Origin of the sequence: Allobosea sp. LC85 (assembly GCF_000735605.1) — a bacterium.
GTDB lineage: Bacteria > Pseudomonadota > Alphaproteobacteria > Rhizobiales > Beijerinckiaceae > Allobosea.
Genome location: NZ_JPKG01000059.1, coordinates 1 through 57,671 on the forward strand (window position 1 = coordinate 1; position 57,671 = coordinate 57,671).

46 protein-coding genes, 2 tRNA genes and 1 pseudogene (1 of these 49 running past the window's edge) are annotated in these 57,671 nt (G+C 64.9%); 11 read left to right on the forward strand and 38 right to left on the reverse strand.

All coding sequences use genetic code 11. The features are described 5' to 3' along the window. The 3 genes and pseudogenes from FG93_RS26380 to FG93_RS26390 form a co-directional block, all read right to left on the reverse strand. Positions 1 to 298, reverse strand: a pseudogene (locus FG93_RS26380) (type I secretion system permease/ATPase); the annotation flags it as partial. Between the two features lie 99 nt (positions 299 to 397). Next, positions 398 to 7,480 carry a peroxidase family protein gene (locus tag FG93_RS26385; RefSeq protein ID WP_043240704.1) on the reverse strand — a complete coding sequence of 2,361 codons (7,083 nt, stop codon included), beginning with the start codon at positions 7,478 to 7,480 and terminating at the stop codon, positions 398 to 400. Positions 7,481 to 8,422: 942 nt separating this feature from the next. After that, positions 8,423 to 10,825, reverse strand: coding sequence for a multicopper oxidase family protein (locus tag FG93_RS26390; RefSeq protein WP_043240707.1), 2,403 nt, complete (start codon positions 10,823 to 10,825; stop codon positions 8,423 to 8,425). Positions 10,826 to 11,488: 663 nt separating this feature from the next. Between FG93_RS26390 and ppc the strand changes: the two genes are divergently transcribed. Beyond that, the gene (gene ppc, locus FG93_RS26395; RefSeq protein ID WP_200878170.1) at positions 11,489 to 14,251 is read left to right on the forward strand and encodes a phosphoenolpyruvate carboxylase; all 2,763 of its coding nucleotides are present in this window, start codon (positions 11,489 to 11,491) and stop codon (positions 14,249 to 14,251) included. An 87-nt stretch (positions 14,252 to 14,338) separates the two neighbouring features. Here ppc and FG93_RS26400 read toward each other — a convergent pair whose 3' ends face one another. From FG93_RS26400 to FG93_RS26455, 12 genes are all read right to left on the reverse strand, one after another. After that, positions 14,339 to 15,361 carry a PleD family two-component system response regulator gene (locus tag FG93_RS26400; protein ID WP_043241418.1) on the reverse strand — a complete coding sequence of 341 codons (1,023 nt, stop codon included), beginning with the start codon at positions 15,359 to 15,361 and terminating at the stop codon, positions 14,339 to 14,341. A 13-nt stretch (positions 15,362 to 15,374) separates the two neighbouring features. Then, positions 15,375 to 16,394 carry a chemotaxis response regulator protein-glutamate methylesterase gene (locus tag FG93_RS26405; RefSeq protein WP_043240710.1) on the reverse strand — a complete coding sequence of 340 codons (1,020 nt, stop codon included), beginning with the start codon at positions 16,392 to 16,394 and terminating at the stop codon, positions 15,375 to 15,377. Between the two features lie 22 nt (positions 16,395 to 16,416). Next, entirely contained in the window at positions 16,417 to 18,708 is a 2,292-nt protein-coding gene (locus tag FG93_RS26410; RefSeq protein WP_043240714.1) for a hybrid sensor histidine kinase/response regulator, read from the reverse strand. Beyond that, positions 18,705 to 19,439 carry a chemotaxis protein CheW gene (locus tag FG93_RS26415; protein ID WP_244448752.1) on the reverse strand — a complete coding sequence of 245 codons (735 nt, stop codon included), beginning with the start codon at positions 19,437 to 19,439 and terminating at the stop codon, positions 18,705 to 18,707. Before FG93_RS26415 ends, FG93_RS26410 begins: the two co-directional genes overlap by 4 nt. Beyond that, positions 19,439 to 20,686: a CheR family methyltransferase gene (locus FG93_RS26420; protein ID WP_043241425.1), complete on the reverse strand. Its 1,248-nt coding sequence runs from the start codon at positions 20,684 to 20,686 to the stop codon at positions 19,439 to 19,441. The genes FG93_RS26415 and FG93_RS26420 overlap by 1 nt, the downstream gene beginning before the upstream one ends. Positions 20,687 to 20,697: 11 nt before the next feature. Then, a complete protein-coding gene (locus FG93_RS26425; protein ID WP_043240716.1) occupies positions 20,698 to 21,162 on the reverse strand; it encodes a chemotaxis protein CheW in 465 nt (154 codons plus the stop codon). A gap of 28 nt (positions 21,163 to 21,190) precedes the next feature. After that, positions 21,191 to 22,828, reverse strand: a complete 1,638-nt coding sequence (locus FG93_RS26430) for a methyl-accepting chemotaxis protein (RefSeq protein WP_043241428.1) — start codon at positions 22,826 to 22,828, stop codon at positions 21,191 to 21,193. 434 nt (positions 22,829 to 23,262) lie between these two features. Beyond that, positions 23,263 to 23,913 (reverse strand): TetR/AcrR family transcriptional regulator, encoded by a 651-nt coding sequence (locus FG93_RS26435; protein ID WP_161783891.1) that lies wholly within the window; start codon positions 23,911 to 23,913, stop codon positions 23,263 to 23,265. A gap of 137 nt (positions 23,914 to 24,050) precedes the next feature. Then, positions 24,051 to 27,185 carry an efflux RND transporter permease subunit gene (locus FG93_RS26440; RefSeq protein ID WP_043240718.1) on the reverse strand — a complete coding sequence of 1,045 codons (3,135 nt, stop codon included), beginning with the start codon at positions 27,183 to 27,185 and terminating at the stop codon, positions 24,051 to 24,053. A 15-nt stretch (positions 27,186 to 27,200) separates the two neighbouring features. Next, positions 27,201 to 28,310 (reverse strand): efflux RND transporter periplasmic adaptor subunit, encoded by a 1,110-nt coding sequence (locus FG93_RS26445; protein ID WP_052514236.1) that lies wholly within the window; start codon positions 28,308 to 28,310, stop codon positions 27,201 to 27,203. Between the two features lie 549 nt (positions 28,311 to 28,859). Then, complete coding sequence (locus FG93_RS26450; protein ID WP_043240721.1) at positions 28,860 to 30,632, reverse strand: adenylate/guanylate cyclase domain-containing protein; 1,773 nt, start codon at positions 30,630 to 30,632, stop codon at positions 28,860 to 28,862. 300 nt (positions 30,633 to 30,932) lie between these two features. Next, a tRNA-Ser gene (locus FG93_RS26455) sits at positions 30,933 to 31,023 on the reverse strand. Between the two features lie 93 nt (positions 31,024 to 31,116). On the opposite strand from FG93_RS26455, the gene FG93_RS31470 reads away from it, so the two are divergent. Then, positions 31,117 to 31,521: a hypothetical protein gene (locus tag FG93_RS31470; RefSeq protein ID WP_052514238.1), complete on the forward strand. Its 405-nt coding sequence runs from the start codon at positions 31,117 to 31,119 to the stop codon at positions 31,519 to 31,521. A gap of 229 nt (positions 31,522 to 31,750) precedes the next feature. Here the strand turns inward: FG93_RS31470 and FG93_RS26470 are convergent, their stop codons facing one another. Further along, positions 31,751 to 32,026 carry a PilZ domain-containing protein gene (locus FG93_RS26470; protein WP_161783892.1) on the reverse strand — a complete coding sequence of 92 codons (276 nt, stop codon included), beginning with the start codon at positions 32,024 to 32,026 and terminating at the stop codon, positions 31,751 to 31,753. A 422-nt stretch (positions 32,027 to 32,448) separates the two neighbouring features. On the opposite strand from FG93_RS26470, the gene FG93_RS26480 reads away from it, so the two are divergent. Next, positions 32,449 to 33,276 carry a hypothetical protein gene (locus tag FG93_RS26480; protein WP_152579645.1) on the forward strand — a complete coding sequence of 276 codons (828 nt, stop codon included), beginning with the start codon at positions 32,449 to 32,451 and terminating at the stop codon, positions 33,274 to 33,276. A gap of 291 nt (positions 33,277 to 33,567) precedes the next feature. Here FG93_RS26480 and FG93_RS26485 read toward each other — a convergent pair whose 3' ends face one another. Then, positions 33,568 to 33,825, reverse strand: coding sequence for a hypothetical protein (locus FG93_RS26485; RefSeq protein ID WP_043240732.1), 258 nt, complete (start codon positions 33,823 to 33,825; stop codon positions 33,568 to 33,570). Positions 33,826 to 33,835: 10 nt separating this feature from the next. Further along, a complete protein-coding gene (locus tag FG93_RS33190; protein WP_152579646.1) occupies positions 33,836 to 34,150 on the reverse strand; it encodes a hypothetical protein in 315 nt (104 codons plus the stop codon). A gap of 172 nt (positions 34,151 to 34,322) precedes the next feature. Between FG93_RS33190 and FG93_RS26495 the strand changes: the two genes are divergently transcribed. After that, a complete protein-coding gene (locus tag FG93_RS26495; protein ID WP_152579647.1) occupies positions 34,323 to 34,754 on the forward strand; it encodes a hypothetical protein in 432 nt (143 codons plus the stop codon). Positions 34,755 to 34,861: 107 nt separating this feature from the next. Here the strand turns inward: FG93_RS26495 and FG93_RS26500 are convergent. The 4 genes from FG93_RS26500 to FG93_RS26515 form a co-directional block, all read right to left on the reverse strand. Continuing rightward, positions 34,862 to 34,937, reverse strand: a tRNA-Phe gene (locus FG93_RS26500). 88 nt (positions 34,938 to 35,025) lie between these two features. Further along, on the reverse strand, positions 35,026 to 35,235 hold the full coding sequence (yacG, locus tag FG93_RS26505; protein ID WP_043240739.1) for a DNA gyrase inhibitor YacG: 210 nt from the start codon (positions 35,233 to 35,235) through the stop codon (positions 35,026 to 35,028). After that, positions 35,228 to 36,049, reverse strand: a complete 822-nt coding sequence (locus FG93_RS26510; protein ID WP_043241443.1) for an SDR family NAD(P)-dependent oxidoreductase — start codon at positions 36,047 to 36,049, stop codon at positions 35,228 to 35,230. The genes yacG and FG93_RS26510 overlap by 8 nt, the downstream gene beginning before the upstream one ends. Before the next feature lie 93 nt (positions 36,050 to 36,142). Then, entirely contained in the window at positions 36,143 to 36,751 is a 609-nt protein-coding gene (locus tag FG93_RS26515) for a Maf-like protein (protein WP_043241446.1), read from the reverse strand. A gap of 393 nt (positions 36,752 to 37,144) precedes the next feature. Between FG93_RS26515 and FG93_RS26520 the strand changes: the two genes are divergently transcribed. Further along, a complete protein-coding gene (locus tag FG93_RS26520) occupies positions 37,145 to 37,465 on the forward strand; it encodes a hypothetical protein (protein WP_152579648.1) in 321 nt (106 codons plus the stop codon). A 95-nt stretch (positions 37,466 to 37,560) separates the two neighbouring features. On the opposite strand, the gene FG93_RS26525 is transcribed toward FG93_RS26520, so the two are convergent. Both FG93_RS26525 and FG93_RS26530 read right to left on the reverse strand, forming a co-directional pair. Next, positions 37,561 to 38,412: a phosphatidylcholine/phosphatidylserine synthase gene (locus FG93_RS26525; protein WP_052514240.1), complete on the reverse strand. Its 852-nt coding sequence runs from the start codon at positions 38,410 to 38,412 to the stop codon at positions 37,561 to 37,563. Between the two features lie 112 nt (positions 38,413 to 38,524). After that, positions 38,525 to 39,223: a phosphatidylserine decarboxylase gene (locus tag FG93_RS26530; RefSeq protein ID WP_043240744.1), complete on the reverse strand. Its 699-nt coding sequence runs from the start codon at positions 39,221 to 39,223 to the stop codon at positions 38,525 to 38,527. 334 nt (positions 39,224 to 39,557) lie between these two features. On the opposite strand from FG93_RS26530, the gene FG93_RS26535 reads away from it, so the two are divergent. Continuing rightward, a complete protein-coding gene (locus FG93_RS26535; protein WP_052514241.1) occupies positions 39,558 to 40,022 on the forward strand; it encodes a GNAT family N-acetyltransferase in 465 nt (154 codons plus the stop codon). 36 nt (positions 40,023 to 40,058) lie between these two features. On the opposite strand, the gene FG93_RS26540 is transcribed toward FG93_RS26535, so the two are convergent. Both FG93_RS26540 and FG93_RS26545 read right to left on the reverse strand, forming a co-directional pair. Next, entirely contained in the window at positions 40,059 to 40,550 is a 492-nt protein-coding gene (locus FG93_RS26540) for a hypothetical protein (protein WP_043240746.1), read from the reverse strand. 101 nt (positions 40,551 to 40,651) lie between these two features. After that, on the reverse strand, positions 40,652 to 42,562 hold the full coding sequence (locus FG93_RS26545) for an ABC transporter ATP-binding protein/permease (protein ID WP_052514243.1): 1,911 nt from the start codon (positions 42,560 to 42,562) through the stop codon (positions 40,652 to 40,654). Between the two features lie 178 nt (positions 42,563 to 42,740). On the opposite strand from FG93_RS26545, the gene FG93_RS26550 reads away from it, so the two are divergent. Next, complete coding sequence (locus tag FG93_RS26550; protein WP_043240748.1) at positions 42,741 to 43,088, forward strand: hypothetical protein; 348 nt, start codon at positions 42,741 to 42,743, stop codon at positions 43,086 to 43,088. A 141-nt stretch (positions 43,089 to 43,229) separates the two neighbouring features. Here the strand turns inward: FG93_RS26550 and cimA are convergent, their stop codons facing one another. The 3 genes from cimA to cysS all read right to left on the reverse strand — a co-directional run bounded on the left by cimA (position 43,230) and on the right by cysS (position 47,779). Further along, a complete protein-coding gene (gene cimA / locus FG93_RS26555; protein ID WP_043240751.1) occupies positions 43,230 to 44,825 on the reverse strand; it encodes a citramalate synthase in 1,596 nt (531 codons plus the stop codon). Positions 44,826 to 44,937: 112 nt separating this feature from the next. After that, the gene (locus tag FG93_RS33975; protein WP_348270497.1) at positions 44,938 to 45,507 is read right to left on the reverse strand and encodes a DUF559 domain-containing protein; all 570 of its coding nucleotides are present in this window, start codon (positions 45,505 to 45,507) and stop codon (positions 44,938 to 44,940) included. Between the two features lie 721 nt (positions 45,508 to 46,228). Further along, positions 46,229 to 47,779, reverse strand: a complete 1,551-nt coding sequence (gene cysS, locus FG93_RS26565; protein ID WP_043240755.1) for a cysteine--tRNA ligase — start codon at positions 47,777 to 47,779, stop codon at positions 46,229 to 46,231. Between the two features lie 314 nt (positions 47,780 to 48,093). Here cysS and FG93_RS26570 point away from each other — a divergent pair, with 314 nt between their 5' ends. Continuing rightward, entirely contained in the window at positions 48,094 to 48,426 is a 333-nt protein-coding gene (locus tag FG93_RS26570) for a hypothetical protein (protein ID WP_043240758.1), read from the forward strand. 3 nt (positions 48,427 to 48,429) lie between these two features. Here FG93_RS26570 and FG93_RS26575 read toward each other — a convergent pair whose 3' ends face one another. Beyond that, a complete protein-coding gene (locus tag FG93_RS26575) occupies positions 48,430 to 48,957 on the reverse strand; it encodes a CreA family protein (protein WP_043240763.1) in 528 nt (175 codons plus the stop codon). A 75-nt stretch (positions 48,958 to 49,032) separates the two neighbouring features. Here FG93_RS26575 and FG93_RS26580 point away from each other — a divergent pair, with 75 nt between their 5' ends. Next, positions 49,033 to 49,251, forward strand: a complete 219-nt coding sequence (locus FG93_RS26580) for a GNAT family N-acetyltransferase (RefSeq protein WP_043240766.1) — start codon at positions 49,033 to 49,035, stop codon at positions 49,249 to 49,251. An 87-nt stretch (positions 49,252 to 49,338) separates the two neighbouring features. Here FG93_RS26580 and FG93_RS26585 read toward each other — a convergent pair whose 3' ends face one another. Genes FG93_RS26585 through FG93_RS26610 form a run of 6 tightly spaced genes read right to left on the reverse strand, consistent with a single transcriptional unit; the run spans position 49,339 to position 54,219 of the window. Beyond that, positions 49,339 to 49,872 carry a hypothetical protein gene (locus FG93_RS26585; RefSeq protein ID WP_043240767.1) on the reverse strand — a complete coding sequence of 178 codons (534 nt, stop codon included), beginning with the start codon at positions 49,870 to 49,872 and terminating at the stop codon, positions 49,339 to 49,341. Positions 49,873 to 49,905: 33 nt separating this feature from the next. Beyond that, positions 49,906 to 50,103 carry a DUF2783 domain-containing protein gene (locus tag FG93_RS26590; RefSeq protein WP_043240770.1) on the reverse strand — a complete coding sequence of 66 codons (198 nt, stop codon included), beginning with the start codon at positions 50,101 to 50,103 and terminating at the stop codon, positions 49,906 to 49,908. After that, entirely contained in the window at positions 50,100 to 51,698 is a 1,599-nt protein-coding gene (locus FG93_RS26595) for an FAD-dependent oxidoreductase (RefSeq protein WP_043240773.1), read from the reverse strand. The genes FG93_RS26590 and FG93_RS26595 overlap by 4 nt, the downstream gene beginning before the upstream one ends. Next, a complete protein-coding gene (locus FG93_RS26600) occupies positions 51,695 to 52,249 on the reverse strand; it encodes a DinB family protein (RefSeq protein ID WP_043241458.1) in 555 nt (184 codons plus the stop codon). Before FG93_RS26600 ends, FG93_RS26595 begins: the two co-directional genes overlap by 4 nt. 4 nt (positions 52,250 to 52,253) lie before the next feature. Beyond that, the gene (locus FG93_RS26605) at positions 52,254 to 53,216 is read right to left on the reverse strand and encodes an MBL fold metallo-hydrolase (protein ID WP_043240775.1); all 963 of its coding nucleotides are present in this window, start codon (positions 53,214 to 53,216) and stop codon (positions 52,254 to 52,256) included. Then, positions 53,206 to 54,219: a fumarylacetoacetate hydrolase family protein gene (locus tag FG93_RS26610; RefSeq protein WP_043241461.1), complete on the reverse strand. Its 1,014-nt coding sequence runs from the start codon at positions 54,217 to 54,219 to the stop codon at positions 53,206 to 53,208. The genes FG93_RS26605 and FG93_RS26610 overlap by 11 nt, the downstream gene beginning before the upstream one ends. 62 nt (positions 54,220 to 54,281) lie before the next feature. Here FG93_RS26610 and FG93_RS26615 point away from each other — a divergent pair, with 62 nt between their 5' ends. Beyond that, positions 54,282 to 55,367, forward strand: a complete 1,086-nt coding sequence (locus FG93_RS26615; protein WP_043240780.1) for a TRAP transporter substrate-binding protein — start codon at positions 54,282 to 54,284, stop codon at positions 55,365 to 55,367. A gap of 31 nt (positions 55,368 to 55,398) precedes the next feature. On the opposite strand, the gene FG93_RS26620 is transcribed toward FG93_RS26615, so the two are convergent. Together FG93_RS26620 and hmgA are read right to left on the reverse strand one after the other, a co-directional pair. Continuing rightward, on the reverse strand, positions 55,399 to 55,854 hold the full coding sequence (locus tag FG93_RS26620) for a hypothetical protein (RefSeq protein ID WP_152579649.1): 456 nt from the start codon (positions 55,852 to 55,854) through the stop codon (positions 55,399 to 55,401). An 80-nt stretch (positions 55,855 to 55,934) separates the two neighbouring features. After that, on the reverse strand, positions 55,935 to 57,293 hold the full coding sequence (hmgA, locus tag FG93_RS26625) for a homogentisate 1,2-dioxygenase (RefSeq protein ID WP_244448753.1): 1,359 nt from the start codon (positions 57,291 to 57,293) through the stop codon (positions 55,935 to 55,937). Between the two features lie 105 nt (positions 57,294 to 57,398). Between hmgA and FG93_RS26630 the strand changes: the two genes are divergently transcribed. Further along, positions 57,399 to 57,671, forward strand: partial view of a MarR family winged helix-turn-helix transcriptional regulator gene (locus FG93_RS26630; RefSeq protein ID WP_052514244.1) — the 5' portion only. The gene runs 228 nt beyond the window's last position; 273 of the gene's 501 nt are visible here — the first part of the coding sequence; the start codon lies at positions 57,399 to 57,401; its stop codon lies off the right edge, out of view.

Here is a 57,671-nt window from a genome sequence, read left to right on the forward strand (position 1 = left end):
CGATATCCTGGTCGAGCCTGGCCCCGACCCGGACCAGCACCTGCGAGCGGATCACGTCGAAGGCGCCCTGGAACAGGTAGAGCCCGATCGCCAGCGCCGAGAGCGCCGCCAGCGTCTGGACGCTGCCCGAGGTCAGCGCCCGGTCATAGACCTGCAGCATGTAGAACGAGCCGGTCAGCGCCAGGACATTGATCAGCCCCGAGACCGCGAACAGGAAGAGGAAGGCCGAGCGGAAGCCCAGCGTCAGCCTGCCGGCATCGCGGCGGCGGGCGGAAATCTGTGCCTTGGAAGGTGCCATGATCGCAAACCGTCACAATGAAGCAGTCGGCAGGAAGGCGGTGCAGGAAGGCGATGACGGCCGGCGGGCACGGGGCCCGCCGGCCGAATGGTCCGGCCGCTACAGCGTGAAGTTGCTGCCGGTCAGGGTGTGGCTGCCCTTCAGGTTGAGCTGGAAGTCGGCATCGCCGTCGGCGTCGAGATTGCCCTTGACCACGGTGTAGTCGCCGTCGGCCCGGGTCTCGTAGGCGACCACCAGCTGGGCCGTGGCGGTGAAGGCCGGGCCGCTGGTCAGGGTGAAGCTCTGGTTGCCGGCGAGTGCCGCATTGGCGTCGATGCCGGAGAGGTCGAGCCTGTCGCCCGGCTGGAAATCGAGGATGGTGTCGCCAGCCGCCGCTTCCTTGCTCAGGAAGCGGAAGCTGTCATTGCCAGCCCCGCCTTCGATCACGTTCACCGCGGCACTGGCCGTGATCGTGTCGTGGCCTGCGCCGGTCGCGACGTTCTCGATGTTCCACAGCGTGTCGCTGCCGCTTTGCGTGCTGACCGCGCTGCCGCGTCCGAGCAGGCCGTTGCCGAGATCGACCGTCAGGTTCGCCGTGATCGCCGAGAGATCGAGCGTGTCGAGGCCCGCGCCGCCGTCGCTGTCATCGCCGAAATAGACGTCGTTGCCGTCGCCGACCGCCGCCACGATCACGTCATGACCCGCACCCGCCACCACCGTGTCGTCGCCGGCGCCGGCCGAGATCCGGTCGTCGCCGGTGCCGCTGAGGATCCGGTCGTTGCCGGCCTCGCCGTCGATCAGGTCGTTGCCGGCCCCGCCGAGCAGCACGTCGTCGCCGGCGCCACCGAAGACCCCGTCAGCCCCCTCCCCGGCATCGACGAAGTCGTTGCCCTCGCCGGCCGAGAGCGTGTCGTCGCCGGCCGCGCCGATCAGGACATCGTCGCCGCCCTGGCCGATCAGGTTGTCGGCCCCCGCCGCCCCGATCAGGACATCGCCCAGGCCCGTCCCGACATGCGTCCCGGGGTTGGTGCCGGAACCAGGAGCCGGCGTCCCCGTGCCGGCCCCGTCGTCATCGTCGTCGTCGTCACAGCCGCAATCGTCGTCATCATCGTCGTCGTCGTCACCAGAGCCGGTGTCGTCATCGTCATCGTCATCGTCATCATCATCATCATCATCGACATCGTCGACATCGTCGTCGCCATCTCCGGCGCCGTCGTCGTCGTCATCATCATCGTCGTCGTCGCCACCTCCGGCGCCGTCATCATCGTCCTCGTCCTCGTCTTCATCATCGTCCTCGCCGATTGTCGGTGCGCCGGCGGTGGCGTAGGTGATCGAGTGCGTGCCGTTGGACAGCGTCGTCGTGCCGTTCGGGTTCACAGTCGAGACGTAGTCGGCGAGGGTTGTCCCGTCGGCCACCTGGATTTCGTCCTGCGACCGCAGCGTTCCGACGATGGTGTCGTTGCCGCCATTGGACTTGAAGACGACACGATGGGCCGAGAGCAGCGAGGAGACGTCGACCTGATCGTCGCCCGATCCACCCTCGATCGTGATCGTGCTGGTCAGCAGACTGGTGCCCGCGAAAGTGCCGATCGGGATGAAAGTGTCGCCACCGCCGAGGCCGTTGATGACGATCTCCTCGATGTTGTCGAGTTCCGCGATGACGGACGCGGTGTTTGTTCCGTTGCGGGTGATGACGATCTCGGTGGCCGCAGCGACGGCGATTCCAGCCAGGATCGCCTCGGCCCGCGAGTAGATCCGGTAGGTTTCGGCGGTTGCGTCACCCATGATGTGGACGGTGTCGACGGTGCCCGCGATGTTGGCGGCAACCGTGTCGCCGTTGATCAGATCGCGTCCGTCTCCGACGCGCCACAGGGCGAGATCATTGCCCGCGCCACCGGTGACAGTGTCATTGCCGGCACCGCCGGAGATGACGTCGTTGCCGCCGGCCCCGTTCAGGGTGTCATTGTCACCATGTCCGAGAATGATGTCGGCGTTGCCACTCCCGGTAGTGACGTTGATCCCATTGGACCCGTTGAGGAGGGCGTAGGTGGTCCCGGCGAAACGCAACTGCTCGATCGTGGTCAGCGTGTCGACACCCTCGTTCGTCGCGCCGGGGACGAGGTCGGTGACGACGAGCTGCCCCGTCCCGTTGAGGCCGAAGCCGAAGTTTCGGACTGAGCCGGCGTAGACCGCGGCGTCTGTGCCGGTCCCGCCATCGAGCCGGTCGTTGCCAGCGCCACCGTTCAGGATATCGGTGCCGCCGGCGCCGTTGAGGATGTCGTTGCCGCCATTGCCGTTCAGCGTGTCGTTGCCGCCGATAAAGATGGGAGAAACGCCATCGGCGATGTCATCGCCAGCCGTGCCGTTGAAGGTGTTGTTGACGAACGGGAGGCCGTTAAAGTCGTCGCCGACTACGCCGGTCGGCAGCGAGAAGACCGTCTCGAGGTTGCCGGCGCCGTCGGTGAAGCTGACGCGGACGCGCAGGATGTCGCCGACCTGGCCGGCGCCGCCATCGGTGGGCGTGAAGGTCGCGGTGGTGGCGTTGGCGATGTTGGTCCAGGTCGTGCCGCCGTTCTCGGAGACCTGCCACTGATAGGAGAATGTGCCCAGACCGTTGCCGTCCTGGATCGTTCCGGTGGCGACGGAGAGCGGTTGGCCCTCGGTCGGCGTCAGGTCGCTGATCACGGGCGCGCCGGTCGGCAGCTCGTTGAACAGCTGGCTGATGGGAATGTCGACCGTGCCGCCATTGCCGTCCGAGAAGCGGAGCCGCTCGACGTTCCAGAGCTTGTCTATGCCGTCGGAGACGAAGTTCGTCCCGTCCGGGCGATTGGCCTGGTCGAAGCCGGTATGCGAGACGATATAGGAGCCGTCGGCGCCGCGGCTGAAGGTGTAGTTGTCGACGACGTCCCAGTAGACCGCCGTGTCGATGCCGGGTTCGCCACTCGGGATGCCGTCGCCGTGGCCCAGAACCTCACGGACGATGTTGAGCTGCAGCGGGGTGATGACCCGCGCGATCATCAACTCGGACAGGCTCTTTCCAACCCAGGCCTCCGGAATGCCGGCGCCCGCCGTGAAGGTATGCTTGAGGCTGTCGATCGTCGCGATCTCTTGTGTCGACCCGACTGCGCGGATGCTGATCCGCACGTTGAGCCAGGCATCGCCATCGATGATGTCGTTGCCGCCGCGCCCCTGGATGGTGTCGGTGCCGGCGCCGCCGAGCAGGATGTTGCCGTCCTGGAAGGCGACACCGCCCTCGAACAAAGCATTGTTGGTCGGCGTGGCCGAGTTGCCGAGAATGGCAGCCAGACCGGCGATGCGAGCGACGCCGCCATGGGTCAGCTCGTGGCCGACCATCGTGTTCTCGGCCGCGGCAAGGGCGGGATTGGCGTCGATCTCGCCGGCGGAGACGTCGCCGCGGTTGTCGCCCCAGAGCATGTCGTCATGGACCCAGCCCGAGAGCGCCTCGACCGTATCGAAACGGTCACGCAGGATGTCCTCCTCGTCGGTGGTGAAGATCGGCTTGGTCAGGTCGGACTCGGCCGCCTCGGCATTGCCCTTGTGGATCGCCCAGTCGAAGCCCCACATGCCCTCGCTGCGCATGACGCTTTCGCCCTGCACCATGATGTCGTCGCCGGATTCACCGTCGAAATCATTCTCCTCCGAGCCGGCGAACATCACGTCGTGGCCGAGAATGGTCGAGTTGAAGAAGAGGTCGGAATTGTCGCCGGCCGTGGTGTCGAAGCCGCCGCCCCCCTCGATCCAGTCATCGCCCTCGTTGCCCATCAGCAGATCGACGCCGTCGCCGCCGAGGACGAAGTCGTTGCCGGCGCCGGCAAACACCTCGGTATCGTCGACGCCGACGAAGACCGCATCCTGGCCGTCGCCGCCCATCAGGATGTCGATGCCGTTGGAGTTGGCGATGACGTCGTTGCCCTCCTCGCCCTTGAGGAAGTCGCCGGTGTCGCCCGAGTCGGTCATGATGTCGTCGCCGGCACCGCCGAGGACAAGATCGACGCCGGCGCCGGACTCGATGCGGTCGTTGCCGGCATCGCCCCAGATACCGTCATCGCCGAAATCCGTGATGATGGTGTCGTTGCCGTTCGTGCCGCCCACCACGACATGCTCGCCGCCGAAGGTGCGGAAGTAGTTGGTGTCCGCGCCGGGCGTGTTCGGATCGTTGCGGATGACCTTGCCCAGGCCCATCGCCTCGAGCACCGGATCGTTGCCGGTCGGATCGACACCGGACAGGCTCTCGTTGGCGGGGTCGTAGTCCTGCTGCTTGGTCGGATCGACCTCGAAGACGAAGTCGTAAGTGGCGAAGGAATCGACGCCGATATGGCGCGAAATGATATCGTCCGACGTGCCCCGGATCCCGTCAGGCCCGGGCTGAGAGATGTCGGTGTTCGCCATGATCATCTTGGAGAAGGAATTCTGCTCCAGCTCGTTGAGGGCGTTGAGACCCTGCGTGCGGGTCAGATAGTAGAAACGGTCGGCGTCCTGCAGATTCTCCATCTGCGCTTCGAACACGGCGTTGAAGGTCGAGCCGAGGAAGCCACCGAACGGCATCTTCTTCTCGGCCAGGCCACCGATCCAGAGATCGATGTTGTTGAGGCCGCCCCGCGAGTCGTTGTTCGGCCCCGCGCCATCCGGCGCGTAGATGCCGGCCGCGTTCAGGAAGTCCAGCCGATCGGCCGGAGCATCGTCGCCGCCGAAGACGAGCTTCATCGCAGCGTCGCGCTTCTCGGCGACGGTCTTGTCGCGCAACCCTGAAGGATTCGCCGGGGTGACCGGAACGACCACCTGGCCGGTGATCGACGCATGCGTGCCGTAGGCGGCGATGAAATTCACCACCGACATCGGGTTCTTGAGGTTCGCCGCGAACTCGACCCAGCTTGTATAGGGCGTGAGGAAGGAGGAGCCGGTGGCAGCATAGAGCTGCTCGCGTGCCTCGTTGAGCGTCGGCATGTTGGTGTCGCGGCCGCGGGCGATGTTGATCGCCGCGAGGTCGAGCGGGACGCCGAGCAGGTTGTTGCGCACCGCTCCGGTGATGAACTCGTCGATCTCGTTGCCGCGCTCCACGGTCATGCCGCGGACGATCGCGCCCGCAGCCTGCTCGGCCGTAATCGCGCCATCGTTGTTGAAGGCGACCGGGTTGAGGAAGGTGGCAATGAGGCCCTCGTCGTCCCCTCCCGTGATGTTGCCGTTCGCATCGACGTAAACGCGCGGCATGCTGTCGGTCAGCATCGAATGGCCGAAGCGGTACACGACATTGGCGAATTCGGCGAAGATCGACGGGTCGATGTCGGTCACCGAGTTGAACACGAACGGGTCGATGGCCGGCTGGATCTTGCGGGCGAATTCCTCGAAGACCAGATGCTGATACTGCATCTCGGTCGCGAAGCGGCCGGCCTGGAACAGGCGCTCGCCATCCCAGTTGAGGGTACTGGCGTAGGCAGTCTGCGCGAGGGCGCTCATGCTCGCGAAATTGTCGGGCAGCTCGTTGGGGTTGAGGTCGGTGCTCAGCCACTCATTGATGAAGGCAAGGTCGCCGCTGCGCAGGATCGTCAACTTCTGAGCTTCGACCTGGCGGTTGTGCTCGGAATGGAAGACGTGATGGACGGCAGTCAGGCCGATATTCTCGTTGCCGCGGCCATCGCCGGTGATGAAGTGGCGGTCGAGGAGTTCGTTGTCGTATTCGAGATTGTTGCCGCGAGGACCGACCAGGACATCGTTACCAGTGTCCGAATCCGCATCGGCGATCAACTGAGGCGGCGTCGCCGGATCACCGTCATGGTCACCGAACACCGGCGCCGCGTTGTGGGCGATGTCGTCGAGGAACGCGTTGGCCGTGCGCACCGCGCCGACCTCCCAGCTATCGACAGGGCTACCAGTCGCACCACGGGAAACGACCGTATCGTCGGCGGTGTTGGGGATGCCGTCACCACCGATATTGGTGATGATCTGGGCGAAGCCCTGCGCATCGGGAATAAAGTTCCCGTAGGCGTCCGTACGGATCAGCGGCACGCTGGTTGCATCGCGATCCGTCAGCTCGATGCCGAGCATCAGCGCCTGGGCCTTGACGTCCGCCCAGGTCGGCAGGCCGTTCTTTTCGCCATTAGGGCCGGTGCCGTCGAGCAGCCTGCCGGTCGCAACCGGGAATCCGGTCCCCGGATCGACCTTGTATTCGCGCAGGAAGACCTGATGCGAGGCATGCGAGGTGTAGGTCTGGTTCTGGTCCACCCAGGATGTCGTGACGTTGCGCTGCGTATCGACCCCGTCTGCGCCGGGGACCGACGTCGAGCGGGTGAGCACCATGAAATTGGTCGGGCTGCCCTCGACGTAGAGCGGATCGTCGGGCTGCAACGGGACATAGATGGTGCCGTTGCCGCCTTTGCTGATGAGATCGAGGCCATGGTCGAAGAACTGGCCGAAGAAGGTCATCCAGGCGTTGAACGGCGCCGACAGCCCCTCATCGGGAGCAACGTTGGGAATGACCAGGGAGCCCGTCTCGTCGACCTCGACGTCGTAAGGAGCGATCAAGAGATTGACGGCTTCCATCGCCGTTATCTTCTCGTCCGGGGTTGTCGTCGGGCTGGTCAGGACATCCATATAGGGCTGCCATTGGGCGGCCAGGGCTTGAACAGCGGCAAGGTCGCCGCCCGCGCCGTGGATGGCCTCCGATCCGGCGAAGGTGAGCGCAGCGACGATCGCCGCCGGGTTGTTCAGGCTCATGTCGACGATCAGGTTCGAGATGAGGCGGGGGTCTGCATCCGTCACCGAACCATTCGCGACAAACGGACTCCCGCTTGGCGTGCCCGGCGTGTAGTTGCTGTTGCTGAACGAAATGCCGGGGCCGAAACTCACCGGATCGCTATCGCCCTCATTGAGGTACGCCCCTGACTCGAAGAGCCGCGGCATGGGTTGGCCGGAGGCCCCCCAGAGTTCGCGGCCGGGAACCAGGTTGTTGTAGGTGCCGTCGACCGTGCGGATACCGAACGGCGTCTGCGGATCGGGGATGGCCCGCGCCCAGGTCTGGTCTCCAAGGAAGGCGCCATCCGCGCCATACTGATTGGCGGCGGTGACGACTTCGCCTGTTACCGGGTCGATCCGAATTTCCGTCAGCGCCGCGCCGTTGGCATTGGCCTCGCCGATCTTGATCTGCTTCAGGACGAACTCGAGATCATGCTGTACCAGTTTGAACATAACCCATCCCCTTGGAGCAAAACACGGTTTATCGTTCGCGAAACCTGCGGTTCGCGGCGTTTAATTTGATTAGCCAACGTTATTACGTGGAATTAATCGTGAAGTTTCGTCAGATATCGTCGTTTAGACAGAACGCTAATCTTGGAATCGGCCACTCCCTTCCAATGGTGGCCAGAACTCGATCGGACAGCGCTTCAGCTCGTCATGGAGCCTATCGCTTGGTCAGCATGATGCATGGGGGCAAAACTGGTCGTTAGAGGACTATGTCGGATGTTGTTTCCCGACCAGCGTCCGGGGTCTCGACCGAGTTTGGTAGGGCCGTGTTTGCAGACTTAAACCCCTGCACTACCGACCAAGGTCCCTCGCGCGTGTGGCCTCGGGCTGCCGGCCTGGCTGGCCAGTTCCCCGGGAGCCGTTCCGAGGCGCAGCATCCTGCCGTCACGACGCGCATTCCGTGCGCCGCCATCCAGCCCCTCTCCCCACACCGCATGCGCAAGGAGATCGGTCGCGAATGGAGACCGGGGTGAAGGTCTTGGCGAGCGCAACCAGAGCCGTGGCTATCCTTCGCCTCCTTCGGGGCAGGCTGCGGGAAAGCGCCACTACGTCATCCTGCGCAGCCGCCCCGTTCGAGACTTGGCGCTGATGACTGGAATCCCCGGCCTGCACGATCCCGAGCTGCGGCCTCCAGGCCGAGGCAGGCGCCGATCAGCGTGGAACGGAACACCCTGTCCGAGCTGTCCCGGGGGCACGGAAACTCGCGCCGGTCACGCATCTGAAAGGCGGCGGCGAAGATGGAAGGCGCGTCGCACCAATTCCGGCCCCTCAAGGCGCGGGTCCGGCTGTCCTGTTGCTGAAATAACCGTGCCGGAGCAGCCCGATGCCACCTGTCCCTCACGCCGGGCAGAGCAGTACCTGCCCGGCGTCGAGACTTGTGCTCCAGGGTCAGGTGCGCGTTGCGACCCTGAGCCTGGTCGGATCGCCTTCGGGCAGAACCTCGGGCTGTTTCCAGACGACGCCGTTCGGCGTCGGGATCGGCGTCATCGTCAGCTGGTACTGCGGCTGCCCCTTGAAGTCCGGATCGCCGGGCTTCGGGGTCAGCAGCTGGTAGCGCAGCAGCATCGCGAAATCCTCATGGTTCGTATTGTGGCAATGGGTGACATAGGAGCCGCCGAACTCGCCGAAGCGCACCTGGAACTTCACCTTGCCGGAGGGCCGCAGGCGCCAGACGTCCTTGCGCACCAGCCGCTCCGTCGCAGGGATGGGCGCGCCGCCGCGATCGATGGTGACGCCTTCCTCGAAGTGGAGGTGGATGGGGTGGTCCCAGCCGCCGCCGCCATTGACCAGGGTCCAGTGCTCCACTTCTCCGGGTTTGGGGACCAGCAGGGAAATGCGGTTGGCATTGAGCGAATGCGCTCGCTCGCCGTTGATCTTGATGGTCCAGGGGAACTCCTCTTTATCGCCGCAGTCGGGAATGCATTGACCGTCCGCCCCGCGTGAATCGCCACTTCCCGACCGGCCGAACTCGATCACCCGCTCGCGAACGGGTGCGACGATCGGGATCTGGGTCGTCAGGGTCTTGACCCCGGATTTCCAGTCGGGATCGGCGAAATTGGCGCTGCGATCGGCATCGAGCGGATTGCTGGCGTTGTAGACCTTGCCGGGATTGTCGACGCTCTGGACCTGGCTCACGACCCTGAGCTCGAGGAACGGGCCGACGCAGGGGTCGTCGTCCCGGCCCTTGAAGGCTTTGTCCATCGAGACGGTGCCTTTGGGTTTACGCCCGTCGGTCTGCTCCAGCATGTTCATGAGATAGACGCTGTCGCCCGGCGCAAAGGCGGAGAAATCGACGACGATGTCGTAGCGCTCGGCCGGGCCCATCTCGTCCAGTTCGGTCAGGGCGATCGGATTGACCACCAGGTTGCCGTCATTGGCGATGAAGTAGAACGGCACCTTCGTGCCCTGCGAAAATCGCCTGCTCTTGTTGACCGCGAGCAGGAGCTTGACGAAGCGCGCCATCGCCGCATTCAGGAAGCGGAAACGGTAGCGTCGCGGCAGCACCTCGAAATAGGGATAATAGGTGCCGTTGACGCAGAGCACGTCGCCGAGGAAGCCATCGGAATCGAAGATATCGAAGCGGCACTGGCCCCTGGTATCGAAGGCCGGATTCGAGATCGCGAGATTCACGTCGAAATCGACATTGCCCCATTTCAACTGCGATCCGCTCGGCAGCCGCAGGTTGATGCCGTCATTGAGATCCTCCCGACCCCTGTCCGGCCCGCTATAGATATTGCACAGTGCGAAGACGCCCTTGTGCACATTTTCCGCCGTGAAGAAGAAGCGGTGGTCGTGGAACCATTGACTGCCCTGGATCTCGCGGAAATCGCCGGGAACCTGGACGAGGCCCTCGCCATCGTCGGGTCCGGAGCATTTGCGGGCATAGTCGCGATCGCCCGTCGGCCAGACGCTCGGCATGTCGCGCCGGGCCATCGCCATGGCCCAGTGATAGTCATAGAAGGTCCCAGGGAAATGGTAGGCGTTGCAGGCGCCGTCGCTCTCCGCGCCATTATGCGCGTTATGGAAGTGGATCGAGATCTCGTTCCGCCCGAAGCCACCATTGGTTTGGCGGTTTTCCGGCAGATCGTTATAGATTCGGGCAAGGATCGGCTCGCCATAGCGAGCCTTGATCAGAATCGGACGGCCGAGGCCCGTGCGCAGGCCCGTGGTGCTTCCCGTCTGGCCGGGCTGGCGCGGACCGAAGGTCCACATGGCAGCCGCGTCCTGCTCGGGCATTTCCTCGCAGAAGCGGCTGCCCGCCCCAATCTGTCCCAGAGACAGCAGGTAGCCCTTTTTCGGATAGAGTTCCTCCCAACGCTGATGCGCGAAGAACTCTCCGGGCGGGCGCCCCTCGAAAGGCCCGACATTGGTGACCGGGTTGCGGTAGAGCGCACCGCCAGAGTTGCTGAAGTCGGTATGATAGGAGAAGTTCCTGGCCGGAAGCTCCTGGCCTCCCCCAGCGAGTTGCCAGGCAGCATCGCCATTCGACATGCGCTGAAGCGGGACCGGTTTCTGGACTTCCGCCCGTGGCATCGGATCATGGAATTTGACGGCTCCGAATATCGGGCTGCGCGGCGCCCCGGTCGGCACCTGGGCATAGGCGCTCGTCGCAAAGGGGCTGAGCCCGTTCTTCGCGATCAGCAACCCGCCGGCTGTGAAATAGCCCCAGCGCAGCAGGTCGCGCTTGGTGATCTGCCCCACCGAGAGGGCCTTGACGATCTCGAGCCGGTTTTCCAGAGCGCGCTCAGCTTCCTTCAACCGGATGCCAGTGGTCTCGCGCGAAAGATACATATCTTCTGCCCCTCTTGCCGACGTGAACCAGCATGCGTCTCCACGCTAACCTTTAGTTCTGCCGGTCGGGGCTTAGTAAGCGGCGAAGGTCGTGCCAAGTACGCAACCAAAGTCCGTAGCTGCCCCCCTGCTCGCATGAGGTCGCATTATCCGCCTCAGATCATCGAATAGATAAACTCGAAATATATCGGGATGTAATTATGACTCAACACCCGATAATTGAACCTATACATCAGCATACCTATTACAGGCTGCCTAAATTTTGCGCATCCCGCATACTTTTTTACTATAAAAACCACACTATACATCTTATTTCAAATATGAGTACACTTTATATATTAAATACAAGAAAATCACCGCTCGCCCATTCGATTGTTCTGCAATGCGCAGAATATTCATCGCCGCAACCGCGTCCTCGTCGCCGCAGCCGTCAGCACAGGAACGCCGCACTGGAAGGCAGGCTGCCTGCCCATCCTTCAGACGACCGGCCCGCAAGAATCCGTTTTCAGAGAAATCCGGCTGCTGGATCACCGCCCTCGGTCTGTCGGGCGCGGTTGCGCTGCACAATGAAGCTTGGCAAGGCGGCATGAGTCATGCTGCGATGACTGGGAACGCCGCATATCGGCCCTTTTTCCTCGCGAGGCGCCCTTGCCTGTCACCGCCATCGATCCGCGGCCGGATCAGATTGCCGGCCCCGCCGACGCCCCGCCCCTGTTCGAGGATATCCGCCTGCTCGGACAGATCCTCGGCGACACCGTGCGGCAGCAGGAAGGCGAGCAGACCTTCGAGCTGATCGAGGCGATCAGGCGGCTCTCGGTCGCCTTCCAGCGCAAGGCCGATGTCGAGGCCGGTCGCGACCTCGACACGCTGCTGGCGCGTTTGAGTCCGAAAGAGACCGTTTCCGTCATTCGCGCCTTCACCTATTTCTCGCATCTCGCCAATCTCGCCGAGGATTGCCACCAGCTCCGCCGGCAGGCCGATCTGGAGGCGGTTGACGCTCATCCCGATGGCAGCCTGGCGCACAGCTTCGAGCTGTTCGCGCAGGCCGGCGTCAGGGCGCCGGCCATCGAACGCGCCCTCTCGCGCAGCCTGGTGTCGCCGGTGCTCACCGCGCATCCGACCGAGGTTCAGCGCAAGAGCATTCTCGACGCCGAGCGCACCATTGCCGAGTTGCTCGCCGCCCGGCCGAATCTGCGCGGCTTGCGCGCCCGCGCCCGCAACGAGACGGCACTACGAGCCAGCATCGCCCAGCTCTGGCAGACGCGGCTGCTGCGCTACTCCAAGCTTGCCGTGCGCGACGAGATCGAGAATGTGCTGAGCTATTATCGCGCCACGTTCCTGCACGAGATCCCGCGCCTCTATGCCGAGCTGGAGGACCTGCTTGGCGCCCGCGTGCCGAGCTTTTTCCGGATGGGAAGCTGGATCGGGGGCGATCGCGACGGCAATCCCAATGTCACCGCCGATACCCTGCTGATGGCGGTTCGCCTCCAGGCCGAGACGGCATTGCGTCATTACCTGACCGAGGTGCATGAGCTCGGTGCCGAACTGCCGGTTTCCAACACGCTGGTCGGCAGCACGCAGGCGCTGCGGGACCTTGCCGATCGCTCCGGCGACGACAATCCCCATCGCGCCGACGAACCCTATCGCCGCGCCCTGATCGGCATCTACGCCCGGCTGGCGGCGAGCTTGCGCAAGCTGACCGGCACCGAGGCGCTCCGTCATGCGGTGGCACCGAGCGCGCCCTATGCGGCGCCCGCGGATTTCGTGGCGGATCTGCGCATCGTTGCCGACAGCCTGCAATCGCACCATGGCAGCCTGCTCCTGGCAGCGCGGCTCTCGCCCCTGCTGCGCGCAGCGGAGGTCTTCGGCTTCCATCTGGCCAGCATCGATTTGCGCCAGAGTTCGGACAAGCACGAGGCGGTCATCGCCGAGCTGCTGGCCACGGCCCGCATCGAGCCACGCTATGGCTCCCTCCCGGAAGACGCCAAGCGCGCATTGCTGCTCTCCCTGCTGGCCGATCCGCGCCCGCTTCGTGTGCGCAACGCCGCCTACACCCCGGAGACCGAGGGTGAACTCGCGATCTTCGAGGCGGCCAAGCAGATCCGCGCGGATTTCGGCCCTGATGCCATCCGCCACTACATCATCAGCCACACCGAAACGGTCAGCGACCTGCTGGAGGTGGTGCTGCTCCAGAAGGAGTGCGGCCTGATGGCGGGCACGCTTGCGCCCGGCGAGGCAACGCCGGCCAGTGTCGAACTCATCGTGGTGCCGCTGTTCGAGACCATCGGCGATCTGCGCGCCGCCGAGCCGATCATGCGCAGCTTCTACGACCAGCCGGGCATCGAGGCGCTGATCCGCAATTCCGGTGGCGAGCAGGACATCATGCTCGGCTACTCCGACAGCAACAAGGACGGCGGCTACTTCACCTCCAACTGGGAACTCTATCGCGCGTCGACGGCACTGGCCCGCTTCTACGAGACCAAGCCAGGGCTGACGCTGCGGCTGTTCCATGGCCGCGGTGGCACCGTCGGGCGTGGCGGCGGGCCGAGCTATCAGGCCATCCTCGCCCAGCCTCCCGGCACCGTGAAGGGGCAGATCCGCCTGACCGAGCAGGGCGAGGTGATCAATGCCAAATATGCCAATCCGGAGATCGGACGGCGCAATCTGGAAACCCTGCTGGCAGCGACGCTAGAGGCCACGCTGCTGCAGCCGCACAACGAGGCCGCGCCCGAATTTCTCGACACCGCGGCTGAACTCTCCGCGCGCAGCATGGCGGCCTATCGGGCGCTGGTCTATGGCACGCCAGGCTTCACCGATTATTTCTATTCAGCCACGCCGATCACCGAGATCGCCGAGCTGAATATCGGTTCGCGCCCGGCTTCGCGAAAGGCGACGCGCTCGATCGAGGATCTGCGCGCCATCCCCTGGGGCTTTTCATGGGGCCAGAGTCGCCTGGCCCTGCCCGGCTGGTTCGGTTTCGGCTCCGCGGTCGAGGGCTTCATCGCCGCCGCGCCCGGAGAGCGCGTCGCGCTGCTGCAGCGCATGAGTGCGGAGTGGCCGTTCTTCCGCACGCTTCTGTCCAACATGGACATGGTCCTGGCCAAGGCCGATCTCGGCATCGCCCGGCGCTATTGCGGCCTCGTCCCGGATCGCGACCTTGCCCAGCGCATTTTCGGCGAGATCGAAGCGGAATGGACCCGGACGGTTCAGGCGATCGCGACCATTACCGGCGAGACGCAGCGCCTTGCCGATAATCCGGCCCTGGCGCTCTCCATCATCCACCGCTTCCCCTACATCGCCCCGCTCAACCATCTCCAGGTCGAGCTCCTGCGCCGCTGGCGCTCCGGCCAGATCGACGAGAAGGCCCGCCGCGGCATCCTGATCTCGATCAACGGCATCGCCGCCGGGCTGCGCAATACCGGGTGAGCGGCCAGTTTCGATCCGACTGTGTCAGCCTCTGCAAACACAAAGGGTGAGATCATCGGGCCGGATACGATTTCCGGTCCGACGACGCTATGGCACCGCGGAGATTTCCGACGAAACCGAACGATCCCGCCCCTCGTTCTTGGCGCGGAAGAGCGCGAGATCGGCGGCATTGACCAGTTTCGCCGGCTCGCCGCCTTCATGAGGCATCGTCGTTGCCATGCCCACGCTGATCGTGACCCGGCCCGTGCCGTGCGCGATGCTCAGATCCCGCACCCCCTGAACCAGCCGCTCCGCAACGTGCCGGGCTCCGTCCTGCGAGACGTCCGTCAGGATGACGACGAACTCCTCGCCGCCAAAGCGCGCGGCCAGATCCGTCGAGCGGGAACAGCCGCCCTGGATCACATTGGCGACCTGCTTCAGCACCTCGTCGCCGGCGAGATGCCCGTAAGCATCATTGTAGCGCTTGAAGTGGTCGACATCGATCATCAGGACAGACAGAGGATGCTGCGTACGCAGGCAGCGCTTCCACTCCGCCGCCAGATACTCGTCGAAGTAGCGGCGGTTACCCAGTCCGGTCAGCCCGTCGATCCGCGTCAGGCGCTCGAGTTCGAGATTGACCCGCATCAGCTCGCGCTGGCTTTCGCGCAGCGCCCGATAGGCCTCGTCGCGCTGGACGTGATCGAGATAGGCGCGGGTATGGTAGCGCACCCGGGCGATCAGCTCGAGCGTGTCCGGGAGCTTGACGAGATAGTCGTTCGCGCCCGCCTGGAATGCCTCGCTCTTGGTCGCCGGGTCTTCCTTGGTCGAGAGAACGATGACGGGAACGTTGTGGATCGATGGATGCTTGCGATACTGCCGCACCAGATCCAGCCCATCGACGCCCGGCATGACGAGGTCCTGCAAGATCACGGTCGGTTTCACCTGTTCGGCGACCTTGATCGCCGCCAGGGGGTCGGTGCAGTAGTGAAAATCGAGATCGGGCTGGCTGGCCAGCGCTCGCCGCACGGCTTCGCAGACCATGACCTGGTCGTCGACCAGCAGGATCATGGACATGTAGTTGTCCGCCGGCGGGGGCACGGAAGACATGATGAGGTTCGGTTCGCCTGTCATCAAGACAACCTCTTCAGAACGACCGACGGCACGCCTCGACAAGGCGCGGCGCAATCGCGGCAAGCGGTAGAATTTCGGAAGCTGCATCGATCGCAGCGGCTGCCTTGGGCATTCCGTAAACGGCGCTCGTCGCCCTATCCTGCGCCAGGGTCAAGTGTTTCCTGTCGCGCAGGAGCTTCAAGCCACGGGCGCCGTCCCTGCCCATGCCGGTGAGCAACACCCCCACCAGATCTCCCTGCCACCATTGCGCGACACTTTCGAAGAACACGTCGACCGATGGCCTGTAGACGTAGTCGCGCGGTTCGGCCCTGTAGCCGAGGTCGTTGCCCGATTTGAAGACCAGGTGATCGCCACTCGCTGCGATCAGCACGGTTCCCGGTTCTGGCCTGTCGCCTTCGATGGCGGCACGCACGGAAAGGGCAGTGTGCTGGCCGAGCCAGCTGGCGAAGCCCGGTACGAAATGGGCATCGAGGTGCTGGACGAGAACGAGCGCAGCCGGAAAGCCGCGCGGCAGTCCGCCCAGCAGTGAAGCCACGGCGGCAGGCCCCCCCGCCGAAGCACCGATCGCGATCAGTTGCTGCGCCGACGATGCGGCGGTGCGGGCCGGAGCCTGAGTCCGGGTGACGGGGGCGACATCGCGCGAGAGCCTGCCGATCATCGCGATCCTGGCAAGCAGCGCCGCCGATTGAGCAGAGGCGTTGCCGTCGGCCCCCACGGTGGGAATGTCCACCGCGTCCAGTGCGCCATGGCCCATCGCCTCATAGACGCCGGAGACGTTGGCATCGACGCTCGCGGTCACCAGCAGAATGGGACAAGGCGTCGCCGCCATGATCCTCTGGGTGGCCGTCACGCCATCCATCTCGGGCATGTTCAGATCCATCAGGATCAGATCGGGCCTGTCGTGCCGGCACGCCTCCACGGCCTCGCGCCCGTTCACCGCGATCCAGGCGACCGCATGCTCGGTTGTCGAGACGACAATGCGCCGAAGCAGCTCGACTGCCATCGGCAGATCATTGACGAGGCCGATCCTCATGAACCTTTCTCCGTGCTGCCGCTCAGCCCCATGGTTCACCGATCAGGTCGGCGACGGCATGGATCAAAGTCTCGTCGTGGAAACTGCCCTTGGTCAAATAGTAGTCGGCCCCGGCGTCGAGCCCGCGGCGACGGTCCTCTTCGCGGTCCTTGTAGGACACGATCATGACCGGCAGGTTCCGGAGCCCGCTGTCCTTCTTGATCAGTGTCACGAGTTCGATGCCGTCCATGCGGGGCATGTCGATATCGGTGACGACCAGGTCGAACGGATCGGACCGGACGGCGTTCCAGCCATCGATGCCGTCGACCGCGACCTCGACCTCATAGCCATGATGATCGAGCAGCTTGCGCTCGAGCTCGCGCACGGTGAGAGAATCGTCGACGACCAGGACGCGCTTGCGCCGCTTCTGGCCGACACTGGCCACCACGCGCTCCAGGGTCTTGAGCCTGCCGGTCGAGGCAAGCTTCTCCATCGAGCGGATCAGATCGTCGACGTCGAGGATCAGGACCGGCGAACCATCCTCCATCAGCGCCGCGGCGCTGATGTCCTTGACCTTGGCGAGCCGCGGATCGAGCGGCCGCACGACGAGCTCGCGCTCGCCAAGGAAACGGTCGACGACCAGTCCGTAGGCCTCGCCCCCCTCCCCGACCACGACGACGGCAAGATCGACGGTATCCGATTGCGGGTCGTCACGCCCCAGGACCTCATGCGCCGTGACCAAGCCGACCTGCCGGTCTTCGAAGCGGAAATGCGGCCGGCCTTCGAGGATCTCGATCCGCTCCCGCGGCAGCATCAGCGTCCGCGTGATCCCGGTCAGTGGAAACGCATAGGGTTCGCGATCGATCTCGACGAGCAGGGCGCGGATGACCGAGAGCGTCAGCGGCAACTGGAGCTGGAAGCGCGTCCCGGCACCGAGCTCCGACGACACGGTCACCTGTCCCCGGACCTGGCGCGCCATCGCCTGCACGGCATCGAGGCCGACACCACGTCCGGAAATGTCACTGACGCTCCCCTTCATCGAGAAACCGGGCAGGAACAGGAACTCCAGCAGCTCGGCCTCGCTCAGGCTCTGCGCCGTCTCGGCCGTCGTCAGCCCGCGCACGATGGTCGCCCGGCGCAGCGCGTCGAGATCGATCCCGCGGCCGTCATCGGCAACGATGATCTGCAACAGGCCGGCATTGTGCCGGGCCTCGAGCTTGATCAGCCCCTCTTCCGCCTTGCCTGCGGCCCGCCGCTCTTCAGGCGGTTCGAGGCCATGATCGACGGCGTTGCGCAGGAGATGCCCGAGCGGGGCATCGAGTTCCTCGAGGATGTCACGGTCGATGCTCGTCGAGCCGCCGACGATCTCGAGGCGAACCTTCTTGCCCAGGGCCCGCCCGATATCGCGAACGGTCCGCGAAAAATGCCGAACGCCATCGTCGAAAGGGCGCATCCGGCTGGCAAGGGTCTCGTCATAGAGACGGTTGGCGAGATCGGTGGCGCGCCGGTCGACGACATCGAGCTCGTCGAGGCGCTGCGCCAGAATGGCCTGGCTTTCCCCGAGCTTGAGCTGCGCCTCGGCAAGTGCCTGCGCGGCCCTGATATCGGTCGTCACCGCCGGCATTGCGGCACGCAACGCGTCGAAGCTCCTGGCAAGATCGGTCTGGACGCGCCTGAGGCGCAAGAGCCCATCGTTGAAGGGTCTCAAGCGCCGGGCCGACATCAGGGACTCGCCCGCGAGCCCGAGCAGGCGGTTCAGGCTTTCCGCCGTGACGCGCACCATGCGGTCCGGCCCCGGGCTTCCCGGAGCCTGGGAGAGCGCATTCGCCGATCCGACATCCGGATCATGTACTGATGCGGGCGAAGCTTCGGTGGAACGATTCTCTGGAGGCGCAGGAAGCGCCGCACGGACCTGGCCATCCGCCCCCGCGCCTGAAGCTAAGGAGCCAGCCTGCTGAAGCGCCTGCGCGAAGCTTGCGATTCTGTGCTGGATCTCCTCCTCGCCCGGCCCCGGTTCGGTGGCGATCGCGGCCAGCAGATCGACCCCTCTCAGAAGCGCATCGATATGGGCGTGCTCGAGCCTGACCTGCCCGCGCTGGGCCGCGACGAAGCATTCCTCCATCTCATGCGCCACCTGCACCGCAGGCGTCAGATCGATGATGCGGGCGGCGCCCTTAAGCGAATGGGCCGCGCGCATGCAGGCTTCGAGATGAACGGCCGCGACGGGATCGCGCTCCAGCGCCAGCAGGCCTGCGGTCAGCGCCTGCGACTGCGAGTCGAGTTCGGCGCGAAACAGGTCCAGCATCGAGAGCTGGCTGAAATCCTCGCCGCTCATGCGATACTCCGGTCGATCATGGCGAGCAGCAGCGCCTCATTGAGGCAGCCGACCGTGCGCCCCTGCCAGGACAGCATGGCCTGAATGACGGTCGAGGCCGATTTGCCGATCGTTGCCGGCACCGCGAGCTGGTCGCGCACCCCATAGGAATGCATGCCGTGCACCTCGTCGACCTCGAAGGCGACGCGCCGCTCATCCGCGCCGATCACGATCAGACGGCGGAACACCGCGATCTTCCCACCATCTGAAGGGCCGCCGCCCGTGTCGATGCCGAGGAGTTCCGGCAAGGACATGCAGATGAGCAGCTCGCCGCGGACATTGACGATGCCGAGCACTGCCCCGGTCCGGCGATGAGGCAGGGAATGGATGCGGCGCGGTTCCGCGATCTCGTGGCAGGTTGTCGTCGGAAGGCCGAGCCATTCCTCCCCCAGGCGAAAGAGGACGACGCTGCGAGCCCCACCCTCGGGCTCGGGACGGTCGGCCCCCCGCGCGAAATGCCTGGCCCATTCCTCGGAATAGCCCGCCGGCAAGGGGCGATCGAGCAGACTGCGCGCAATCTCGGCATAGGTCGGGCAGTTCCGGCAATGCAGATGCTCCTGCAATTCCGGGCAGGACCTGTCCCCGCTGACGCCGATCTGGCGCCAGCACTCATTGATCCCCGGTCCCTGGATGCCCGGCCCCTGGATGCCCGGACCCTGCTCCGTCGCTTGCATGCCAGCCGTGACGGGCATCAGACGTCACTCCTCTTCGCAATCCGGTCGAGCCGGTCCGTCAGCGCCTTGGCGCCGGCCTTGTCACCTTGCCGTTGCAGCAGGAGCTTGAGCTGGACGAGCGCCTGGCGATGGTCGGGCGCAAGGTAGAGCGCCTTCCGGTAATTCTGGATCGCGTCCGAGGGCGCATCATCCGCATCATGGGCCAGGCCAAGCAGGTAGAAGACCTCCGCTGACGGCCCGAACTCTTCGAGATGGCTCGCAGCGGCGCGCTTGACCTCACCGAGGCGTCCCGCATTGGCGGCGTGCTCGATGGTGGCGAGGCTCATCGCTGCCCGGTCCGGCGCTGGCGACGCAGCCTCTCCTGGAGCGGCCTTCTGCGCAAAGGGGCGGACCGGCGGCGCGATACGCCGCAGCGCTTGTGCGGGCGGCGGCGCCGGGCGCGATCTCCGTGGGGGGGCCGGTGCCGGCGCGTGCTCCACCGCGCTCGCCCTCACGAAGGCGAAGGCCCTGGGGAAGCGCACGGAAGCGAAGCCATGCAGGGTCGGCAATCCGGACTCGGCCGGCCCCAGCAGCAACAGGCCGCTCTCTGCGAGCATCTGCCTCAGTCGGTCCAGTGCCAGCCCCTGCGTCTCCCGATCGAAATAGATCAGCAGGTTGCGGCAGAAGATGACGTCATAGGGCTCGGGTCTCGGTTGCGGGGCCGGGCCGAGCAGGTTGCCGAGCGCGAAGCAAACCTGCCGGCGGACGCGCTCATGCGGGCGGAAACCGCCTTCGACCGCATCGAAATGCCGGTCGCGATAGCCGAGATCGTCGCCACGGAAGGAGTTGCGCCCGTAGATGGCACGTTCGGCGTAGACGAGATTGCGCGTGCTTACATCGATTGCGTCGATGCTGAATTCCCTTGCCTCGAAGCCGGCGTCGAACAACGCCATCGCCATGGAATAGGGTTCCTCGCCCGTCGAGCATGGCAGGCTCAGGAGTCTGAGAGGCACGCCCGCACCCCGGTTTTCGCGAGCCTGGCGCGTCATCGCCGCGAAGGCCTCGCGATCCCGGAAGAACCAGGTCTCCGGCACGACGACCGCATCGATCAGTTCCTGACGCTCAGTCCGGCTCTCGCTGAGATACCTCCAATAGCTGTGGAGGTCCGACATCTCGCAGGCGGTCATCCGCCGCTTCAGCGCATGGCGGATCACCGACGCGCCGACCGTCTCGCTGCTGAGCCCGATCATCTCCCTGAGAAGCTGTTCGAACGCCCCCGTGGCCATGGCCCTGTCCATCACGAATGCGTCGCGGGCTTCTGGAACAAGATCTCACGAATCGCTTGGGGCAGCAGGGCTTCCGCCCTGATCCGCTGGATCAGCCCCCTGTCGTCGGACGCGACCGGGCCAAGATAGGGAGGCATTCCAGCCTCGACGCCCGTGGCCACGAAATCCGCCGGATCGCGCGCGACGGTCTCGATCGCCCGCTCGGCAATGAGCCCGAGCAAGGCGTGCTCGCCCGCACCGACCGGATAGCGCACGAGGATGATCCGCGTGCTCAGCAGGGGGGCGGCGGCACGCCCGAGCGCGAGCAGGCTGAGATCGATCAAGGGCACCGGTGCGCCCCGGTAATTGATGGCGCCGACGATCCCGGCCGGCGCCGCCGGCAGGGCTTTCACGCTGAGCAGGGGCAACACCTCTTCGACCTGCCCGGCATCGAGCAGATAGCGGTCCTGGCCCAGGCGGAACATCAGAAACAGCATCGGACGGGGCTCGGCTCGCCTGCTCCTGCTACGCGCGAAGCTTGAAACGCGAGATGCTGCTGCGCAGCCCGCTCGAGACCTGATTCAGTTCATCGATCGCAAGCGTGGATTGCTGCAGCGACTCGACTGTCTGCTGGGCGGCTTCGCTGAGCTGTGACAGGGCCTCGCTGATCTGGCCGGCGCCGGTGGCCTGTGCCTGCATGCCCTCGTTTGCCACCTCGAAGCGCGGCACCAGCCCCTGCACCTGTTCAATGATCTCCGACAGCTGCCCGCCGACCTGCTGCACCTCCTGCATGCCGCGGCGCACCTCTTCGGAGAACTTGTCCATGCCCATGACGCCTGCCGCGACGGCCGACTGGATGTCCTTGACCATCTGCTCGATATCGTAGGTCGACACGGCTGTCTGGTCGGCGAGGCGACGAATCTCGGTCGCGACGACCGCGAAACCCCGGCCGTACTGGCCTGCCTTTTCCGCCTCGATCGCGGCGTTGAGCGAGAGCAGGTTGGTCTGGTCGGCGACCTTGGTGATGGTGGTGACGACCTGATTGATGTTGCCCGCCTTCTCGCTGAGGATCGCGAGCTTGGCATTGATCGCGCCGGCCGCCTCCATGACATGGCGCATCGTCGTTTCCATGCGCGACAACCCGGCCTGCCCGCCTCCCGCAAGCACCGCGGTCTGCTCGGCGACCACAGAGACTTCGTCCATGGTGCGCACGAGCTCGTTCGAGGTCGCGGAGATTTCCTTGGCGGTCGCACCGATTTCCGTCGTGGTCGCGGCGATCTCGCTGGCCGTCGCCTGCTGCTCCTTCGAGGTCGCGGCGACTTCGGTGATCGAGGTATTGACCTGGATGCTGGATTTCTGGACCTGGCCGATCAGTCCGGCGAGATCGTCGGCCATGGCGTTGACGCCGTCGGCCAGCGTGCTGAACTCATCGCGCCGATGGAGCTCGAGCCGCGCGCTGAAATCCCCGCGGCGCATGAGATCGACGATGCCGAGCAGCTTTCCGAGCGGCACAGTGACGGCGCGAAACAGCAGGAAGCCGCACAACACCGCGAGCGCGAGCGCGACCACGAAACTGGCGGCAAGGCCCAGCTCCGCCGTGCGCACGATCGAGCCGATGCGCTGGGTCGAGTCATCGGCCTCCGACTTGTTGTACTCGACCATCGCCTGCAGGCTCGCCCGCAGCTTGGCGGAAATCGGCTCGAGCTCGCTCCTGATTGCCCCACGCTGATCGAGAGCCTGACCGCCTGCCGCGGCGAGCTTGCCTGCGGCCACGATCGCGTCCTCGGCCGGGAAGAGTTGGTCGAAAAGCTGTTTGACCAAGGCATAATTCCGGCGATCCTGCTCGGTGTCGAGCGTGCCTTCATAGGACTTCACCAGGCCGCGCAGTCGGTCGCGGTTGGCGAGCATGGCGTCGACGACCCTGGCCTTGTCCGCCGGCGCGTCCTCGAGCACGAATTCACGCACGAGGCTGTTGGCCTCGGTCCAGGCGGTCATCAGCTGGGTGCTGAAATAGAGGGCCGGCACCGTGCTGGATTCGACCCTCGTCGCTTCGCGCTCGGTCTGAACGAACCAGAGATAGGAGATGGCGGCCATCGCCGACATCACCGCCAGGACCGCAGCAAAACTCACAAGGATGCGGCGGCGTATCGTCAGGCTCTTCATCAGGTTCGTTCCATCGTCCACACGCATCGAGGAGCAGCGTCGGTTCGACCGGCCGCCGCTCTCTCGTGAGGAGGCCGAATCAACCGGCGTGACAGGCTACCCTGAAGGTGCTTGCTCTCCCGTGATCTGCAGACGTTGCCGGAACAGCTCTTAAGAAAGCGCTAGATCGACGGCCCAAAGGCGACTTGACGCGCTTGATCTGCGCGCTTGTCATCGGATCACCTGGTGTGTGTTCTCCGCCCGATTGTTGCGGCGCATGCCGTGCTCATGGCGCGCCGGGAATCACAGTTCTCGCCGTGCGGCCCCCTTAGGAGCGCAATTTGTCCGTCACCAGCACCCTCGGAGCGAAACGATGCCTTTTTTGAGCAATTTGCGCATCAGCCGCAGGGCGGCACCCTTGTCCCGCCTCCCGTGACAACGCCCCCCCGAGGGACTCAGCGCCGTGGCTTGGCTCCGAGGCCCCGGAGTGCGTATGCGATGACCTGTTCGATCTCGGGCCTCGCATGGTCTGCGCTCAGCGCCATCATCGTCGGGTGCATGAAGCAGACCATGGTCGTCTTCACACAGGCTGCGCCGGCAGCCGCATCCTCGATGCTGAAATCGCCTGAAGACTGGCCTTCCTCGACGATTGTCCTGATCAGGCCTTCGACGCGCTGGATGTAGCGAAGACAGACGCCCCAGCTTTCGGCCATCGCGTCCTCGACCATGTCGTTCACGCGGCTGTTGGTCATGAAATGCCGCTCGCTGAGCTCCGAGAGGGCAAGCAGGAAGGCGGCAAGACGCTCTGGAGGAGACGATTCTCCGGCGGCGATCACCGCGAGCTCGTCGCCGATCTGACCCAGCAAAAGCTCGGCCACGGCCTCGTTGATAGCCCTCTTGCTGTCAAAGAAGCGGTAGACATGTGCGGGGCTCTTGCCGAGTTCGGCCGCGATCTCGGCGACCGTGGTCTTCTGGTAGCCAACTGTCGTGAAGAGCCGCCGGGCGACCGCGAGAATCTCCTGCGGCGGCTCGACGCCGTCCTGTCGGCGGCCCGCGTTCTCCGTCTGGGAAGTCACGCGCGCCGAGTAACGAGATGGATGTGTCACCGAGGCTACTCCGAGACAGTCGTAAAGGGCGAAGGCTAAAGCATCGGCCCGAAAAGTGCAGTGCGGTTTTCGGGAAAGCCGATGCAAACACAAAAAGGTTAGATCATCGGGCCGGATACGCTATCCGGCCCGATGATCTAGTGCGCAACCGAGGCTGCAAAGAGCGGCACAACCGTGCCTGGTTCCCGCGCCAGCGGTGCTCCACGCTCATCCAGCGACTTGCGGAACCACAGCGCGTAGAGCGCCGGCAAGAACAGGATCGTGAGAAAGGTCGCGACAAAGAGCCCGCCCATGATGGTGACAGCCATCGGGCTCCAGAATGCGCTCGACGACAGCGGAATCATGGCGAGGATAGCGGCAAGCGCCGTCAGCACCACCGGCCGCGCCCGCCTGACCGTCGCATCGACGATGGCCTCGCGCCGGCTGTGCGATCCCGAGGCGACGTCGCTCTCGATCTGGTCGACCAGGATGAGCGTATTGCGCATGATCATGCCGGCGAGTGCGATCAGCCCCAGCAGCGCGGTGAAGCCAAATGGCTGGTGGGCGAGATTGAGACCTGCCGATGTCCCGATCAGGCCAAGCGGAGCCGTCATGAAAACCAGGGCCAAGCGGGAAAAGTTCTGCAACTGGATCATCAACAGGGTCAGCATCGCGAGAAACATGAGGGGGAAGAGCACGTAAAGCGCGGCGTTCGCCTTCTCCGACTCCTCCACCGCGCCCCCCGTCTCGATGCGATAGCCAGGCTCCAGGCCATTCTTGATCGACTGCAGCCGCGGCAGGATCTGCGCGGTCACATCCGGCGGCTGGACACCGTCCACGACATCGGCGCGCACGGTGATGACGGTGTCGCGGTTACGACGCCGCAGGATCGGATCCTCGTGGACATAGTCGAGCCTTGCAACCTGAGAAAGCGGAACGGCGACGCCGTTACGGGCGACGATGGTCAAGTCGCCGACATGGCCGAGATTCAGCCTTTCGCTTTCGCCGGCCCGCGCGACCACGGCGACCTGCTCGACACCGTCGCGAACGGTCGTAACGGTCGCCCCGGAGACGAGGGTCTGCAGCGTCTGCGCAACGTCCTGCACGTTCAACCCAAGCGCCCGAGCCCGTTCCTGATCGACCACCAGCCTGACCGAGGGCGACATCTCGTTCCAGTCCAGATGCGGGTCGACCGCGTTGCGGTTGGTGCGGATGGCGTCGCGGACCTGGTAGGAGACCTCGCGCACCTTCAGCGGGTCGTGGCCGATCACGCGGAACTGGACGGGAAAGCCGACAGGCGGCCCGAAGGAGAAGCGGTCGACGCGCGCTCGCGCCTGGGTCAGGGCGCCGGCGCCAATCGCGGCATCGAGGCGCGACTTGACGCGCTCCCTGCCCTCGATCGACTTCGTCAGGATCACGATCTCGGCGAAGGACTCGTTGGGCAGCGTCGGATTCAGGCCCAGCCAGAAGCGCGGGGAGCCCTGGCCGACATAAGCCGTATAGGTCTGAATGTCGGGATCGGTCTGGCCGATCAGCTTCTCGGCCTCGGCGACGACGCCGGATGTTGCGCCGATCGACGAGCCCTCGGGAAGACGGAGCTGGAGAAAGAGTTCCTTGCGCTCCGAGAGCGGGAAGAACTGCTGCTGGACGAAGCCGAAACCGACGACAGCAACAGCAAAGATGCCAACAGTGACGACGACAGTCGTCACCCGCCAACGCACGCAGGTCTCGATTGCCCGGCGCAGGGCGCGGTACAGACGGGTATCGTAGATCGCGGCGGGATCGCCATGTGCGCCGCCCTTGGACAGCGACGAGGGCAGCAGCAGGACCCCGAGATACGGCGTGAAGACCACCGCCACGATCCAGGACATGGCGAGCGCGATACCGACGACCCAGAAGATGCCTCCGGCATACTCGCCCGCGCCTGACTTCGCGAAGCCGACGGGCAGGAAACCCGCGACGGTGACGGCGGTGCCGGTCAGCATCGGGAAGGCGGTCGATCGCCAGGCAAAGGCTGCGGCCTGGATGCGGTCGTAACCCTGCTCCATCTTCACCACCATCATCTCCACCGCGATGATGGCGTCGTCGACCAGCAGACCGAGCGCGATGATCAGCGCACCGAGCGTGATCCGGTGCAGGTCCATGCCGAGCGTGTACATGACGACGAAGGTCGCTGCGAGCACCAGCGGCACCGACAGTGCGACCACGATCCCCGTGCGCCAGCCAAGCGAGAGGAAGGAGACTCCGAGCACGATGGCGAGCGCTTCCACGAAGGAGCGCTCGAACTCGAAGATCGATTCCTCGACGATCTCGGGCTGGTCGGCAATCTGCTCGAACTTGACCCCCTGCGGTACGTCCAACTGGAAAGCGCGCGTCGCGGCGGCCACGTCCTTGCCGAAATTCAGGATATTGGCGCCGCGCGCCATCACGACCCCGACGCCGAGTGCGGGCTCGCCGCGTTGCCGGACAAGAAAGATTGGGGGGTCGACGAAACCGCGCGTCACGGTTGCGATATCGCCCAGCCGGAAGGTGCGGCCTCCTGCATCGACCGGCGTTTCGGACACCGCCTTCACGCCGTCGAGAGCTCCGGTGACGCGAAGCGGAATGCGTTGCGCGTTCGTCTCGACGGTCCCGGCCGGCGCCACGTCGTTCTGGCGCGCCAGCGAGTCGAAGAGCGCTTGCGGCGCCACGCCGAGCGTCGCCAGCTTGGCATGGCTGAACTCGACGAAGATGCGCTCCTGCTGGACGCCGTAGATGTTCACCTTCGCGACGCCGGGAACCCGGAGCAGCCGTTGCCGCAAGGCATCGGCGACCTTCTTGAGCTGAGCGTAGTCTGCGCCGTCGCCCGTCAGCATCGTGAGGATCGAGTCGACATCGCCGTACTCGTCATTGACATTCGGGCCGATCACGCCCGCCGGCAGGGAGGGCCGGACATCGTCCATCTTCTTGCGGATCTGATAGAACAGGCCCGCAACCTCGGCCGGCGGAGTGCTGTCCTTGAACGAGATCTGCATGGCCGCGAATGACGGCTTCACATAGGTCTGCACCTTGTCGAAATAGGCCAGTTCCTGGAGCTTCTTTTCGATGGGATCGGCGACCTGGTCCTGCATCTCGCGCGCGCTGGCGCCTGGCCACACCGCCGTCAGCACGGCGTCCTTGATGGTGAAGTTCGGATCCTCCGAACGACCGAGCCGCATGAAAGACAGCGTACCCGCTATCGCGATCACGATGATCAGGAAGAAGACGAGCGCGCGGTGCTCGACAGCCCAGCGCGACAGGTTGAATTCTTTCATGGCGACTTGCTCTTCTCAGAATGAGAACTGATCGACGGCGCGGACGGTCAGGCCGGCGTCAAGCTTCTGGGCGCCAAGCAGGACCACGCGGTCGCCCTCCGCGAGCCCGGCAGACACGATCACGTCCTTCGCTTCGTAGACAGCGACGGTGACCGGCTTGGCTGCGAGCTTCCCATCCGGGTTCACGGTCCACACCGATGGCCCGGTGCCCTGATTGACGAGCGCTGTCAGCGGCAGGCGAACAATGCGCTCGGGATCGGAATCGGTCAGGGTTACGGTCGCCGTCATGCCGAGTTGCACTTCCGGCCCTGCTGCAGCGACGGGGAAGCGCGCGAGATAGGTCCGCGTCGCGGCGTCGGCGGCAGGCGATAGTTCTCGCAAGGCCGCGCCATAGCGGACCCCGGCGTTCGACCAGAGCGTTACGACCGCCTTCGCCCGTCGCGCGCGTTCGACCGAGGCTTCCGGGATCGCCACGACGGCTTCCTTTTCTGCGGTGCGGGCAAGCCGGATCGCTGCGTATCCCGGCTGGACGACCTGGCCGGGCTCGACCGCAGTCGCCGTGATGACACCGTTCGCGTCGGCGCGCAGGACGGCGTAGGACGAGGCGTTCTTCGCGAGGTCCAGCGCGCGCTCCGCGCGGGCGAGGCGGCCCCTCGCCTCCTCCGAAGCGGCGCGCCTTGCGTCGAGCGTGGCGGCCGTCGTCCAGCCCTGTTTGATCAGCGACCTGGCACGATCGAGATCGGCCTCGGCTTGCGTCCGGCTCGCGGCCGCTGCCGCGCGCTCAGCCTCGGCCTGCTCGACCTGGAGCCCGAAATCGGCCTCGTCGAGCGTGGCGAGCACGTCTCCGTCCCGGACCATCTCCCCGACATTCACGAGCCGCTTGGCGACCTTGCCCTGCACGCGGAAGCCGAGGTCGCTTTCGACACGTGCACGGATGACGCCGACGAGGCTGCGCTCGCCGATCCTTGGCTCAAAGGCGACGGCCGGAGCCAGGACGGGTCGGGCCTGGCTGTGAGTTTCGGCGCGCTCTGCGCCATCCGAAGGCCCGCAAGCAGCGAGCACCGTGGCGAGCCCCGCGATGGAGACGACGCGAAAAACGTTGGGAAGCAGTGGTGATCCGCGCATGGCGCCCTCGGAGTGTTGGGAGGCCGAACAGGGGTGCTGCGGAAGGTCTGGATCGCGGGTTTGACACGCGGATCGCACCTTCAAAAACACCGTTAGCGGGAGCACCATCAATTATCGTGTGACGAATGTCAATATTCGTCACACATTATTCGTGCTTTGAATATCGTTAGCTCATGACACTCCTGCCTATCCCGTCCTGGCACTCGCTGCGGAACGGTCAGCGCCCGCAGCAGCGGCGCGACTTCGCTTGTGAAAAGATCGAACCGGGCCAGCAGGATCGGTGGCATGACGCTCAACCATCAGCAGCGCCGGAGCCAGTCCTCCATGATGTCGGTGATCGGCTCAGGAGCCACAGCGCGACCTGTTCGGCCTCTTGCTCGTCACCGGAGCTACGACCCCGTGGGGCGTTGTTTTTTGAGCGCTCCGCCATTGCGATGCTGAACCTCAGGGCGTGGACCTTCAGGGCGCCGATCCTGATCAGCGATACGCGCACTGAGCAAAACTATCGCGGTCGCAGAGTTCGGCCCCGGCTTGTCGCGAACATTGCGTTCACTCGGGCACTCCAGCCTTCGCCAAGCCTTCAACGAAGACCTCGCAGTGGGCGAAGAACTTCAGATTGTTCCGCAAGACGGAACGCGTCAAAGGCGGTCCGATCTGATTGCGGTAGGCAATATACGACTTCGCCTCGTCGAGCAGTCCCAGGTGCCCGCAGCAACTGATCAGGGTATTATAAAGACCGGGATACCCCGAGAACGCAGCAATCGATGCCCTCAAATGGGGCAGCGCCTCGGCAAAGCGTCGAGCTCCCAGCAAAGCCAGACCATGAAATGCGTTGTAAAAACCCGCGAAACTATCCGCTGGGCTCATCCGGAGAGCTTTTGCAGTCATTTCAATGGCGGCGTCGAACCGGCCTGCACGAAGCAGGACCAAGCCATACATCGTGTGGGCGAGAGCAAAACTCGGGCTCAGTCGAATGGCCGCCGCAAGTTCCTCCATCGCCCTGTCGTGACCACCGGCCGCACTTCGGATAAGTCCAGAAACGATGCGCGCCCAGGGCTCGTCGGGATCGATCGCGAGAGCCCGCTCTGCACCTTGTAGCGCCCGCTCGAAGCCTTGATCTCGGTCATCCCAGTAGGAAAACGCCGCCCACCACCTGGCCCAGCTTAGAATTGCATGGGCTCTCGCGTAACCTGGTTCGATTTCGATAGCTCGTTGCAGAAGAGTCTGAGCTTCCGCGTTCTGCTTCCGCCCGCCCTTGTTGACGAGCGCGAGGGCTCGAACGACCAAGCCCCAAGTGTCGAGCGTGTCGGGCGGTTTGCTGTTGGCGCGAAAGCCCTCTTCCACGTAAAGATGGGGCTCTACTGTGGCAACGACATTCTCGGTGATCTCGTCTTGGACCGCAAAGATGTCGTCCAGCTCCCGATCATATTTCTCTGCCCAGATGTGCTTCCCGGTTGAGGCATCGATCAACTGGCCGGTAATGCGGATGCGTCGCCCAGAGGCCCTGACGCTCCCTTCCAAGATATAGCGGACGCCGAGGTCACGGGCGACTTGTCGAACATCAACAGCCTTGCCCTTGTAGGTGAAGGTCGAGTTTCGGGCGATGACAAAAAGCCATCTCAGCTTCGCCAGACCTGTGATGATGTCCTCGGTGATGCCGTCCGCAAAGAACTCTTGCTCGGGATCGGTACTCATGTTGCTGAAGGGCATTACGGCAATTGAGGGACGATCCGGAAGTGCCAATGGCCGACCAGAGACACCCAGGCCGATTGAAGCCGCGGGCGCGGTGGTCAACCGCCGGAAAACCCGCACAGGCCTTGCGATGTTCTTGACCTGCTGTTCGCCTTGACTCTCAAAGGCTATGCCGATCTTGCCTTCGATCTGGTCGTAAACAGAACCGGAGATGTAGACACTTCCAGGTTCCGCAAGCTGCTCGAGACGAACCGCTACGTTGACGCCATCTCCGTAGACATCGCCGTCCTCTTCGCTGATGACGTCGCCAAGGTTGATGCCGATGCGGAGCTGGAGGGCTTGAGAACACTCCTGAGTGGCTTGCGAGGCGAGAGCCTCTTGGGCCTCCAGGGCACAGCGAACGGCCTCGACGGGGCTGGAGAACTCCACCAGAAAGCCATCTCCGGTGGTCTTGAACACCCGCCCCTGATGCGCTCTCACCTTCGGCTCGATGATCTTCCGCCGGAGGCTCTTGATGCGACGCAGGGTGCCTTCCTCGTCCCGGGCCATGAGGCGTGAGAAGCCGACAGCGTCAGCCGCGAGGATGGCCGCCAGATGCCTTTGAACTCGTGTGTGGGCAGGGCCAGACATCGGAACTCTTGGTAGGGCCGCTTGCGGGCATGGTGGTGCCATAAGGTCGGCACGTCCAGCGGTAAGGAGAGCTCGCGGGAGAGTTCCACCGCGCTCTTAACGCGACGCGTCCCGATGATCATCACAAGCCAGGGGCAGCCCGATGGGAGTTCTCCCGAATGCCCCCTCAGGCCTATCGGGACGGCGATCTGGAACCAGAAACGGGCTCAGCGGCGCCAGAGAAGGCCGGCCACGCGTATGCCGCCGTGTATCGTGCCCGGCAGCGCTTGAAATTCTCTCTATTAATCAATGGGTTAAGAATGGCGGAGACGGAGGGATTCGAACCCTCGATACCCTTGTGGGGTATGCTCATTTAGCAAACGAGTGCCTTCAGCCTCTCGGCCACGTCTCCGTTACCGGCTCTATGCCCGATTGCCCGGCGCTTTGACAAGCCGTCAATGTGAAAGATTATCAGCCATCTTCGCCGGGCTTAAGGAAACCGCCGATGCACGCTGCCCCGAAAGTGATCATGCTGCCCTCGCGCGGAGGCCTCCGCCTGCGCTGTCTCACGGCCGGGCTTATTCTCATGGCTGCCGTCGCCATACCGCGCCCAGCCGAGGCCCAGGTGCTGTTCGTGGTCTGTGACAATGGCTTGCGCTGCGTGCAGGCGCCTTGCCCTTCGAAGGATGTCGTTCTCGTCCCGTCGGGCCGGCGCTATGCGAAGACGGATCCGGACCTCTCCGGCCTGCCGGCCGCGGATGCTGCACGGCGCGACCTCGCCAGTGGCCTCTATTACGGGCGTCTCGTCCTCTCCGGCACGGTCGAGGACGGACCGCCGGTGCGAATCACGGCGACGAAAATCCTTCGCCGCGCGACCGCGCATGAGGCTGCTCTCTGCCGGCGCCGCTGAAGCGGATGCGGTCAGCGCGTCGGCTTCATCACCCCGGCAATCACACGGCGATCTCGTCGGTCCAGATGCCGCCTGTATAAGCCGCTGGGAGACGCGACAATGCGTCGAGCGCATCCAGGCCCGTCGAAAAGCCTCCGCCCTGATGGGGCCAAGCACGAATGAATTCAGCATCGAACCCGACAGCGGCAAGATGACGAATTTCTGACCCAGGCCGCGCCTCTCGCATCGTTCAGTCAGGGCGTTCGGCGTCCGCGATGAAGGTCGCGCCGATCGAATGCTGGCTGCGCCAGGCGATCCGCACGCAGGTGTTGATGTTCAGGGCCGGCGCAATCAGCCTGAAGACGTCCGGCGCCTCAAAACCCATCGGCACGCGCAGCTTGACGCCGGACACCGAGACATCGCGGATGATGCAGGGAATCTCGTTGTTCTGGCCGGGAAGCCGGATTCGCGCTTCCTGCACAACCTTGTCGCGATGGTGGCGGCGCTCTTCAGTCTGACCCGGCAATTCGCAAATCCCCGCCATGATCGATCGGTTCAAGTCTATCTGGAACCTGCGCCTGGCACGTCAACCGATGACGTACAGCCCGCAAAGAATCCGGGCAAGCCTGTCGGACCATCCAGGCGGCCAAGCCACAATGAGTTGATCGACTTCCACAGCACGGCAGACCAGCATGAACCGACGGTCATCGCGGCGGCGTGCGGCGCGCAGCGAAGCCGTCGCGACGCTCCGCCATTGGAACCGGCGGAGCCTGCAGGGCTCCTGGGTCCGCCGTGCAGGAGCAGAGATCATGCGCCATCGTCTCAAGCTGAAATCGCTTCTCACGCTCTTCGCGCTCCTGGCGAGCATCGTGCCGCCCCTGCCCGGCCTGGGCACGGCTCGTGGAACGCATTGTTGAGCAATCGCCTCGGCCCGCCTACGCTCACCTCGTGACCGACCTTCCCCCCGCCTGGACATGCCTTCAGCCGTCCTCCGTCAAAGCGCTCCTGGAGCCGCCCGGCAGGGTCCCGCAGGCTATCCGCCTCACGCCCGATCGCGTCCCCGTCGAGGCCGCCCTTCAGGTTCCCATGGTCATCGCCGCGAGGCTGCTGCTGGGGCTGGCCGTGGAGAAGGACGGGCTCGTGCTCACGCCTGCCGGTGCCCTGAAGCGGGCCGATGTCTGGCATGTCTTCGACCGGACGGAATGGCCAGGATACGACAAGGCCGCCACGCTGGCGATGAACAAGGTCATCAACGAGGACGATGCCTACGGGGTCCTGTTCACGCGGATCGTGCTGCAGGCGGCACGGCTCCTGCGGAAACGCTCGGGGGTCCTGAAGGCGAGCAAGGCGGGCAAGGCGATGCTGGCTTCCGAGGCCGCCCCCGCGCTGCTCACCGCGCTGTTCGAGGCGACGTTCTGGAAGGTGAACCTCCAGGACTTCGACAGGAACCCGCTGGAATTCTGGCCGCAGCACCATATGGGAGTGATCCTGTGGAGCCTGTCGGTGACGGCCCATCGCTGGTCGCGGTCTGCGGTCCTGACGCCGGCCTGTACGATCATGGAAACCATCGGGGACCCGATTGCGCCCGACTTTCCCGAGTTCGCCATGACGACGCGGGTGCTCCGGCCGCTGTCATGGCTAGGCATTCTCGAGAGCCGACGATCGGAGGAGAGGCCCGGCAGTGGGCTCGACGATGACGTCCGGAAGGCGCCGTTGTTCGACCAGTTATTGGGATTTGAGGTGGAGCTGAAGGGCGGCAGCGAGGCGCGACACTGAAGCGAAGACTTTCGCGGGCTGGGTATTTGGGCTGCCTGCCGGGTGCCGGGGGCGGGCCGCCGCTGACAGGGCCATGCGGGAAAGCCGGCATAGCCTGGGCGGGAGGGCTTTCAGCCCGCTACGCTGTCATAACCGAAAGTGCAGCACCGGCTTCTATCCCGAAGATCGGGCAACTGCGACCAATCCCCCATTTGGAGCAGAGCACGTAGGAGACCACCGTCAACACGGCGAGAAACAAAAGGAAGAGGATCAGGGCTCTGGTTCGGCCCTGTTGAGCCTTTCGCAAGCGCCTCACGCCCGGTTTGCCCGAATTGCCTTGATCAGCCGAAACGCTGCGAAGGCGGCGGCAAGGACATAGAGGGAGCCGCCAATGAACATGATGCCGTATACGCCCGCAAACAGCTCCCGGTCCTGCTTATAGGTGTCCGGCTCCAGAGCCGCGGAAAAGACATAAGCCGCAATGGCATGGCCGATGGCGTATCCTGTGACTACGCAGATCGGCACAAGGACCAGAAGGCTGACGACGAAGACAGCTGACGCTTTCAGCATCGGACCAACTCTAGAACGTCGTCAGCTGATCAAGAGAAAAACGATCCGAGTCCGCGCCGCATCTGTGCCAGTCTTTTTGGGCATTGGCCTCACTCTGACGGCCGTAGCACCAGCCTCTTTCGTTGAGTGCCAGGCCGTAGATCGTCATGGACTTGCAGGCGACTGCGACACGAACGTCGCGGCTCGGGTTGCGAAGGCAAACATCCCCTGCGTCGTCATAGAGCCTCTTGAGCTGTTCGTCGGTTTCGGTCGCTCCCGGAAATAGCGCACCCGACGCGATAGACGGGAAGCCGAGACCTGATCCCACAAGGATCGTGAAAACCACGCACGCCCTCCGCCGCATCGCCTCCTCCGTCTCAAAGCGATGACAGGTTCACAGACCAATGTGGCGACAGTTGTCCGATACCGAACGGCTCAACTCTGTGGCGAGTTGGTCCTGATCGCGTCGAGGGGAGTGGCGCCCAGAGCCGGACCGGGTGTTAAGCGCGAAAAACGCAATGAAATCACTGGCGGCTCAGGACGTGAGCCTGTCAGAGATCGCGCGGCGTTTCGGGATCGGGAAGGCGAGCGTCCTCCGGATTTTGAAGGCGCGGAAGGAAACAGCCCAGGTATCGGCAAAGGAGGCTGCCGGGCCGCCCTCGTTGCATCTTGAGACATCCCGCGCTGTCATTCCCATCGGGCCAGTGATTCGCGAGGGTGTCATGCCGCATTCGACGGACTTGCCTTTCGACGGAGTTCTTAGCGGGCTGAGAGCTGGCCTCGCGGGTGTCGGGGTTGCCCTTGAGATGGAGTTGACCTCTCAGGCCGGGGAGGCGAAGAGCTTTACGGTTCGGCTGTACCCTGAAGACGCGAAACGACTTTCCAGCATCCTCGCGGAGGCGGCGTCTATTGCTGAGATGGGGAAAGCCCTAACAAAGACCCGGCAGTAGCTTGTGCGGGCGCGCCATCGAAAGAACCAGCGGTAGCACCCGATTGTATCACTCGGGTGCCTGCAAGCTCTTGATTTAGCGGGTTTTCTTTGCCCTTGGAGGGGAAATGGTGCCCAGAGCTGGAATCGAACCAGCGACACTGCGATTTTCAGTCGCATGCTCTACCAACTGAGCTATCTGGGCATCCGGCGAAGCGCCAGGCGCTTCGTGTTGGTGGGGGCGATATAGAGGCTGATTGGCGGGCTGTCCAGTCGCTTCAGCCGGCTTCCGGTCAAGTCTCGTCTTCGCGTGTGGGTAACCCGGTTTCAGCCTCCTCGACGGGCTCGCCGGGAATGACATAGCTGCCCTTCAGCCAGCGGCCGAGATCGATATCGCCGCAGCGGGACGAGCAGAAGGGCCTGAAGCGATGCACCGCCGGCTTGCCGCAGATCGGGCAGGGTCTTGGTGCCGGCGGCGGTGACGTGTCCTGATTCTCAGCCATATTTGAGCGTGATGCCTCCATCGACCACGAGTTCGATGCCGGTGACATAGCGCGCTTCGTCACTGGCAAGGAAGAGCGCGGCATAGGCCACGTCCCAGGCCTCGCCCATATGGCCCATCGGCACCTGCGCATCGCGCGCCTTCCACATCGCGGCGATATCGCCCTCGCCATAGGCCTGCGCCAGGCCCGCGGAATGCTCGACCATCGGCGTCTTCATCAGGCCGGGCAGGATCGCGTTCACGCGAATCTTCTGCGCCGCGTATTGCACGGCCGTCGTGCGGGTCAGGTGATTCAGCGCCGCCTTTGTGGCGGAATAGCTGGCATAGGGCACGCCGGTGTGGCGAATCGAGGCGATCGAGGAAATGTTGATGATCGAACCGCCCTCGCCCGTCTCCTCGAACTGGCGCTGCATTACCGGGATGACATGCTTCATCGCCAGGAAGGCGCTGGTGACATTGACCTTGAAGACGCGGTCCCAGGTCTCCTCGGGCAGATCGACGACGCTGCCGACCTCGGCGATGCCGACATTGTTGTCGAGGATGTCGATGCGGCCATAGCGGCCGAGCGCCTGGCCGACGAGATCGGCGATCGAATCGGCCCTGGTCACGTCCGCCTGCACCGCGAAGGCCTGGCCGCCCTCGTTCTGGATGATCGCCGCCGTCTCCTCGGCGGCATCGCGGTTGAGATCGGCGCAGACCACCCTGGCGCCCTCGCGCGCAAAGATCGTCGCGGTCGCCTTGCCATTGCCCCAACCGGGCCCGATCGAGCCTGCGCCCGCGACGATTGCGACCTTGCCCCTCAAGCGTTCCGTCATCGGCCCCATCCCTGGTTGCGCGCCTTGCCCTGCCGATGCGGCAGCGGCGACAAGATCGGGAATACGGGCAGTCAGGGCAAGATGCGCTGACGCTCAGCCGACATTCATCCAGCCGAAGCGGATCGGGAAACCTTCGCCGCCGAGCAGGTTCACCGTCTCGTAAAGCGGCAGGCCGACGACGCCGGTATAGGAGCCGACGAGCTTGACCACGAAGGAGCCGGCGATGCCCTGGACGGCATAGGCGCCGGCCTTGCCGCGCCATTCGCCTGAGGCGAGGTACATCTCCAGATCTTCGGTCGAGAGCCGCTTGAACCGCACGCGCGTCTCGACGATGCGGTCACGGATCGCGCCGCCCGGCGTGACCAGGGCAACGCTGGTATAGACGCGATGGGCGCGCCCGGAGAGCATCCGCAGGCAGGCAGCCGCCTCATCGACGATCTCCGCCTTGGGCAGGACACGACGGCCGACGGCGACCACGGTATCGGCCGCGATGATGTAGCAGCCTTCGAGATCGGGGCGGCTCTTCGCGCCTTCCCGCGCGGCCTCCGCCTTCTCCCGCGCGAGGCGGCGCGACAGATCACGCGGGCGCTCGCCTTTCAGCGGCGTCTCGTCCAGATCGGACGGCAGCATGGCGTCGGGCTTCAGCCCGGCCTGCTCCAGCAAGGCCAGCCGGCGCGGAGAGGCCGAGGCCAGGACCAGCATCGGCCGCCAGCCGGGCTGCTTCGGAGTGGAGAAGAAACTCAAGGGCGTTGGTCTCTGAGGGCTCTCAGGCGCCCATGGCGGACGCCCTCCGCCCAAGCCTCTAGATCATTTTCGCCGGTTGCGAAATCTCCCTGAGGCGCCACGCGTCGAACGCAAGTCCAAAGTGCAATACCCAGCGCGTTATGCCCGCTGCGCATAAATTGCGCAGCGCCATCCCTTGCGCTTCAGCCTTTGACTTGACACATTAAAGCCTGCGGCCCGCAGACGCGGCCTCTGCGCGAGGCCGGAGTCCCTTCCGACCTGTCCCGTGTTCCGGAGCCCTTCACCGAAATGACGACATCGACCCGACGTCCGCGTTCCGCTCTGGGAACGGGAGTGGAAGCGCAGGCGCTCGTGAGCAAGGTCATGACCATGCAGGCCGAGGCCGGGCTGACCATCGCGATGCGGATGCCGATCCTGCTCAAGGGCGCGCTCGGCGACCGGCGCGGCCAGCGCGAGGCGACAAAGGCCCTGACCGAGAAGGTTTCCGCGGTCATGGAAAGCGGCCTTGCCGCCACCCAGGCCGTCAGCCTGTTCTGGTGGGATCTGGCCTTCAGCCCGTTCAGCCAGCTCGACATGAGCGAGGCGGTCGCCAGGGCGACCAGCAACACGCTCGAGCCGTTCTCGAAGCGGACCCGCGCCAATGCGGCGCGGCTGGGCAGCCGCCGGCGCTAGGTCGTCGGACCGGCCATCGTATCGGGTCCGATGTTTAGCGTCTGTGTCCGCATCGGCTTTCCCGAAAACCGCAATCCACTTTTCGGGCCGATGCTTTAGTCGGTATCCGACATGGACACCTTGCCGACCTCGGACGGTGCCCCCGCCAGGCCGGCATTGTAGTCGCGCTCGAGCTTGCGATAGCGCGCAACGCTGATCGGGATCAGCGCGAGATAGGCCAGCACGATCAGCGTCAGCATCTCGAACGGGTAGGCAAAGAGAAGCCCCGCCACCACCACCACCGCGACGAAGAGCGGCAGGACCTTTTCACGCGGCACGCGCGTGCCGAGCGTCTTGCCAGCGTAGCAGGGGATGCGCGAGATCGTCAGGAAGGCGATGAACAGGATATAGATTCCGACCAGCAGGGCGCCATACTCCTGCACGGGCACGCCGATGAAGTGCAGATAGAGCGGCAGCATCGCGGTGATCGCGCCTGCGGGCGCCGGCATGCCGACGAAGAAGTTCTTCTGCCAGTCGGGACGATTGGGATCGTCGATCATCACATTGAAGCGTGCGAGCCGGAGCGCCATGGCGCAGGCCAGAGTCAGCACGATGATCCAGCCGAAGGAGCGCAGATCGTGCAGGACGAAAATCCAGAGCACATAGCCCGTGGCGACGCCGAAATTGACGAAATCCGAGAGTGAATCGAGCTCGGCGCCGAAGCGCGACGTGCCCTTCAGCATGCGCGCCAGGCGGCCATCGACGCCGTCCAGCGCGGCGGCGATCAGGATGAAGATCGTCGCCGATTCGAGCTTGCCCTCGACCACGAGCCGCATCGCGGTGAGGCCGAGGCAGAGCGCCAGCAATGTGATGACATTGGGTGCGATCAGCCGAAACGGGATCGCCTTGAAGCGCGTGCGCTTCGATTCAGCCTGCTCGGGCTCGAAGGGAGGAAAGAGGTCGCTCATGCCAGCCGGAATACGCGGTTTTAGGCGCGGAGGCTAGGAGCAGTCGCCGATCATCCCGGGTGCCGTCGAGCGGCGCTCCGGGATGCCTAAAAGCGCTCAGATCCCGGTCGCCTCAGATCCCGCGGAAGCTGCGCCGCGCTTCGCTGGCCGAGACATCGGCCAGCACGGTCTCGCCGGCGATGGCGGTCTGGCCTTCGCCAACCAGCGGGATCACGCTCGTCGGCAGATAGACGTCGACGCGCGAGCCGAAGCGAATCAGGCCGAAACGCTCGCCGGCCGCAATCGCGTCGCCCTCCTTGACGAAGGGCACGATGCGCCGCGCGATCAGGCCCGCAATCTGGACGATGCCGACCGTGCCGGCGGGGGTCTCGATTGCCAGCGCGTTGCGCTCATTGTCCTCGCTCGCCTTGTCGAGCTCGGCATTGAGGAAGAGGCCGGGCGTATAGGCCATCTTCGTGATGCGGCCCGAGACCGGTGCGCGGTTCACATGGCAGTCGAAGACGTTCATGAAGATCGAGATGCGGGTCATCGGCTCGGCCGGCAGGTTCAGCTCCGGCGGCGGCAGCGCGGATGCGACCTGGCTGACGCGGCCATCGGCCGGCGAGATCACCAGCCCTTCGCGTTGCGGCGTGATCCGGATGGGATCGCGGAAGAAGTAGCAGACCCAGATCGTGATGATCGCGCCGAGCCAGCCGAAGGGCGACCAGAGATTAGCGAGCACGATCGTCGCCACCAGCGCGATCGCGATGAAGACGTAGCCCTCCTTGTGGATGGGGACGATCACTTTGCGGACGGAATCGACGAGCGACATGGGCAATCCTGTTGGGTCTTGTCAGCGCGTCGGCAGAGTGACGCTCCCCTGCGGCCCGAATGGGGCGGCAAGCATTGCCGCGTGATTTACGGGGTTCGGCGCTCCGGGGGAAGAGGCTGCATGCCGCGCCCCTCGCGACCGGGGGAGACACCGCCCCTGGACGTCACACCTTCCAGACAGGGCAGCAAGACCGCTAAAGCATCGGTCCGAAAAGTGGATTGCGGTTTTCGGGAAAGCCGATGCAAACACAGATGGCCAGATCATCGGGCCGCATACGATATCCGGTCCGATGATCTAGAAGTGCATCACATGGTATCGGCGGAGAGTGCAGGGCATGGACGAGGCTGGCGATATCGACACGGCTCTTCTGGCCGGGCTTGGATGTGACGATGTCAGCCTGCGGCTGAGCCGGAGCTACGCGCCCGAAACCTCGCCGTGGCGCGTCGCGGCCTATCGCTTCGACATCCTGGTCGGCGACGAGCCCGCCGGCACGATCAGCCTGCGGCCAGGCAGGACCTATCTCCTGACCCATCTCGCAGGGCAGATCGGCTTTTCCATCGAGCCCGCCTTTCGCGGGCGCGGCCTGGCCGGCAAGGCCGTGAAGGCGCTGCTTCCCCTGGCCGAGGCGTGCGGCCTCACCGAGCTCTGGCTGACGACCACGCCGGACAACCTCGCCTCCCGCCGCACGCTGGAAAAGCTCGGCTGCGTGCTCGTGGAACAGGTCACGATCCCGGAAAGCTATGAAAGCTATGCCCGTGGCGAGCGGCTGAAGCTGCGCTACCAGCTGGAGCTGAGCTGAGAGCAGGCGTCAGCCGGCCGGGCGCGGCCCGACACCTCAAGCAAGCGCCGTCGGACTGCGGACGAAGCGGCGCGCGGCGAGATAGGTCAGCACCACGAAGATCAGCAGCACGAGCCCTTCGGCAATCGCGAAGGGCGGCTCGGACTGGGTCGGCGCCAGCGCCCGGAGAAACGGCACCTTCATGAAGGCCTGTGCGACCGAGACGAAGATCAGCAGATAGAAGGCGAGCATGGCGGTGATCGCATAGATCCGCCGCCAGCCGCCATCGAGCCTGCGGGCGTAGAGGGCGTATCCGGCAAGCCCGACGAGAACGAGCGAGATCGCGCCGACGATATGCGACGGCAGGATGCCGTTGAACGGAAAGCCAAAACCCGTCGCGCTGGTCGCGAAGGCGGTGGAGAGGAAAATCCCGGTCCAGCGTGGCCGCGTGTGCCCTCTCAGCAAGGCCGCGGCGACGGGAAAACCGGCCACGATGGCGATCAGGCTGAGCCAGGTGTGAAAGCCGGTGAAAGTCGTCGGATCGAACATGAGCAGCCCCCGCAATGCTCCGCCGGCTTCGAGTGAACCCGGCGGAGTATAGCATGCAGGAAGCAGGCCGCGTTTGGCGAGAGAATTTCGTCGCCCAATGACTATGTCAGGGACACCCTCACGCTCTGTTCTTCTTCCTCGGTCGCGCGCTTCAGCGTCGCCTTGGCCTCGTCGACCTGGCGCTGGCGGTTCCAGAGCGCCGCATAGACGCCGTCCGCCGCCAGCAACTCGCGGTGATGGCCGCGTTCGACGATCAGGCCCTTGTCCAGCACGATGATCTCGTCGGCATTGACGACGGTCGAGAGCCGGTGGGCGATGACCAGTGTCGTGCGGCCCTCGCTGACCCGGTCGAGGGCGTCCTGGATCTCCTTCTCGGTGAAGGAATCGAGCGCCGAGGTCGCCTCGTCCAGCACCAGGATCGGCGGCCCCTTCAGGATGGTGCGGGCGATGGCGACGCGCTGTTTCTCGCCGCCGGAGAGCTTCAGGCCACGCTCGCCGACGGAGGTCTCATAGCCCTCCGGCAGCGAACGGATGAAGCGGTCGATCTGGGCGAGCCGCGCTGCCTCCTCGACCTCGGCCTCGGTCGCATCCGGCCGGCCATAGCGGATATTGTACTCGATCGTGTCGTTGAACAGCACGGTGTCCTGCGGAACCATGCCGATCGCGGAGCGCAGGCTGACCTGCTGGATCGCGGCGATATCCTGCCCGTCGATCAGGATCCTGCCCTTGCCCGGTTCGTAGAAGCGGAAGAGCAGGCGCGAAATCGTCGACTTGCCCGCGCCGGACGGGCCGACGATGGCGATCGTCCGGCCCGGCGGCACCGTGAAGGAAATGCCCTTCAGGATCGGCCGCTCGGGGATATAGGCGAAATGAACGTCCTCGAAGCGGACCTCGCCCGCATCGACGCGAAGCGGCGGGGCGCCCGGAGGGTCCTGGATCTCGGGATCGCGGCCGATCAGGGCGAACATCTCGCCGATGTCCAGGGTCGCCTGCTTGATCTCGCGATAGACCGTGCCCATGAAGTTCAACGGCTGATAGAGCTGGATCAGCATGGCGTTGATCAGCACGAAATCGCCGACGGTGTGCGTGCCGGCCTGGAAGCCGCGCACCGCCATCACCATCGAGATGGTCAGGCCCGTCGCGAAGATCGCCGCCTGTCCGAAATTGAGCCAGGCGAGCGAGGTATAGGCCTTGATCGAGTTGCGCTCGTAGCGCGCCATAGAGCGGTCGTAACGGGCTGTCTCGCGAGCCTCCGCCCCGAAATACTTGACCGTCTCGTAGTTGAGCAGCGAGTCGATCGCCTTCGAATTGGCGTCGGTATCGGACTCGTTCATGGCGCCGCGAATGGCGATGCGCCATTCGGTCGCCTTGATGGTGTAGGCCATGTAGGTCGTCACCATCACCACCAGCACGACGACATAGAGCCAGTCGAACATCGTCAGCAGTACGGCCGTGATCAGTGCGACTTCGACCACGACCGGCACGAGCTGGTTCAGGCCGAGGCGGACCATTTCCTCGATGCCGTTGCGGCCACGCTCCAGCACGCGGGTCAGGCCGCCGGTCTTGCGCTCGAGATGGAAGCGCAGCGAGAGATAGTGCAAATGGCCGAAGGTCTGCAGCGCCAGCGTGCGCACCGCATGCATGAAGACCGGCGCGAACAACGCATCGCGCATCTGGATGAAGGCCGAGGAGCCGACGCGCGCCAGGCCGTAGATCAGCGTCAGCGTGAGCGGTGCGCCGACCAGCCAGGGCAACCAGCGTTCGAGGCTCGTCGGCGTGTTCGCCAGCGCGTCCGTCGCCCATTTGAAGGTAAAGGGCACGCCCATCAGCACGATGCGGCCAACGACCAGCAGGATAAAGGCCGCGACGACGCGCTTGCGCAGATCGGCGCGATCCGGCGGCCAGAGATAGGGCCAGAGCGCGCGGAAGGTCGCGACGAAGCCGGAGCCGGGTTGCAGGACAGCCGAGCGGGCGAAGTTCGACGCCGGAGACGGCGCGGCAGGCGGGGACATGTTTCAAACAGTTCCAAGTTGAACCGCCCATATATCCGCGATCGCAGGCGAATGCATGGGCCTTGCTGCAAGCCGGGGATTGCGGAGCACGCGCGCCGGCTTGGCCTTGTTCTCGTCGAAAGACCGGTGTGAGATGGCGTCGGAGCGGTCAACGCTCGGATCGGGGAAAGAAACAGCCATGAGAGATCAACGGGTTATCTTTGTCGGCCTGATCGGCGCCAGCGTCTCGCTCTGCCTCGCGACGCTTCCTGCCCTGGCGCAATCAGCGCGCCCGCCGGCACAGATCAAGGTAACCAATGCCCGCAGCGTGCCGTTGAACACGCTCGAAATCACCACCTCGGGTGAACAGCCCCGCCTCGTCGCCAAGCTCGCCAAGCCGCTGGCTCCCGGAAAGAGCGCCGTGCTGAAGCTCACCAAGCCGGCAGGCTGCAGCTATTTCGTGCTCGGTCGCTTCTCCGACGAGGTCGAAAGCGACAATGACGGCGTCGATTTCTGCAAGGAGAAGACGATCCGCCTGACGGATTGAGGCGCGAACCACATCATGGCCGGGCCTGACCCGGCCATCCCATCCAACGGCGGCACTCCAGCACGCCCCATCCGTCACTTGATTCCCGGGCCAGCGCCGCGCTTCGCCCGGGAATGAGTTGGGGTGGAACGTCCCCTTCGCTTACGCCGTCGCGCCGGCCCGCATCAGCTTGTAGGTGATCGAATCGACCAGCGCCTGGAACGAGGCGTCGATGATGTTGGCGCTGACACCGACCGTGGTCCAGCGTTCACCGGTCTCGTCGGCGGATTCGATCAGGACGCGCGTCACCGCGTCGGTGCCGCCCTGGAAGATGCGGACCTTGTAATCGACGAGCCGCAGCCCCCCGATCAGGGATTGGTAGCGGCCGAGATCCTTGCGCAAGGCGACGTCGAGCGCATTGACCGGGCCGGCAGCGCCCTCGGCAGCCGAGATCAGCAGCTCGTCGCCGACCTGCACCTTCACGATCGCCTCGGAGAAGGTGACGAGCTCGCCATTGGCATTGTAGCGGCGCTCCACATTCACCTTGAAGCGCTCGACCGTGAAATAGTCCGGCACCTCGCGCAGGATCCGCTTGGCGAGCAGGAAGAAGGAGGCGTCGGCCCCCTCGAAGGCGTAGCCTTGCGCCTCCTTGTCCTTGAGCTCGTCGAGCAGGCGCCCGAGCCGCGGATCGTCCCGCCCGAGCGTGACGCCGATGCGCTCCAGCTCGGCGACGAGGTTGGACTTGCCGCCCTGGTCCGAAATCAGGACCTTCCGGATATTGCCGGTCGCTTCCGGTGCGACATGCTCATAGGTGCGCGGGTCCTTCAGCACCGCTGAGGCATGGATGCCGGCCTTGGTCGCGAAGGCGGAGGAACCGACAAAGGGCGCGTGCCGGTTCGGGGCGCGATTCAGCATCTCGTCGAGCGTGCGCGAAACATGGGTCAGCTCGCCGAGCTGCTGCTCGTCGACATTGATGCTGAAGCGCTCGCGATACCTGTCCTTCAGTTTCAGCGCGCCGATCAACGTCACCAGATTGGCGTTGCCGCAGCGCTCGCCGAGCCCGTTCAGCGTGCCCTGGATCTGACGGGCTCCGGCCTCGACCGCCGCCAGCGAATTGGCGACCGCGCAGCCGCAATCGTCATGGGCATGGATGCCGAGATGATCGCCCGGCACGACCCTGGCGACCTCGGCAACGATCGCGCCGACCTCGTCCGGCAAGGTGCCGCCATTGGTGTCGCAGAGCACGACCCAGCGCGCGCCCGCTTCATAGGCCGCCCGCGCGCAGGCCAGCGCGTAGTCGCGATTGGCCTTGTAGCCGTCGAAGAAGTGCTCGCAGTCGAGCATCACCTCGCGCCCGGCTGCCTTCGCAGCCTTCACGCTGTCGGTGATCCCCTCGAGATTGTCCTCGAGCGAGATCTCGAGCGCGACATGGACATGGTAGTCCCAGCTCTTGGCGACGAAGACGATGACGTCGGCCTTGGCCTCGAGCAGGGCCGCGATGCCGGGATCGTTGGCGGCCGAGCGCCCTGCCCGCTTGGTCATGCCGAAAGCCGCGAACTTGGCCTTCGAGGTCGGCTTCTCCGCGAAGAAGGCGGTATCGAGCGGGTTCGCTCCGGGATAGCCGCCCTCGACATAGTCGATGCCGAGCTTGTCCAGCATGGCCGCGACCGCACGCTTGTCATCGAGCGAGAAGTCGACACCGGTGGTCTGGGCGCCGTCGCGCAGCGTCGTGTCGAAGAGATGGACCCGGGCACTCATCGCCTGGCCCTCATCCGATAGCGCAGCACCCGCGGCATCACCATGGCGAGCATGACCAGTTTCATGGCGACCGAGAGCGCACCGGCGCGCCGGATCTTCGGGGCATCCCGGTTCATCGTTTCACTTCCCATGTCATATCCGTCTCATGGACCGTCGCTCCATCGAGATCGTGCCAAAGCGTGTCCCGGACCGCGTCGCCATGACGAAGAATATCGGCGTTCCAGAAGCGGCGAATGCGAAAGCCCTGCGCTTTCAGCCAGGCATCCCGTACCTGGTCATAGGTGCTTTCTGCATGCTGGCCGCCATCGGCTTCGACGATCAGTCGCTTCGACGGACACACGAAATCGACGATATAGGAACCGATCTGGACCTGCCCACGGAACTTGAAACCACTGAAGCGCCGATCGCGCAGGAGGTGCCAAAGTTTGCGCTCGGCCTCCGTCGGCTCCCTGCGCATCGAACGCGCGCGCTGGCCGAGCCTGGCACGAAGAGGCGACGCAACCTCACCTTCTCCCCTTGCGGGAGAAGGTGGTCGCGCAGCGGCCGGATGAGGGGTCGCGCCACCCTCGCCGGTTGGCGCAGAATGAGACGAGGGCCGGCAAGCGTCGCGCGACCCCTCACCCCAACCCTCTCCCGCAGGGGGAGAGGGGGCTTGGTCGCGGTTCATCGTTTCACGTCCCATGTTGTCGTGGGCTCGGCCTCCGTCGGCTCCTTGCGCATCGACCGCGCGCGTTGCCCGAGCTTGGCACGAAGAGGCGACGCAACCTCCCCTTCTCCCCTTGCGGGAGAAGGTGGCCGCACAGCGGCCGGATGAGGGGTCGCGCCACCCTCGCCGGTTGGCGCAGAATGAGACGAGGGCCGGCAAGCGTCGCGCGCCCCCTCACCCCAGCCCTCTCCCGCAGGGGGAGAGGGGGTTAGGTCGCGGTTCATCGCTTCACCTCCCATGCTGTCGTGGGCTCGGCCTCCGTCGGCTCCTTGCGCATCGAGCGCGCGCTGGCCGAGCTTGGCACGCAGCGACGGCGGATCCTCCCCTTCTCCCCTTGCGGGAGAAGGTGGCCGCACAGCGGCCGGATGAGGGGTCGCGCCACCCTCTCCGGCTAGCGCAGAATGAGACGAGGGCCGGCAAGCATCGCGCGACCCCTCACCCCAACCCTCTCCCGCAGGGGGAGAGGGGGCTTGGTCGCGGTTCATCGTTTCACGTCCCACGTCACGCTGGCCGAGCTTGGCACGCAGCGACGGCACATCCTCCCCTTCTCCCCCTGCGGGAGAAGGTGGCCGCGCAGCGGCCGGATGAGGGGTCGCGCCACCCTCTCCGGTTGGCGCAGAATGAGACGAGGGCCAAGCGTCGCGCGACCCCTCACCCCAACCCTCTCCCGCAGGGGGAGAGGGGGCTCGGGCGCGGTTCATCGCTTCACCTCCCAGGTCGTGGTCGGCTCGCCAGTTGCAGGATCCTTGCCGTCCTTGAGCTGGATGCCCATGGCGGCGAGCTCGTCGCGGATACGATCCGACTCCTTGAAATCCTTGGCGCGGCGGGCTTCGAGGCGGGCGGCGAGCAACGTCTCAATCGTACCTGCATCGACGCCAACTCCCGATTGCTTTGCAGCAGCCCACTCCTCAGGACTTTGCGACAACAACCCCAGTATCCGAGCGGCCGCGACTACCGTCGAAGCTGACGCCGGGTCGGTAATGTCCCACCCCAGCACATCGCCTGCCATCATCAATCCGGCTTGGTCCGAACTGAAGAGCGAATGCAATGCAGCGATCGCGGCAGGCGTATTGAGATCGTCGGAAAGTGGATCGACCACATCACGGATCGGAGGTGCCAAGGGGTCGATCTCGACGCCCAAGAGCCATCCATACCAACGATCGAGTGTCTTCTCCGCCTCCTCCAGCGACTTCACCGTCCAGTCGATCGGCTGGCGGTAATGCGTCTTCAGCATCGCAAGGCGCAGCACTTCGCCGGGCCATGTCCGGCCGCCGAAGACATCCGTCTCGAGCAGTTCGTTGATGGTGACGAAGTTGCCGAGCGACTTCGACATCTTCTCGCCTTCGACCTGCAGGAAGCCGTTATGCATCCAGATATTCGCCATGCGGCCGGCGCCATCGGCACCGCCGAAGGCGCAGCAGCTCTGGGCGATCTCGTTCTCGTGATGCGGGAAGACGAGATCGATGCCGCCGCCATGGATGTCGAAGACATTTTTGGCCGGGTCGTCGCATTCCAGTCCGCCGCCGAAGGGCGCGAGCAGCTTGGCCATCGACATGGCCGAGCACTCGATATGCCAGCCGGGGCGGCCGGGCGTGGCAATGCCGGCCGGCGACGGCCAGCCGGGATCAAAACCCTCGCGGCTCGGCTTCCACAGCACGAAATCCATGGCATCGCGCTTGTAGGGCGCGACATCGACCCGGGCGCCGGCCATCATCTCGTCGAGCGAACGACGGGCGAGCGAGCCGTATTTCGGCGCCTTCCCCAGGCTCGCCACTGCCGGCACATGAAACAGGACATGCTCCTCGGCGACATAGGCAATGCCACGGGCGATGAGGCGCTCGATGATCGCCTTCATCTCCTCGATATGGTCGGTGGCGCGCGGCTCGGCGTCGGGGCGCAGGTTGCCCAGCGCATCGACATCGCTGTGGAACTGCGCCGTCGTCGTCTGCGTGACCCTGGCGATCGCCTCGTTCAGCGGCAGGCCCGGGAAATCGCGGGCGGCGCGCGCATTGATCTTGTCGTCGACATCCGTGAGGTTGCGGGCATAGGTCACATGCTCGGGGCCATAGAAATGCCGGAGCAACCGGTAGAGCACGTCGAAGACGATGACCGGGCGGGCGTTGCCGATATGGGCGTAGTCATAGACCGTCGGACCGCAGACATACATGCGGACATTGCCGGGATCGATCGGCGCGAACGTCTCTTTCGTCCGCGTCAGCGTGTTGTAGAGCCTTAAGGTCGGCGTCATCGAAACGATCCTGGCGAATAGGCGACGAGAAGCGTGGTCCGGGCCGCTGGCCGGGGGCGCTTTCTGTCGGGTCGTTTCAGGACGATGACGTGAGCAGCCGGCCAGCGAAAGCTAGCGGCAAATAATGCAAATGCGGATGGCGGCCTGCGTCATGAAAAACTGATTGCCTGTGCGCGGGCTTTGCGTCAAGAGGGCGCCCGAGTTTGTTGCGCCGCAATATAACCGGTGCCGAATTCACTCAAATTTAACGGACTGGAACCATCCTCATGTTTCGAAGGTTCTTTGGCCTGTCCGGTCACGGGGAAAGATCGAGAATGCGCCGCGCCATCGCCCTGATCGGCCTGTTCGGAATCGTCGGAGCCGGCCTCTCGCTCGCAGTGTTGCCGAGCACGAAGACGGTGGCGGCGTCCAACGACCAGCGCATTTTCCTGATTCCGGCGAGCGACGGTTATGGCGTCGCCGACTGCCTGTCCTCGAAGACCTCGGAATGCGGCAAGATCGTCGCCGATGCCTGGTGCGAGGCCCAGGGCTTTGCCAAGGCGACCGCCTTCGGCATCGCCTCGCGCGAAGACTTTACCGGCTCGGTCTCGAAGCCAGTCATCACCGAACCGGCCGAGCAGCCGCTGTCGATCACCTGCGGCGGCTGAGCCTCACCTCACCCAATCCGAACATTTCGGCGCCTCGCCCACCCCGCCCCACGGCATGATCGGGACAGTGGATGTCGAATTCTGCGGCGACCCGTCGATCAGCTTGTCGGAATAGACGAGATAGACGAGCACGTTGCGCTTGATGTCGCAGCCGCGCACGATCTGCATCTTCTTCCAGACCATCGAGCGGCGCTCGCGGAAGACGACATCGCCCTGCTCGAATTTCTCCTTGAACTTGATCGGACCGACCTGACGGCAGGCGAGCGAGATCTCAGAGACCTCCTCCGCGACACCGAACATGCCGGTGACGCCGCCCTTCTCGGGAATGGTGTAGTGGCAGGCCACGCCCTCGACGATCGGATCGTCGACGCCATAGACGGCGAGCTTGTCGTTCGGCGTCAGCATCTTCCAGACGGTCGATTTCCTGAAGATCAGGTCCTCCTGGGCCTGCGCGGGAGCGGTCAGACCGAGCCCCAGCGCAAACAGAGCCAGGGCCAGGGCGCGTGAAGAGGTGGTACCACAGGCGCGCATTCTCGATCTCCTGACTGTTCCGCGTAGCCGGCGCCGGATATGGGTTCTGAAGCGAGGCAATGCCAGAGCCGTCCGATGCAGACTAACAAGATGCCGGCGACGATGCAGCCGATCCTCGAGACCGAACGCCTCATCCTCAGGCCGAGAACCATGGAGGATCTCGACCATGTCACCACGATGAATTCCGACCCGGAGGTGATGCGACACATCGCACCAGTCGGCACCGCCTTCATGAGCATGGCCTTGCGGAGAAGCCCCGTTTCCGGCGCGAGGGCGACCGGCGCTCATGGCTGATGGGCGATCCGCACTTCCTTTGCGCGTTCTTCCGTCTCAGCCGCGCCGACTGGCTTGCCGCCCATGGCGCAGGCACGACACCGGCGGTCACACGGCCAGTGGCTTGAGCACCAGATAGGCTGCGACGAGCGCGCCGAGCACGCCGAGCGTGAACAGCACGAGCTTCAATCGCGTGAAGCCGCTCGCCAGGGTGACATCGCCAGCCTCGACCCTGGGGTATTTGTCGAGCAGCCGGGCAACGGCAAAGTTCTCGACGACATCGCAGAGCCCGCCGAAGAGCCAGCCGCCGCCGCATAATGCCGCCACCCACCAGGGAAAGCCGCGCATCGCGACACCTGCGACGATGATCGCGCCGACAATCCCATAGGTCAGGGCGAAGGCGACATCGGCCGGCAGGACCCGGTGACGGTAGCGGTTGCGGCGGTCCTCGCCATAAGCCGCGAAGAGCTTTTCGACATCGGCGGCGTTGAAGCCATTCCAGTCGCTCTCGAGCATGCGCGCCACGCCCTGGCGGCTCGCCCAGAGCCCGGTGAGCCAGAACATCAGCATCACCAGGGCCGGCCCCCACAGGAAAAACGAGAGCGGGATGGCGCTGGAATAGAGCGGAACGGGATCGATCATCGCGGCCAAGGCTCCGGCAGAGGAAATGCGACGTTACCGCGCCTCGCGCGCCAGCGCCAAGGCCTGACGCAGGATCTCCACGTCGCCGATATGATTGGCGAAGATCAGGACGAGCCTTGCATTGAGCGCCACGCTTTCGGCCTCGGTGAGATCGCGATGCGCCTCCGCGATCATCCGGAAAGCCGCGTCGGGATCGGAAAAATTCGGTTCCGTGACGAGTTCGCTGCTCATGCCGCCGCGCGCCCTTCCAGCCTCTCGATCGCAGCCGCCAGTTGCGCGGGCGTCGCCTGGCGAAACCGGGCCGCGACATGGCCGTCAGGGCGCAGCACGACGGCATCGCCCAGCGTCAATCCGTAACGCTGCGCCAGGGGTTCGTCTCCCGGACTTGCAGCGGGAACGTCGATCCACAAGGCGGCGGCCGCGGCCATGCCCTCGGCCGCCACGCCGCAGGCAATGATGACCGGCCTGCCCTGCGCCAGCGTCTCGCTCAGCCACCGCCGCCCTCCGGCCACGGGCGGCAGCGCAGCGTCGAGGAAGGAGGCGCCTGCCGCGACACCGCCCTGCCAATCCGGGCCAGGAGTCGAAAGCGGCGACGCCAGATAGGTCGTCGGTTGCGAGAGGCGCCCTGAATTGACGAAGCGCCGGGCGAAGCCGGCCTTGCCTGCCAGGGCAAGCGCCGCATCGCGCAAGACCCGCTCGCCTGGCGAGCGCGGCGCGATGAAGTCGGTCGCGCGGGTCGAATGCAGGATATTCTCTTCCGCGGCTTCGACACGCTCCCTGTCATAGCTGTCGATCAGCGAGAGGGGGCTTTGCCCCTTCACCACCAATGCCAGTTTCCAGCCGAGATTGTCGGCATCCTGGATGCCGGAATTGGCGCCGCGCGCGCCGAAAGGCGAGACCTGATGCGCCGCGTCGCCGGCGAAGACAACCCGGCCGTGGACGAAGCGCGCGAGCCTGCGGCACTGGAAGCGGTAGACCGAGACCCATTCCAGCGCGAAATCGTCATGACCGAGCATCTGCCGAATGCGCGGCCGCACGATCTCGGGGCGTCGTTCGTGCTCGGGATCGGCGTCGCGATCGAGTTGCAGATCGATGCGCCAGACATCGTCCGGCTGCTTGTGCAGCAGTGCCGACTGGCCGGAATGGAAGGGCGGCGCGAACCAGAACCAGCGCTCGGTCGGGAACTCCGCCTGCATCTTCACGTCGGCGATGAGGAACTTGTCCTCGAAGGCTTCGCCGCGGAACTCCAGGCCAAGCAGAGCGCGCGTCGGCGAACGCGCGCCGTCGCAGGCGACCACCCAGTCGGCCGCGAGCTGATAGGGCCCATCCGGCGTCGCGATGGTGAGGACTGCGCCGCTGTCGCGCGGCTGGATGCCGGTCAGCCGGTTCGACCAGCGCAGGTCGATCAGTGCCTCGGCCGCGGCAGCGTCGGCCAATGCCGCTTCGACGTAATATTGCTGCAGGTTGATGAAGGCCGGCTGCTTGTGGCCAGCCTCGGGCAGGAGATCGAACTCATAGAGTTGCTCCTGCCCGCGAAAGACCCTGCCCCGCTGCCAGGTGACGCCTTTCGCGACCATGCCTTCGGCGAGTCCCAGCCTGTCGAAGATTTCGAGCGTACGCTTGGCGAAGCAGATGGCGCGTGAGCCCTCGCCGATGCGATCGGAATCATCGATCAACACGACGGGGACGGCACGGCGCGCCAGATCGAGCGCGAGCGTCAGCCCGACCGGGCCGGCGCCAATGATGACGACGGGATGACGGGCCGGCTCGCGTGAATCCTGATCGGGGCTGCGGCAATAGGCGAAACGGCGCACATCCGTCGTCATCCGATCGCCTCCGGCCCCTCGATCCCGAGCGCCCTCAGGTCGGAAGCACGCCGCCCGGCCTCGAAAGCGAGGAAATATTCATCGAGCTGCGGCGGCGCGACCTTCGTGCCGGCGAGCATGGCGTGGGCCTGGCCGCGATGATGGATCTGGTGCTGGAAGAGATGCGCGAGCAGGTCGTCGATCCGCTCGGGTACCTTGCCGTCATCGCCGCGATCGGTCTCGACCTGCCGTGCCAGCGATGCCTCGCTCAACGCATCGCAGAAGGCGATCAGGCGGCGATCGGTCTCGCCCTGGACGATGAGGAGCGCAGCCGCGTCGAGCGGCCGGAAGGTATCGAAGACAGCCAGCCCGCGCCCGCCTTGCTCCAGGGCATCGAGATAGTACTGATCGACCGAGAGATTGTGGTTCAAGGTCTCGTGCAGCGAGGGAAAGAAGCTCGTTCGCGTGGCCCTGAACGCCTCGTCGTCCAGCTCGGCGCAGGCGCGCAACAGCCGGTCATTGGCCCAGCCATTGTTGCGGGCCGCCTTGCGCAGATATGCGACGAGCGACACCACCCTACCCTCGCAGATCGATCCACATCTGGCGATCGCGCTCGTCGGTCCAGATGCGTGGGTGGTCGAGCCCATTGGCCTCGTCATAGGCGCGCGAAACATTGAAGGGCAGGCAATGCTCGAAGATCACCCAGTCGCCATAGCCTGGCTTCAGAACGGCATGGACACGCTCGAACGTTTCGCGGAGCGAGCGCCCCGCGCCGGCGTTCTGCTTCACGGCGTCGTAGAGGTCGCTGAGAAAGGCGCGCGTGCCGCTGATGCCATCGGCAACCATCGCAGCGTCGGTCAGCGCCGCGCCGCGGCCAGGCACCATCGCGACCGATCCCAAGGCCGACAAATGGTCGAGCGTCGTCGGCCAGTCCTCGAAATGGGCATCGCCGCAATAGGGCGTCGCGCCGTACTCGACCAGATCGCCCGCGAAGGAGACCTGGGCATCGGGAATCCAGGCGACGATATCGCCAGCGGTATGGCCGCGCCCAAGCTTCATCAGCCGGACCTCGCGCTTGCCCAGCCAGATCGAGGCCGTGTCGGAAAAGGTCGTGGTCGGCCAGGTCAGGCCGGGTCGGATCGAATCCGCACCCTGGAAGAGCCGGGGAAACCGGCCGATCTCGCTCGCCTTGTCCTGTTCGCCGCGCTCCACGATCATCGCGCGGGCGACGTCGGACGCGACGATCTCGCGGGCGCCATAGGCTGGCGCCCCCAGCACGCGGACCGCGTGGTAATGCGAGAGCACGACATGGCTGATCGGCTTGTCGGTGATCCTGCGGACGCGCTCGATCACGGTTTCCGCCATCTTCGGCGTCGCCTGCGCATCGAAGACGAGCACGCTCTCGTCACCGACGACGACCCCGGTATTGGGGTCGCCCTCGGCGGTGTAGGCATAGATGCCCCGGCCGATCTCATCGAAGGAAATCGTCTTCTCGCCGAGATCGGCACTGGAGGCGAAGGCGGGCTTGTCAGTCGACATGGGGCAGCACGTCCTGTTCGATCGCACCAAAAACGGAATAGCCATCCCCGTCCTTCATCTCGATACGAACCGTATCGCCGAAGCGCAGGAAGGGCGTTGCGGCCGTGCCGGACTTGATGATCTCGACCATGCGCTGCTCGGCGATACAGGCATAGCCGACGCCACCCTGCGCGACAGGGCGCCCCGGACCGCCTTCGTCATCGCGGTTCGAGACCGTGCCGGAGCCGATGATCGTGCCGGCCGAGAGCGGGCGCGTTCGCGCGGCATGGGCGATCAGCGTGCCGAAATCGAAGGTCATGTCGACGCCGGCATTCGGCTGCCCGAAGGGCTGGCCGTTGAGCAGCGAGAGCAGCGGCAGGTGCAGCTTTCCGCCCTGCCATGCCTCGCCCAGTTCATCCGGCGTCGCGGCCACCGGCGAGAAGGCCGTCGGCGGCTTCGACTGGAGGAAGCCAAAGCCCTTCGCCAGTTCGCTCGGAATCAGATTTCGCAGACTGACGTCATTGACGAGCATCACGAGGCGGACATGGCCATGCGCCGCCTCGGCAGAGACCCCCATCGGCACGTCGCCGGTGACGACGGCGATCTCGGCCTCGAAATCGATGCCGTCCTCCTCGCTGCGGGTCCGGATCGGCTGGCGCGGACCCAGCACGGCGTCGGATCCGCCCTGGTACATCAGCGGGTCGCTCCAGAAGCTCTCCGGCATCTCGGCGCCCCTCGCCTTCCTGACGAGCGCGACATGGTTCACATAGGCCGAGCCGTCGAGCCACTGATAGGCGCGCGGCAAGGGGGCTGCGCAATCATGCTCGTGGAAACGGAAGGATGGGACGGAGCCATGCTCCAACCCTTCTGCTAGATCGGCCAGGCGCGGCGCATGGCGCCCCCACTCGTCGAGCGCGGCCTGCATGGTCGCGACCACGGGAAAGGCGTCCGTGGCGCGCGTCAGGTCCTTCGAAACCACGACAAGGCGGCCATCACGACCGTGCATGAGGGAAGCGAGTTTCATCTCTTTCCAATCCGTGACGAACACGCGAGATTGCGCGCAACAAACCTCTGGGAGAACAGCTTATGAAACGTCGCGACTTTTTGAAAACCGGAGCGCTGGCAGCGGCTGCCACGCCGGTCGCGATGCCAGCGATCGCGCAGTCGCAGCCGGAGGTGAAGTGGCGCCTGACCTCGAGCTTCCCGAAGGCGCTCGACACGATCTACGGCACGGCCCAGCAGTTCGCGAAATACATGTCGGCCGCCACCGACGGCAAATTCCAGGTCCAGACCTTCTCGGCCGGCGAGATCGTGCCGGGCCTGCAGGCCCTCGACGCGGTCACCTCCGGCACGGTCGAATGCGCGCATACGCCGACCTATTTCTACATCGGCAAGGAGCCGGCGCTCGGGCTCGGCACCGGCATCCCGTTCGGGCTCAATGCGCGTCAGCAGCATTCCTGGTGGCTCTTCGGCGGCGGCGAGGAGATCATCAATTCGGCGCTGGCCAAGTTCAATGCCTATTCGATCCCCTGCGGCAATTCCGGCTGCCAGATGGGCGGCTTCTTCCGCAAGGAACTGACCTCGCTCGACGACCTCAAGGGCCTGAAGTTCCGCATCGGCGGCATGGGCGGATCCGTGCTGGCCAAGCTCGGCGTGGTGCCGACGCAGATCGCCGGCGGCGACGTCTACCCGGCGCTGGAGCGCGGCACGATCGACGCTGCAGAATTCGTCGGCCCCTATGACGACGAGAAGCTCGGCTTCGTGCGCGTCGCCAAATACTACTACTATCCCGGCTGGTGGGAGGGCGGCGCCATGCTGCATCTGGTCATCGGTCAGGAGGCCTGGAACAAGCTGCCGAAGCACTACCAGGCCATCGTCCACCACGCCTGCGAGGCTGCCAATAACTGGATGCTGGCCAAATACGATGCGGTCAACCCGGGCGGCCTGCGCCGGTTGGTCCAGCAGGGCGCGCAGCTCAAGGCCTTTCCGATGCCGATCATGGAAGCGGCCCTCAAGGCGGCGGACGAGTACTACGCCGAGACCTCCGCCAAGAGCGAGCTGTTCAAGAAGGGCTACGACTCGATGGTCGCCTTCCGCGGCGAGAACCTGCTGTGGTGGCAGGTCGCCGAACTCTCCCACGACTCGTTCATGAACCGGCTGCGGTCGCGCTGAGGCGCCGCCAGGACCGATTGAAGGCGCCGGGTCAGACAAGTCTGATCCGGCGCGGTGCATGTGCCACCATCGCTTCGGCCAGATGGGTGCAGACGGCCTTCGGGTGCGTGTCCAGCCCCTGCTCGACCATCCCTGCCGCCTCGCCACGCTGCTTGCCGGCGCGCCGGCGGAGTTTCTTCCCGACTGTCCTCAAAGGGCTGGTCGACGCGGTTTCCGCCAGTTGCCTCTCTGTCATGTCGAGGTCGACGACCGCACCGAGATGGGTGCGCACCAGCCGGCGGAAATCATGAATGGCCTTGGCCGGATCGCTCTCTAGCCGGTCGAGCAGCCGCCGGCCATGCAACGGCATCTGGCGACAGACTGCGAGCCAGTGCTGGGCCCAGAGTCGCATCAGCGCCGGACCGCTGGGCACCGCAGGGCCCGACGTCCGGGCACGCGGGGTCCTGCCGCCGCTCGGCCGAACCGGTGCTTTCGCGGGTGTCGCCAAGGCGAGCTCCTTGCGAAATTCGAGGGCGCATTGAGCGGCAAGCATTCGGGCTCCGCAAGTGCCTTGCAGGGATCGGGGCGCTACCAGGCCTCGCGCCTGGTCGGATCGAAGCGCTTCGTCAGGCCCTCCCAGCAGGCGCTGTAGTCCGGCTGCAGGGCCGGCAGGCTCGCGGCATAGCCGGTGACGCGCTGGGGAAAGCGGGTCTCGAACATGAAGGCCATGGTGCCGGTCAGCTTCACGGGCTTGAGCTCGACCGTGCTCGCATGTTCGAAAGCTTGCGCGTCCGGACCATGCGGCAGCATCATGTTGTGCAGGCTGAAGCCGCCAGGCGTGAAGCCCTCCGGCTTGGCGTCATAGACGCCGTAGATCAGCCCCATGAACTCGGACATGATGTTGCGATGATACCAGGGCGGGCGGAACGTGTTCTCTGCGACCAGCCAGCGCTCCGGGAAGATCACGAAGTCGATATTGGCGGTGCCGGGTGTTTCCGACGGCGCAGTCAGGACCGTGAAGATCGACGGGTCGGGATGGTCGAAGGAGATTGCCCCGACCGGCGAATAATGGCGCAGGTCGTATTTGTAGGGCGCGTAGTTGCCATGCCAGGCCACGACATCGAGTGGCGACTGGCCGATCGGCGTGGAATAGAGCTCCCCGCCCCATTTGGCATAGAGCGTCGACGGCGTCTCGTCGTCTTCATAGGCTGCAATGGGCGTCAGGAAGTCGCGCGGATTGGCCAGGCAATTCGCGCCGATCGGGCCACGATCCGGCAAGGTGAAGGAGCCGCCATAGTTCTCGCAGACATAGGCGCGGGCCGGACCGCCCATCAGCTCGCAGCGGCAGACGACGCCGCGCGGAATGATGCAGATCTCACCGGGCTCGATCTCGATCACGCCGAACTCGGTGCAGAAGCGCAACGAACCCTCCTGCGCCACCACCAAGAGTTCGCCATCGGCGCAGAAGACGTATTCGCGTTCCATCGAGGCGGTGACGAAAACCATATGTGCGGCCATGCCGGCCTGGGTTTCAGCATCGCCGGCCGTCGTCAGCGTGCGCAGCCCGGTGAGGAAGGTCAGCGTCTCCTCAGGCATCGGGATCGGGCTCCAGCGCAGCTGGCCGATCGGCAGCTCGGCCTCGTCGCGGCAGGGAGCGCTGCGGATCAGCCCCTTGTCGACCTTCTTCCAGCGCCCGCCATGCTTGACGCTGGGGCGGATGCGGTAGAGCCAGGACCGCTCGTTCGAGGAGCGCGGCGCAGTGAAGGGCGAGCCGGAAAGCTGCTCGGCATAGAGGCCATAGGCGGCCTTCTGCGGCGAATTGCGGCCGACCGGCAGGGCGCCGGGCAGAGCCTCGGTCTCGAAACTGTTGCCGAAACCCGACATATAGCGCGTGCCGGTGACGGCCTGGCGCAGCGGGGCAGTGTGAATCTGTGCCTGGACATTCATGAGCATTTCCCCTTCCGCTGCCGGACCGCTTTGACAAGAACGCAGGTTCCGCAAAGATCGGAGCGGGCGTCCTGCCCCGACCTCAGTTAGTTACAGATGAAACTAATGTCAACGCAGCCTGAGCCTCCTCCTCCCGACGACGAAACGACCTTGCGGCTGGAGCAGTTCCTGCCCTACCGCCTGAACGTCGTCGGCTTCTACGCCAGCCGCGCGCTCGGGCGGATCTACAGCGAGCGCTTCGGTATCGGCATTCCCGAATGGCGTGTGATCGCGCAGCTCGGAGAGTTCGGAAAGCTGACCTCGCGCGACATCGGCGAGCTTTCCCAGATGCACAAGACCAAGGTTTCGCGCGCTGTCGGCGAGCTCGAAAAGCGCGGC

What these genes read in the sequence shown, in the direction of transcription:
- FG93_RS26385 (WP_043240704.1), bottom strand. Translation starts at nt 7,480, where the DNA reads ATGTTCAAACTGGTACAGCATGATCTCGAGTTCGTCCTGAAGCAGATC.
- FG93_RS26390 (WP_043240707.1), bottom strand. Translation starts at nt 10,825, where the DNA reads ATGTATCTTTCGCGCGAGACCACTGGCATCCGGTTGAAGGAAGCTGAG.
- FG93_RS26400 (WP_043241418.1), bottom strand. Translation starts at nt 15,361, where the DNA reads ATGACAGGCGAACCGAACCTCATCATGTCTTCCGTGCCCCCGCCGGCG.
- FG93_RS26405 (WP_043240710.1), bottom strand. Translation starts at nt 16,394, where the DNA reads ATGAGGATCGGCCTCGTCAATGATCTGCCGATGGCAGTCGAGCTGCTT.
- FG93_RS26410 (WP_043240714.1), bottom strand. Translation starts at nt 18,708, where the DNA reads ATGAGCGGCGAGGATTTCAGCCAGCTCTCGATGCTGGACCTGTTTCGC.
- FG93_RS26415 (WP_244448752.1), bottom strand. Translation starts at nt 19,439, where the DNA reads ATGCCCGTCACGGCTGGCATGCAAGCGACGGAGCAGGGTCCGGGCATC.
- FG93_RS26420 (WP_043241425.1), bottom strand. Translation starts at nt 20,686, where the DNA reads ATGGCCACGGGGGCGTTCGAACAGCTTCTCAGGGAGATGATCGGGCTC.
- FG93_RS26425 (WP_043240716.1), bottom strand. Translation starts at nt 21,162, where the DNA reads ATGCTGTTTCTGATGTTCCGCCTGGGCCAGGACCGCTATCTGCTCGAT.
- FG93_RS26430 (WP_043241428.1), bottom strand. Translation starts at nt 22,828, where the DNA reads ATGAAGAGCCTGACGATACGCCGCCGCATCCTTGTGAGTTTTGCTGCG.
- FG93_RS26440 (WP_043240718.1), bottom strand. Translation starts at nt 27,185, where the DNA reads ATGAAAGAATTCAACCTGTCGCGCTGGGCTGTCGAGCACCGCGCGCTC.
- FG93_RS26445 (WP_052514236.1), bottom strand. Translation starts at nt 28,310, where the DNA reads ATGCGCGGATCACCACTGCTTCCCAACGTTTTTCGCGTCGTCTCCATC.
- FG93_RS26450 (WP_043240721.1), bottom strand. Translation starts at nt 30,632, where the DNA reads ATGTCTGGCCCTGCCCACACACGAGTTCAAAGGCATCTGGCGGCCATC.
- FG93_RS31470 (WP_052514238.1), top strand. Translation starts at nt 31,117, where the DNA reads ATGCACGCTGCCCCGAAAGTGATCATGCTGCCCTCGCGCGGAGGCCTC.
- FG93_RS26485 (WP_043240732.1), bottom strand. Translation starts at nt 33,825, where the DNA reads ATGCTGAAAGCGTCAGCTGTCTTCGTCGTCAGCCTTCTGGTCCTTGTG.
- FG93_RS26495 (WP_152579647.1), top strand. Translation starts at nt 34,323, where the DNA reads ATGAAATCACTGGCGGCTCAGGACGTGAGCCTGTCAGAGATCGCGCGG.
- yacG (WP_043240739.1), bottom strand. Translation starts at nt 35,235, where the DNA reads ATGGCTGAGAATCAGGACACGTCACCGCCGCCGGCACCAAGACCCTGC.
- FG93_RS26510 (WP_043241443.1), bottom strand. Translation starts at nt 36,049, where the DNA reads ATGACGGAACGCTTGAGGGGCAAGGTCGCAATCGTCGCGGGCGCAGGC.
- FG93_RS26515 (WP_043241446.1), bottom strand. Translation starts at nt 36,751, where the DNA reads ATGCTGGTCCTGGCCTCGGCCTCTCCGCGCCGGCTGGCCTTGCTGGAG.
- FG93_RS26525 (WP_052514240.1), bottom strand. Translation starts at nt 38,412, where the DNA reads ATGAGCGACCTCTTTCCTCCCTTCGAGCCCGAGCAGGCTGAATCGAAG.
- FG93_RS26530 (WP_043240744.1), bottom strand. Translation starts at nt 39,223, where the DNA reads ATGTCGCTCGTCGATTCCGTCCGCAAAGTGATCGTCCCCATCCACAAG.
- FG93_RS26535 (WP_052514241.1), top strand. Translation starts at nt 39,558, where the DNA reads ATGGACGAGGCTGGCGATATCGACACGGCTCTTCTGGCCGGGCTTGGA.
- FG93_RS26540 (WP_043240746.1), bottom strand. Translation starts at nt 40,550, where the DNA reads ATGTTCGATCCGACGACTTTCACCGGCTTTCACACCTGGCTCAGCCTG.
- FG93_RS26545 (WP_052514243.1), bottom strand. Translation starts at nt 42,562, where the DNA reads ATGTCCCCGCCTGCCGCGCCGTCTCCGGCGTCGAACTTCGCCCGCTCG.
- FG93_RS26550 (WP_043240748.1), top strand. Translation starts at nt 42,741, where the DNA reads ATGAGAGATCAACGGGTTATCTTTGTCGGCCTGATCGGCGCCAGCGTC.
- cimA (WP_043240751.1), bottom strand. Translation starts at nt 44,825, where the DNA reads ATGAGTGCCCGGGTCCATCTCTTCGACACGACGCTGCGCGACGGCGCC.
- FG93_RS33975 (WP_348270497.1), bottom strand. Translation starts at nt 45,507, where the DNA reads ATGGGACGTGAAACGATGAACCGCGACCAAGCCCCCTCTCCCCCTGCG.
- cysS (WP_043240755.1), bottom strand. Translation starts at nt 47,779, where the DNA reads ATGACGCCGACCTTAAGGCTCTACAACACGCTGACGCGGACGAAAGAG.
- FG93_RS26570 (WP_043240758.1), top strand. Translation starts at nt 48,094, where the DNA reads ATGCGCCGCGCCATCGCCCTGATCGGCCTGTTCGGAATCGTCGGAGCC.
- FG93_RS26575 (WP_043240763.1), bottom strand. Translation starts at nt 48,957, where the DNA reads ATGCGCGCCTGTGGTACCACCTCTTCACGCGCCCTGGCCCTGGCTCTG.
- FG93_RS26580 (WP_043240766.1), top strand. Translation starts at nt 49,033, where the DNA reads ATGCAGACTAACAAGATGCCGGCGACGATGCAGCCGATCCTCGAGACC.
- FG93_RS26585 (WP_043240767.1), bottom strand. Translation starts at nt 49,872, where the DNA reads ATGATCGATCCCGTTCCGCTCTATTCCAGCGCCATCCCGCTCTCGTTT.
- FG93_RS26590 (WP_043240770.1), bottom strand. Translation starts at nt 50,103, where the DNA reads ATGAGCAGCGAACTCGTCACGGAACCGAATTTTTCCGATCCCGACGCG.
- FG93_RS26595 (WP_043240773.1), bottom strand. Translation starts at nt 51,698, where the DNA reads ATGACGACGGATGTGCGCCGTTTCGCCTATTGCCGCAGCCCCGATCAG.
- FG93_RS26605 (WP_043240775.1), bottom strand. Translation starts at nt 53,216, where the DNA reads ATGTCGACTGACAAGCCCGCCTTCGCCTCCAGTGCCGATCTCGGCGAG.
- FG93_RS26610 (WP_043241461.1), bottom strand. Translation starts at nt 54,219, where the DNA reads ATGAAACTCGCTTCCCTCATGCACGGTCGTGATGGCCGCCTTGTCGTG.
- FG93_RS26615 (WP_043240780.1), top strand. Translation starts at nt 54,282, where the DNA reads ATGAAACGTCGCGACTTTTTGAAAACCGGAGCGCTGGCAGCGGCTGCC.
- hmgA (WP_244448753.1), bottom strand. Translation starts at nt 57,293, where the DNA reads ATGAATGTCCAGGCACAGATTCACACTGCCCCGCTGCGCCAGGCCGTC.